We start from the raw sequence: 56,042 nt of genomic DNA, 5'->3' as shown, positions 1-56,042 counted from the left end.
CCGAACTGATCGTGGATGCCAACGAGGCCTGGACCGAGGCCAATCTGGAGCACAATCTTGCCGCCTGCGAGGCCGTCGGCGTCACCCTCGTCGAGCAGCCGCTGCCGGCCGGAAAGGACGACGCGCTGGCCCGGATCAAGCGGCCACTGGTGGTCTGCGCCGACGAGAGCGTGCACGACCGCTCTTCGCTGGCGTCGCTCCGCGAGCGCTACGACGCCGTGAACATCAAGCTCGACAAGACCGGCGGCCTCACCGAGGCGCTGGCCATGGCCGACGCCGCTCAGACGCTCGGCTTCGAAATCATGATCGGCTGCATGGTCGCAACCTCGCTGTCGATGGCGCCGGCGATGCTGGTGACGCCGCAGGCGCGCTTCGTCGATCTCGACGGTCCGCTGCTGCTGGCGCACGACCGCGATCATGGCCTTCGTTACGACGACAGCCTGGTCTATCCGCCTGATGCCTCGCTGTGGGGATGAGCTTTGAGCCGGTGCCGCGCCAACCAGATCACGAGCGCACCGGCCGCGGCCATCGCGGCCATGACGTAATACAGACCGTCGCCGATGCGAGCGTAGATCGCGCCTGACGCGATCGAGGTGGTCGCACCTAACAGCCCGTTGCATGCGGCGTAATAGCCCTGCCCCCGCGCGATCTGATGCGACGGCACCCGCTGCACCAGAAGACTCATGGTGCCGAGGATCGTCATCCCGAAGGTCAGGCCGTGGCCGAGTTGCACGATCGCCAGCAGCGCAAGCGGCGGATCATATGCGGTGACGACCCAGCGCACGACCGCGCTTGCGCCCCCGATCGCCATGAGCGAGGACGGGTGCAGCGAGAAGCGCGGCGATAGCGCGAACACGATGATCTCGGCGATGACGCCCAACGTCCAGAGCCCCGCGATCGTCAGCCCGCCGAGGCCGTGGGCCTGCCAGTTGATGGCCGAGAACGTATAATACGCGACGTGACTGCCCTGGATCAGCGCGGCCGAAACGATGATGGCCCAGAAGCCGGCATCGCGCAGCAGCGCCTTGCCGGCGTGCACCGCAATCGCCCGTCGCCTGACATCGTCCAGCGGCTGCAGCAGCATGCCGGCGGCGACCGCAATCACGGCCCAGGCGACGATGATCCAGATCAGATCGCGCGCCGCGATGCGGTCTACGAGATAGCCGCAGGCGAGCGAGCCGGCCGCGAAAGCTGCCGAGCCCCACAGCCGCACCGGCCCGTAGTCGAGGCCGTAGCGGGCGACACCACGCAGCGCATAGGCGTCGGTCAGCGGCATGGTCGGCGTCCACATCATGCAGGTCAGCGCATAGATCAGGAACAGCGCCAGCGGCTGCTGCTGCAAGCCGACCGCCGTGAACCCGATCGCCGTCGCCAGCACGGAGATCATCATGCCGGCGCGAATCGCATGTCGCTTTTCGGCAAAGGCGGTGATCTGCGGCAGCGTGGTGAAGCGCGTGATCGCCGGCAGCGCGTTGATGAGGCCGATCCAGGCCGCGTCGATGCCGATCGCCTTCAGCCAGACCGGAAAGAATGGCAGATGCGTACCCGAGACCGCGAACACGGCCGAATAGAACAGCGCGAGGCTCACGGCGAATCGCCGCTTCTGAGCTGCTGCGATGGGGATTTGTGATTCGCCTGCCATCAAACCAATTGCGATTCGGTTGATATCGTGGTGATCGTTACTGTAACGCGCGGTGATTTGCGCGACGAGATTGACATGGCCAACGAAGCATTCGCCCTCTCGCCTATGTCTGCCCGTGCGGCCGAGCCGAACGAGCAGGATTACGACGCGATCCGCGAAGCCTTCATGGAGACCGCGCGCGGCCGCTGGTTCCTCGGCGAATACGCCAAGCGCAACCGCAATGCCGATACCCGCATGGTGCTCGACGCGGTCGCGAAAATCGAAGAAACCCTTGCAGCACAGCGCCAACCCGTCGTCGAGGACCGCCTGCCCGAGGCGCTGATCGCGATCCGGCACGCGATCCGCGAAGCCGAGACGATTGCGATCGCGGCGTTCGATCCCGGGGCGATCGAGGCGAGCCTCGCGCCGATTCCGCGCGGGCTGCGCATCATCAAGGAGATCTCCTGGCGCTGGCGCGAGATCGGCGCCGACGGGCGAATCTGCGACCTGATTGATTCGCAGCTCGCTTCCATCGAGGCGGCCTGCGTGCAGGTTTCGACCATCGACCCCCGCGCCGACCTCAAGGCCGCATTCGACCTGCTCAAGGACCGGATCGACCAGACCGACGCTGACGCAACGCCGCAGGCCGCGCGCCCCTCGCCGGCTCCGGTGCAGGAGGCACCGTCGCCCGTCGCGGAAGCTCCGCTGGCGGAGGCCGCGCCTGCAGCGATGGCCAGCGAAGCAGCCGTGGCTTTTACGGAGGCGCCGCAGGACATCGCAGAGGCGATCAAGCCCGAAGCCGCCGTGGAAGCGGCCGGCGTCGCCGAGGCATTCTCGGTTGCGGAGCAGGCGATGGACGCCGCGCTCAAGCCGGAGACCGTCGGCGAGAACCTGATCGCACCTGAAGCCGCCGCTTTTGAAGAGCCGGCCACTGAGGCCTTCGTGGAGGTGACGGACGAATTTTCCCTCGATGCGGCCGCCGAAGCCGAGGACGAAGCCATCCTCGAGGCCATTGCGCTGGAGATGGCCGCGCCCGATCCGGAATTCGACGAGATCATCGAACCGGTCGAGATGGAAGCGACCGTTCCGGAACCGGTGGTTGCGGAGGCCGCAGCGCCCATCGCAGCCGAGATACCGGAGCCGATCGCACCGGAGCCGGCCGCAGCCGAGCCAGTCTCCGCCGCAGCGGTGGTGGAGGAGCCTGTAGAGGAAGCGCCGATCGCGCTGGAATCGCTGGCGCGCCTCACCAACGCCATTGCGGAAGCCGCCGCCGAAGTGATGGAGCAGCCGGCGCCGGTCATGGCGGCCACCGCGACATTCGGCGCGGCGCAGGCCACGACGCTGCCGATGACGTCGCCGGTTTCGGAAGCCTCACTTGGCGCCACTATCCTCGCCAGCGGCATCCTGCAAAAGCCCCGCGCCGCCGCCAACGATCCCATGGCGCCAATCCGCCGCATGACCCAGGCCGAGAAGATCGCGTTCTTCTCGTAAGGGGCACGCAGCTATGTCCTCCATCGAAGACACGCTCATTCTCTGGCGTCCCGTCGGCCGAAAGAGCTGGAGCTGATCCAGCAAACGGGCATGCGCGCGTTTCCGCCGCGCCTGCCCGACCAGCCGATCTTCTATCCAGTCTTGACCGAAGACTACGCCATCAAGATCGCGCGCGACTGGAATGTCCCGGCGAGCGGCGCGGGCTTCGTGACGCGCTTTGCTGTCGAGCGCAGCTTCATCGCGAAGAACGACGTGCAGGAGGCGGGCCGCTCACATCTGGAGTACTGGATTCCGGCCGAAGACCTCGATGCCTTCAATACCGCAATCGTCGGCCTGATCGAGGTCGTCTGCAGCTTCCCCTAGCCGCTGCGCGCTCAGCCGATCACCCGCAATTCCACACCGCGCCGATCGGCGTTCGCGTCCAGCACGGGCCAAAACTGCCGCCATTGTAGCGGCCGCCGCCGAAGCCGGGCCGGCCGAAATAGCGCCACTCACCATCCCAGCCGTAATATTGCGGAACTGGATCGATGTACCAATGGCGTCGGTCGCTAGGCGACATCCGCCGCATCGCTTCCTTCTGCTTATAGAGCGGAATGCTGTTGCTCAGCGGCTGGCGATAGCCCGGCAGGAAGCCGTAGCCATGCCAGGCTTGCTTGGGACGCTTTTGGATTGAAGCAGCCGGCGCGACAGCCGGCAGCAGCGATAGGACGATAGCGACAGATAGACACATAAAGCGCGACATGGACCGACCATAGACAGTCGGATGCCGGCAGGCCATTCAAAATTCGGGTGGGCGATGTAACAAAGCCCATCGCGAAACCGAAGAGATCGGGAACGGAAATCCATCACCGAGGGTCAAGGAAACATGATTGGCGAAGTGATTGTCATTGGCGATCTGCAATTGCGTGACGGCGCCTCTGTCGACGAACACGACCGGCTCGGCGCGCGCATGTACGACATCGTCAGCCGTCTTCCCGGCTTTGTGTCGGTCAAGTCGTTCAAGGCCGAGGACGGCGAGGAGCTCACCGTGTTCCGTTTTGCCTCGGAGGAAGCGCTCGAAGCCTGGCGCACTCACCCCGAACATGTCGAGACGATGAAGCGGGGACATGCCGAGTTCTACGCCAGCGGCTTCCTGCAGATCTGCAAGGTGATCCGCGAGGTCGGACCATTCGAGCACGCGTGACGCCGTCCCGCATCATTCGATCGCGCGCTGCTAGCTGATCACACCCTTCCTGATCAGGAAGCATCCGTAACTGCTGCTGTCGCCCACCTGTACGACGCCAAAGCTCGCCGCCGCCGCGCGATAAAAATCCGACCGCGAGAGTTTTCCGGGCGTGACGGGCCGGCCGGCGGCACGCTCGATCTCCGCGAGCACCGTGCGCTGCACGTCGGGGACGCGGCTGGGATCGTCGACCGGCATCATCACGCGGACCGGATCGGGATCGAAATCGTCGAGCGGATAGACCGACATGATGGCGCGAATCGCGGTCTGCATGCTGATGCCCGGCAACTGGATCAGGCGCTGCGAATGCGTGCTCTGCGCGATGCGCGCAGAGGGGTGATTGGCATCGACGAAAGCGAGATCGTCGCCATGGCCCATGGACGCCAGCAGCCAGAGCAGATCTGGCGTGAGGATCGGATCGATCGATTTCAGCATGTGACTGACTGTCCTCCCATCGTGCACCCACCTTGGCGGGTTCCAAGCGTGATTCAGATCACGCAGCCTACCATGGTGATGGCGATCACGGACCTCAAAGTCGAACGCGGCCAAGCTTGCCGGCAACCAATCTCGTATCGAGATCAGTGCCAAAGGAGCACGCCATGTTCCGCCTAAAATCTTTCCTGATGACTGCAGGCCTTTTGGGAAGCCTGTTCGGCTTCGCCTCCGGCCCTGTTTCCGCGCAAGTCGCCCCGGTCGAGCCAGCCCCCACCGCGCTGCAAGGCCCGGAACAGCGCGTCGCGTTGGTGATCGGCAATTCGAACTACCAGAACGCGCCGCAGCTCGCCAACCCCGACAATGACGCGGACTCGATGGCGAAGTTCCTGAATTCGGCCGGGTTCGAAGTGGTCGCCGCGACCGACCTGACCCAGAACGACATGCTTCGCGTGGTGCAGGATTTCTCCGCCAAAGTGTCGGCGCGCGGTCCGAACACGGTGGCGATGGTCTACTACGCCGGTCACGGCGTGCAGCTCGCCGGCGAGAACTACCTCGTTCCCGTCGACGCCAAGGTCTCGAGCCAGACCGAGCTCGTCAACAACTCCGTCCGTCTGGTCGACGTGATGTCGACGCTGGAGACGATCCCGAGCCGCATGCGCATCGTCATCCTCGATGCCTGCCGCAACAACCCGTTTCCGAACGTGAACGATGCCGGCCGCGGCTTGGCGATCGTCGATGCGCCGAACGGTTCGATCGTCGGTTACTCGACCGCGCCGGGCGCGGAAGCGCAGGACGGCACCGGCGGTCACAGCCCCTACACGCAGGCCTTCCTGAACGTCGCGCGCGAGCCCAACGTGCCGATCGAGCAACTGTTCAAGCGCGTGCGCCTCGAAGTGAACCAGACCACCAGCGGCGCGCAGATCCCGTGGGAGAGCTCGTCGCTGACGTCGGACTTCACCTTCTTCGGCGACACAGCTGTCGCCGCCAACCGCGCGCCCGTGAATGCGCCTGTCGTGCAGATGGCCTCCAACCTGCCGAGCCGCTCGACCCGCCAGGCCTATGACTACGTGGTGTCCGAAGCACGGCCGGAGTACTATCAGGAGTTCATCACGATGTATCCGCACGACCCGCTGTGCGACCATGTCCGCTGGCTGCTCAACAACCTGCTGCTCACGCAGGCCTGGCACAAGGCGGTGCTCGCGAACTCGCCGCTCGGATACAAGAATTTCTACGACAGCTACGGCAACACGCCCTATGCGCAGGTCGCGCTCAAGCTCCAGATGCAGCCGAAGCAGATCCCCTTGATGCAGGCGACCAAGTTCCTGGCGCCGCAGAATATCGCCCCGACCTTCAAGATTGGCAATCTCGGCCAGCCCAAATACATGCCGCTGCAGCAGGGTAATGGCGGTGCGCAAGTGAACGGCAATTTGCCGATCGTGCAGAAGTCGGGCGACAACAACGGCATCGGCAAGCTCGGCAATGGCGGCCAGATCGTCAACCTGCCGGCGGGCAACAACCAGCCCAACCAGCAGAACGGCACGCCGTCGCAGACCCCGGGCAAGATCGTCACCCTGCCCGCGCCGACCAACACCACCAACAACAATGGCGGCATCGGCAAGATCGTGACGCTGCCTGCGACCAACAAGACGCCGAACGGTACTGGCAACGGCACAATCAGTGGCAATCCAGGCAAGATCGTGAGCATGCCGGTGAATGTCGGCAAGGGCGGCACGACCATCGACACGAAGCCCGTCAACGTTCAGACGCAGAACAACCCGATCCGCATCAACAACGGCGCCAAGATCAGCGACAACCCCGTGAACAAGGTGCAGGTGCAGAACAACAACCACCCGCAGTTCAACGAGACCAATCGCATGGTCAACAATGGCGGCAACAACTTTCGGCAGTCGATGAACCAGAGCCAGGGTGGCAACGGCGGCAACAACCACCGCGGCTTCATGCACTGATCGCGGTCGGCCACACACGACAAAGGGCAGAGCGGTGACGCTCTGCCCTTCTTCATGTCAGAAGATTTAGAGTATCAGGCCACCAGCTCCGCAAACAAATCAGCGTCGACATTGCCGCCGGAGAGCACGATGACGACATTCTTGCCGGCAACATCAAGTCGCCCCGCAAGCAGCGCGGCCAGGCCGACCGCTCCGCCCGGTTCGACCACGAGCTTCAGCTCGCGATAGGCAAACGCGACGGCCGCGCCGACTTCCTTGTCCGACGCGGTCACGCCGCGCGCGAGCAGCTTGCTGTTGATCGCGAACGTCATCTCGCCGGGGATCAGGGCCATCAGCGCATCGCAGATGGTGCGGCCTGCCGGCCCGTGCGGCTCGCGATGACCTGCGGTCAGGGACAGGCCGTGATCGTCGAAAGCCTCGGGTTCGGCGACGACGATTTGCGCCAGCGGATAGCGCGCCTTCACGGCCGTCGCGACGCCCGCGATGAGGCCGCCGCCGGAGGCCGGCGCCACCACGATGTCAGGCGCGAGGCCGAGCGCCGCCATGTCCTCGGCGATCTCGCGGCCGGCGGTGCCTTGGCCGGCGATCACGAAGGGATCGTCATAGGGCCTGACCAGCGTCGCGCCGCGCTTCTCGGCGATGCCGCGCGAGATCGCCTCGCGGTCGTCGCGGTCGCGGTCGTACAGCACGACCTCGGCACCGTAGGATTTGGTGCGCTCGCGCTTCGACAACGGCGCATCCGCGGGCATCACGATGGTCGCCTGCATGTCGAGGATCTTGGCCGCCGCCGCCACGCCCTGGGCGTGGTTGCCGGAGGAGAACGCGACCACGCCGCCGGCGCGCTTGTCCTGCGGGATCGAGGCGACCTTGTTGAAGGCACCGCGGAACTTGAACGAGCCGGTGCGCTGGAGCATCTCCGGCTTGAGATAGACCTTTGCGCCGACGCGTTCGTTGAGCACGGGAAAGGACAACAGCGGGGTGCGGACGGCGAAGGGTGCGATCACGCGGGCTGCGGCATCGATATCGGCAGGGCCGATCGGGAGGAGCTGTTCTGTCATGCCCGATGTTATCGCGGCGGATGAGGCGCGGGCAAGGCATCTCCGCGCGAGCATTCTGGGGCCTCAGGCGACGAATCGCGCCGGCTCCCCCCCGTTCCGGCCCGGCAGCACCGCGCCGACCGCCAAAATGCTGTCGATAAAAGCCCGGGCCGAGGCCTCCCAGGTGTAGTTGGCGGCGAATTCGACGCAGTCCTGCCGGGAGATGTCCAGCGCGGCAAAGCAGGCGCTGCGCAGATCGTGATCGAGCGCGCCGACCGGCGCATCGCCGATCACGTCGCGGGGCCCCTTCACCGGAAACGCCGCAACCGGCAGGCCGCTCGCCAGCGCTTCGAGCAGGACCAGGCCGAACGTGTCGGTCTTGCTCGGAAACACGAAGACATCGGCGGCCGCGTAGATGTCCGCCAGCTCCTCGCCGTGCTTTTCGCCGAGAAAGATCGCGTCCGGATAGGCCTCTTCCAGCGCGACACGAGCCGGACCATCGCCGACGATTACCTTGGTGCCGGGCAGGTCGAGATCGAGGAACGCCTCGAGATTCTTCTCCACCGCCACCCTGCCGACCGAGAGGAACACCGGTGCCGGCAGGCACAGATCAATCGCGCGGGGATGGAACAAATGGGTGTCGACGCCGCGCGGCCACAGCACGACGTTGTCGAAGCCGCGCTCGGTCAGCTCGCAGGCAAGCGCCGGCGTTGCCGCCATCACGGCGCGGCTGGGGCTGTGGAATCGGCGCAGCGCCCGCCAGATCAGCGAGCCCGGCACCGGCACGCGGGCGCGGACATATTCGGGAAAGCGGGTGTGGAAGCTGGTCGTGAAGGGTAGCTTGCGCTGGCGGCAATAGCGGCGGACCATCAGGCCTATCGGCCCCTCGGTCGCGATGTGGATGCTGTCCGGATGCGCCTCTTCGATCAGCTTCGCGATTCTGCCCGGGCGCGGCATGGCCAGCCGCACGTCACGATAGCTCGGCATCGCAAAGGTGCGGAACGATTGCGGCGTCAGGAACGAGAATTCGACGTCGAGACTTTTGGCGGCGTCGGCAAGCTTGGTCAGCGTCCGAACCACACCGTTGACTTGCGGGTGCCAGGCGTCGGTCGCGACCAGGATGCGCATCAGGCTGCCCTTGTCATGCAGCTCTGGCTGCAACCTGCGGGACCTGTGCCGGCTTCTCGGCCTGGTCCGCCCAGGTGATGATCTCGAAATGGCCGTCGTCGTGCTCGACCAGCGCCGTGCAGCTCTCGACCCAGTCACCGCAGTTCATGTAGCGGATACCGCCCTCGTCGCGGATCACCGCGTAATGTATGTGGCCGCAGATCACGCCGTCGGCATCGTGGCGCCGCGCCTCGGCGGCAAGCGCCTGCTCGAACGCGCCGATATAGTTGACGGCGTTCTTGACTTTCTGCTTCGCCCATTGCGACAGCGACCAATAGGGCACCTTGAACATGCGCCGGAAGAAGTTGACAAAGCGATTGAGCTGGATCGCGAAGTCGTAGGCCTTGTCGCCGAGATGGGCGAGCCAGCGTGCGTTCTGCACCACGAGGTCGAAGATGTCGCCGTGGATGACGAGATAGCGCTTGCCGTCCGCACCGGTGTGGACGGTGTTCTCGACCACGTCGATGCCGCCGAAATGTGTGCCGTAATAGTTGCGCAGGAACTCGTCGTGATTGCCGGGGATGTAGATCACCTTGGCGCCCTTGCGCGCCTTGCGCAAAAGCTTCTGGACCAGGTCGTTATGCGATTGCGGCCAATGCCAGCTCGATTTCAGCGCCCAGCCGTCGACGATGTCGCCGACGAGATAGATCGTGTCGGCATCATGGAAACGCAGGAAGTCGAGCAGAAGGTCGGCTTGAGAACCGCGGGCTCCGAGATGAACGTCGGAGATGAACAACGTGCGAAAGCGCCGCTCCGGGCTCTCGTCACTCACATCGTAACTTCCCATGCGCCAGCCTGTAACAATGTCCCGTGACAGGGGGATGACCAATTGAACCTTTGAGGCACCTTCGGATACGAATCGCGCTTGCCTCGCCCACCCCGCGAATATCAGTCGCATGCGACAATCAGGCGACATGGCGCCTCAGCGCCCTCCGCAAGAACCCGGAACTGCGGCGCGCTCGCGAGCGGCGTCAGTAAAATTTGTGGAAATGATGGATCGGGCCGTGGCCGTGGCCGACGCTGAAGCGGTCGGCGGCCGCGATCGCCGCGCTGATCCAGGTCTTGGCGTTGCGCACGGCGTGCTCGAGATCCTCGCCCCTGGCGAGCCCGGCGGCGACCGCCGAGGACAGCGAGCAGCCGGTGCCATGGGTGTTGCGAGTGGCAACGCGCGGCGCGGCGAGCGCGATCGTGGTGCTGGCATCGACGAGATAGTCGATGCTCTCGGCGCCCTCGCCGTGCCCGCCCTTGATCAGGACTGCCCGGCAACCGAGCGCCAGCAGTCGGCGCCCCTGGCTCTCGATCTCAGCCTCGCTGGCCGCGACCGGTTCGTCGAGCAGAGCCGCGGCCTCGGGCAGATTGGGTGTGATCACCGAGGCCAGCGGTATCAGTTTGATGCGCAGCGCGTCGACGGCTTCGGACGCGAGCAGGCGATCACCCGATGTCGCCACCATCACGGGATCGAGCACGACATGCCGGGGTGCCCAGCGCGACAGCGCGGCCGCGATCGCATCGATGCTGGCGGCTTGCGCCACCATCCCGATCTTGACCGCGCCGACCTCGAGATCGGAAAACACCGCGTCGATCTGCGCGGTGACGTATTCGGCGGGCACCGCGTGAATGCCGGTGACGCCGCGGGTGTTCTGCGCGGTCAGCGCCGTGATGGCGGAAGCGCCAAAGACGCCAAGCGCAGCAAAGGTCTTCAGGTCGGCCTGGATGCCGGCGCCGCCGCTCGAATCGGAGCCGGCAATGGTCAGCGCGACGGGCGTCGTCATGGGGCGATTTTCCGCGTTTTCGAAGCCATGGCCCGTCCTAGCGCGCCTGCCTCAACCCAGCAAGTTCGCTTGCTAAATCCGGCCGGGTTTGGCCTATTAGCCGCCAGATATGCTTTCGGAGTGACCGCGATGGTTCCCTTTTTCGTCCAGATCAAATGCAAGCTCGGCCAATCCTATGTGGTCGCCAATGCGCTTGCCGAAGCCGAGATCGCCTCCGAGATCTATTCCACGGCCGGTCAATACGACCTGCTGGTGAAGTTCTACGTCGACAACGACACCGATATCGGCCACTTCGTCAACGAGAAGGTGCAGGTGTTGCCCGGCATCCAGGACACCCTCACCATCATCACCTTCAAGGCCTTTGGCGCGAGTTGACCGTCCGGAAAAGGGCGGGCCTGATCAGGCGCCGCCCTCCTTGCGCTTGGGACGCGGCGGACCGTCCACCGGCGGCAGCGATTTGAGATAATCCGCCATCGCCGCGAGATCGTCGTCCGGCAATTGCGAGGTGTTCTTGATCACCCGCGTCATCGCGCCGCCGACGCTGTCGCCGTCGGGCAATTCGCCGGTCTTCAGGAAATAGGCAATATCCTTCGCGCTCCACTCGCCAATGCCCTTCTGGGTGATGTTGGGGACCCATCCCTCGCCTTCCGGATTGGGACCGCCGGCGAAGCGTTGTCCGGCGATGATGCCGCCAAGCGCGTTGCGCGGGCTGTGGCATTCCGCGCAATGGCCAAAACTGTTGACGAGATAGGCGCCGCGATTCCACTGCGGCGACTTCGCGCTGTCGGCGACGAAGGGCTTGCCGTCCAGAAATAAGAATTTCCAGATGCCGACGTTGCGCCGGATATTGAACGGAAAGCGCACGTCGTGGTCGCGCACCCTGCCTGCCACGGCCGGCAGCGTTTTCAGATACGCAAAGAGATCGAGCACGTCCTCGCGCCTGGCGTGCTGATAGGACGTGTAGGGAAAGGCCGGAAAATAATGCCGCCCGTCCGGCGCGACCCCGTGCATCACCGCGTTGACGAATTCGGCCTCGCTCCATTTGCCGATGCCGTCCATCGGATCGGACGAGATATTCGGCGCGTAGAACGTTCCGAACGGCGACTTGATCGCGACGCCGCCACCGAGCCTGGTTCGATCCGGCTGGTCGGGGACGGCATGGCATGAGGCGCAGCCGCCGGCGTTGAACATCACCTCGCCATTGGCAAGATCAGGGACGCGGGCAGGCGCGGTGCCGGCGGCCGCCACCACCGGCGCGCTGAGCCACCAATAGACGCCCGCTGCAGCGAGTGCGGCAAGCAGCGCCACCGAGATTGTTCGTCGCAACATACGGTCCTTTCCTGGTCGCGGCGAAGCTTATGATCGATGTCTTCGCCGCTCCAGCCACGAAGAATTTAGCCCCCCGCCGCCAGAAACGGGAATAAACTGAAATGCCGGCTGTTGGAAGTTTGGCAGCCCAAACGGGTTCAGCAGGGAGAAAAACCATGAACAAGATCGTCATCGCCATGTCAGTGCTTGGCGCCGTTGCTTTTGCGGGTTCGGCCAGCGCGGAAAAGCTGAAAGCAACGCTCGACGCCAAGTCCGAAGTCCCCGCAACGACCAGCAGCGGCACCGGAACGGCCGATCTGGATTACGACGCTGCCAGCAAGAAGCTGTCCTGGAAGGTCACCTATTCCGGCCTGTCTGGCCCCGCCACCGCGGCGCATTTCCACGGACCTGCCGAGCCCGGCAAGAACGCCGGCGTCGCGATCCCGATCCCAGGCGCTGCCACCAGCCCGGCCGAGGGCTCGGCGACACTGACCGACGCGCAGGCCGCCGATCTGCTCGGCGGCAAGCTCTACGTCAACATCCACACCGCGGCCAATCCGGGCGGCGAGATCCGCGGTCAGGTGACGAAGTAAACTTTTGCACAGAAAAGGGCGGCTGCCATCGCAGTCGCCCTTTTCGATTCCCGTAGCGCCGGCGCAGGCGTCACACGTCAGGTTCGGCCGCGTTCAGCGCCTGCGCGAGGTCGGCGATCAAATCCGACGGGTGTTCGATGCCGATCGACAGCCGGATCGTGGAATCGAGCACGCCGATCTTGCGGCGGATGTCGGCGGGAACGCCGGAATGGGTCATGGTGGCAGGCAGGCTCGCAAGCGACTCCGTTCCACCAAGGCTCACCGCCAGCTTGAGAATCTGCAGCGCGTTGAGGAATTTCATGGCCGCGGCCTTGCCGCCGACGATGTCGAACGAGAACGTGGATCCCGCCCCTGTGCATTGCCGCGCAAACACAAGTCCGTCCGGCGACGCCGCGTCGTGATGACCGAGATAGTGCACCTTGGCCACTTTGGGATGATCGCGCAGATAGTCCGCCACGAGGCGCGCATTCGCGTCGGCCTTTTCCATGCGCAGGCTCAGCGTCTCGAGCGACCGGTTGATCATCCAGCAGGAATGCGGATCGAGCTGGGTGCCGATGGCGCCCCGCAGCGCCTTGATGCCCTTCACCACCGCCTTCGCGCCGAGCGCGGCGCCCGCGATCAGATCTGAATGACCGCCGACATATTTCGTGAGCGAGTACAGCGAAATATCGGCGCCGTGCTCGATCGGCCGCTGAAACACCGGTCCGAGCAGCGTATTGTCGCAGGCAATGATCGGAACGTGTCCTTGCGCCTTTCCGATGGTCTCGGCGACACGCCGCATCATCGCGATGTCGACCAGCCCGTTGGTCGGGTTGGCCGGAGTTTCGATCAGAATCATCGAGACGCGGCCCTTGCGCATGGCCTCCTCCGCGGCCTGACTGACCACGGCTTCGTCGACGCCATCGGCAAAACCGACGGCGCCGATCGACAGACGCGCAAGCGTATTCGTCAGCAGGGTTTCCGTCCCGCCGTAGAGCGGCTGGGAGTGCAGAATGACATCGCCGGGGCGGACGAACGCCAGAATCGTGGTCGCGATCGCCGCCATGCCGGACGAGAACAGCGCACAGCTCTCGGTGCGCTCGTAGATCGCGAGCCTGTCCTCGACGATTTCGCTGTTGGGGTGATTGAAGCGCGAATAGACCAGGCCCGCGCCCATCCCTTCCGGCGGCTCGCGCCGGCCGGAGACGAAATCGAAGAAGTCCTGCCCGTCCTCGGCCGTCTTGAACACGAAGGTCGAGGTCAGGAACACCGGCGGCTTGACCGCGCCTTCCGACAATTGCGGATCGTAGCCATAGGTCAGCATCAGCGTTTCCGGATGCAGCATATGGTTGCCGATGTGCGTCTTCGACGGGAACGGTTTGACCATGGCTTGTCTCGCTGTTGCTGATTGAGGTGCTCGCCGCGGATTGGAACTCCTGATGTCATGCATGAGTCAGGAGCGGGATGCTTCGGCGTCAAAAGCTCACGCCAATGCCGCGGCGCTGGAGCAAAGATAGCTGCTCCGGCAGCGATCCGTCAGGCCTTGCGGATAGAATTTCCAGCGGCGACACGCGACGCAATAAAAGGGCGGCTGCTTTCGCAGGCCGCCCTTCTTGATTCCCAGTAGCCCGGGTGGAGCGCAGCGCAATCCGGGGCAGTCTGTCAGCTCGGATGGATTCCCGGATTGCGCTGCGCTCCATCCGGGCTACGAATCTTTTTTTGCGTCAACCGTTCTTCACGCGAAACGTCTCGTGGCAGCCGCCGCATTCCTTGCCGACTGCGGGGAAATTCGCCTTGAGCGAGTCGATATCCTTGATCTTGCCCTTGGCCTCACCGACGACCTTGGCGAAGCTCGCGACCTTGGCGTCGAACCCGGTCTTGTCCTCCCAGACCTTCGGCGAGGCGCTGTAGTCGCCCTCGGGCTTCATGCCCTTTGCGCTCGCGGGAAACAGATTCGGCAACTTCTTGGCGGTGTCCTCGAACTGCGCCAGCGCGCTGTCCACCGTGGCCTGGTCGTAGGGTTTCTCGCCCTTCACCATCGCCGCCACTGCGCCGGCGTTCTTGCCATTGCCCTTCATCAGGGTCTGGACCTCCTTGACGGAGTCCTGTTGTGCCCAAACCGCGCCCATACCGAGCAGGAGCGCGCCCCCAACAACCAACATTCGCTTCATTCTCAAAATCCCTTTCCTTGATGCAGGATTGCCTTGATGCAGGATCGCCGTGCTGCACGATCGTGCCGACCCCTCAATGGGGCCAACACCGCTCGGCAGAGTTCATTCCCGTGGAAGATTGTCACAGGCTGTGACGGCGATGGTGCTCATTGACGGCGATCCACACCCGCTCCGGGGTCGCCGGCATGTCGATGTGGTCGATCTTGTACTCGCGCCAGAGCCCGTCGACGATGGCGTTGACGACGGCCGGGCAGGACCCGATCGCGCCGGCCTCGCCCGCGCCCTTCACCCCCAGCGGATTAGTCTTGCAGGGAACGTTGGCAGTCTCGAACACGAAGTCCGGCCCGTCCGCCGCGCGCGGCAACGCGTAGTCCATGAAGGTCGCGGTGACGAGCTGGCCGTCGCCGGCGCCATAGACCACCTGCTCCATCAACGCCTGGCCGATACCCTGCATGGCGCCGCCATGGACCTGGCCGGCCAGCAGCAGCGGATTGAGCGTCATGCCGAAATCGTCGACGATCACGTAGTTGACGATTTTGATGATGCCGGTGGCCGGATCGATCTCGACCTCCGCGACATGGGTGCCGTTCGGATAGGTGCCGTCGGCGCTGGCAAAGGTTGCGCTCGCATTGAGCTTCGACGGATCGACGCCGGGACGCTTGGCGAGGTCGGCGAACGAGATCGAACGGTCGGTGCCGGCGATGCGCACCAGGCCATCGGTAATCTCGAGGTCGCCGGCACTGGCTTCCAGCACCTGCGCGGCGATCTCCTTGAGCCGCGCGCCGAGTTCGCGGGTCGCGCGCTCGACGCTGACACCGCCCGACGGGATCGAAGCCGAGCCGCCGGTGCCGAGGCCTGTGGCGATCATGTCGGTGTCGCCCTGGTGGACGTGCACGCGCTCGGGCGCCACGCCGAACTGCTCGGCAACGATCTGCGCATAGGCGGTCTGATGGCCCTGCCCGCTCGACTGGGTGCCAATCAGGACGGTGATATCGCCATTGGGGTCCATCCGCACATTGGCGGTCTCCTCGCCCATGGTGCCGCACACCTCGACATAGCTCGCAAGTCCGATGCCGCGGATCAGGCCGTTCTTCTTGGCCGCCTTGGCTCGCTTGCCAAACTCCTTCCACTCGGCGATCTCCATCGCGCGCTTCAGGTGCGCGGCGAAGTCGCCGGAATCATAGACCTTGCCGGTCGCGGTCTTGTAGGGCAGCGCCTTCGGCTGGATGAAATTCTTGCGGCGGATGGCATCCACCGTCATGTCGAGTTTTCGCGCACAGGCGTCCACGAGACGTTCGATGACGTAAGCAGCCTCGGGCCGCCCGGCGCCGCGATAGGCATCGACCGGCACGCTGTTGGTGAAGATGGTACGCACCCGGCAGTGGAACGCCTGGATGTCGTAGAGGCCCGGCAGCATGCCGGCGCCGCCATGCGGGATATAGGGCCCGAAGGTCGACAGATACGCGCCCATGTCGCCCATCAGATCGCAATCCATCGCGAGGAATTTGCCGTCCTCGGCCAGCGCCATCTTCGCGGTGGTGACGTTGTCGCGGCCCTGCGCGTCGCCCATGAAATGCTCGGTGCGGTCGGCAGCCCATTTCACCGCCTTCTTCAGCTTTCGCGCGGCGACTGCCAACAGGGCGTATTCCCGATACGGAAACAGCTTCGTGCCGAAGCCGCCGCCGACGTCGGGGCAGATCACCCGCATCTTGTCGGTCGGAATGTTGAGCACGTTCTGACAGAGGATATCGCGCAGGCGGTGGCTGCCCTGGCTGCCGACCGTCAACGTCAGATGGTCGCGCTTGGCGTCATATTCGCACACTGCCGCGCGCGTTTCCATGAAGTTCGCGACCACGCGCGGATTGACGATCGAGATCTCGGCCACCGCATGCGCTTTGGCAAAGGCCGCTTCGGTCGCCTTCTTGTCACCGATCGAGACGTCGAACAGCACGTTGCCGGGCTTGTCCGGCCAGACCAAGGCTGCGCCCTTCTTCACGGCGTTGACGACGCCGGTCACCGCCGGCAGCGGGCTCCATTTGACGTCGATCGCCTCGATCGCGTCGCGGGCCTGGTCGATGGTCTCGGCTACGACGAAGGCAATGGAATCGCCGACATGGCGAACCTCGTCCTTGGCGAGGATCGGGTAAGGCGGGCCCTTGAACGGGTCGGTCTCGAGATTGAACAGGCACGGCAGGTCACCGAGATCGGCGACGTCGGCCGCGGTTAGGATCAGCGCAACGCCGGGCAAGCCGCGGGCGCGGCTCGCATCGATGGTGTATTTGGCATGCGCATGCGGCGAGCGCAGCATCAGGCAGCGCAAAGCGGCCTGCGGCGCATAATCGTCGGTATAGCGGCCCTTGCCGCGGATAAGCGCGTCATCCTCCTTGCGCAACACACTTTGGCCAACGCCGAACTTGATGGGAGCCGCCATTTTCTCGTCCCGTTTCTCATGGTTGTTTTGCCGGCATATTGCCGTGGAAAAACTGGCAAGGCAAACGGGTTTAGGCGGGCCGTGCCTGTCAAGGCCGATGATTCGAAGCCGCGCTCGGGGGCTTCGAGCGAGCCCGCCCCTCAATGGCTGAATTTCCTGACCATGAGGTATTTGTCATACGTGATATGACCTATACGGACTGCAGCGGGATCCGTGCCGTAGACCTCGAATCCATTACGCTTGTAGGTCCTGATTGCAGCGGTTGCTTCGAGCAGGACCTCAAGATGCACCTGCTCGACGCATCCCTCGGCATGGGCAAGAAGCTCCTTGATGAGTCGATCTCCGATTCCTTGACCTCGGCCATCTTCCCTCACGTAAACCGTGAAGATGTGACCCCTGTGCTGCGACCGAAGAGCTGGCGACACGTAGAAGCCCGCGACTCCGATCAGATTTGCCCGCCAGAAGGCGCCAAGGATCGCTCCGCTGAGCCAATGCCGATAGGCAGTCAGCATCGCCTCTCCGCCCTCGTCCTCTTCAGCAGAACCAAATGTTTGAGGGTGCGTCCGAAGCGCCTCCGCGCGAATGTCGCGAAAGAGGTCGAGATCATCGACAGTCAATCGGCGGATTTCCAAATCCGCCGGGGCACTCGGCGCATGCGACATCATGGTCGCCTCCTCTCCTTGTCGCTGCGAAGGTCGGCAGAACCGCTGGTCTGTCACATCCCACCGCGGCCCCACAGGGTCCTCGCATTATCTCTCAGCCTTTCGATAGCCCGTTCCGGCGAGATGTAGTCGACCTCGCCACGCGTCAGGCCGATATCCATCAGCTCCCTGTCACTCAGGTCCTGCAAGGCGATGTGTGGACCCTGCCGCCAGCGCCAGTCCTGGAACGCACGCCAGTATTGCGCGAGCAAGCCTGGGATGCTCCACGTCGAGGCAAGTTCGAGAGGGAGCCTCTCGGTCTCGGATGTCATGTTCGTCTGTTGGGGTGGCATCGGACGCTCCTGCTGTTATGCCGGCAGGGAAGCGTGGCCAAACAAAAGGCCCCGTCCGATGCCGGCGGGGCCTGGTGAAAAGATGTCGTCGTCGAATTCCTAGCGCACGACTCCTTCCACGGCCCAGCCGAAGCGGGTCATGTGGTTGCGGTTGAGTTTGCGCACTGATTTGATCATGCGACGCGATTACCACAGCAATCGTGCAAAATCAAGAGATGTGTAGAGGTTCGCTGCATCCTGGAGGCGAGTCCCTATCTGAGGGTGCCGGGCGCCGAAGCCGACGACGCCCGTTAACGCCCTTCACGACTTCTTCTGCTTCGCTTCCACGTATCGTGCGAAATTGTCGAGGATTGCCTGCCAACCGCCTTGCTGCTGCTCCACCGAGTGCGTCGATTCGCCATCGAAGACCACGCGGACGAGAACGCCCTTCGGGCCGGGCACAAACTCGACTTCGGCTTTTCGCTCGCCGAACGCATATTCGATCCGCTTGTGCTCGATGATTTTCGTGTAGGTACCGGCGAAGTCAAAGCCCATGCTGCCGTCCTTGGCCTCCATGCGAGATGAGAAGACACCCCCTTCTCGCAGATCGACGGTCGCCTTAGTCGTATGCCAGTCGTCGGACGCGGCGTTCCACTTCATGATGTCGGCCGGCGTCGTATATGCTCGCCAGACCTGATCGATGGGGGCTGCTACGTTGGTTTCGACGGTGATCCTCATAAACAGTGCTCCTAGTTCGATTTTTGCCGGCTCAAGGTGACGGCATCACGTCAATTGTGCGGGGTCCATCCACCGCACGTCCGAGATGTGTCCATCCAAGGACGATCGAGACTGGTCCGTGCCGACAAGGTCGAGCCGTCAATGCGTTGAAAATATGAAAAAGCTAACCGCGCACCAGCGAGACCAGCCAGCGGCGGCCGAACAGCGCAAGGATGGCGAGCGCATAGACGATCGTGCCCCCGACGGCCAGCAGAAGCAGCGTCAATTCGTCTCGGAAGTGCATCGAGCCCAACGATGGACCGCCGAAGCGCGCGATGAGCCAGAAGGCGGCGGCCAGGATGATCCCGGTCAGCAGGAATTTGGCGAGCGACAATAGCCACGCGCGGTCCGGCACGAGAAAGCCTCGCCGCACCGCGAAGAACAGCACCAGCAGCAGGTTGGTCCAGACGCCGACGGCGGTTGCTAGCGCAAGGCCGATCTGGGCCAGCGATCCCATTAAGGCAATTTTCAAGGCGACGTTGACCGCGATGCCGGTCAGCGACGCCCGCACCGGCGTCGCCGTGTCCTTGCGCGCATAGAAGGTTGCGACCGCGCTGCGGATCAGCACGAAGGGGATCAGACCGATGGCATAGGCCGCGAGCGTGGCGCCGGCAGCGGCGGCATCGGCTTTCGAGAACGCACCGCGGGCGAACAGCGCGCGCATGATCGCGTCGGGCACGGTGAGGAAGGCGGCGACAAACGGCACCGAGAACAGCAGCGTGAAATCGAACGCACGGCGCTGCGCCTTCATCGCACCGTCATGGTCGTTGGCTGTGATCCGCCGCGACATCTCAGGCAGCAGCACCGTGCCGATGGCAATGCCGATCACGCCGATCGGGAGCTGGTTGAGACGGTCGGCATAGTACAGCGCCGACAGCGCGCCCGCCGGCAGGAAAGTCGCGATGATGGTATCGGCAAACAGCGCGAGTTGCGTGCCCATAGAGCCCAGCGTCGCCGGACCAAGCGCCTTGAAGAAGCCGCGGACGTCTTCGTCGAGCTTGAGCGGCGCAAAGCGCGGCAGGCCGCCATGGCCGGCGAGATCACCGGCGAGCAGGACATACTGCAAAAAACCGGAGATTAGAACGCCCCAGGCGGCGGCGTGGCCCGCGCTGGGAAACCAGGCGGCGAGCGCCAGCGTCATCATCATCGAGATGTTGAGAAAGATCGACGCGGCTGCGGCGCTCGCAAAGCGCTGCATCACGTTGAGCATGCCGCCATAGAGCGTCACCAGCGTGATCAGCAGCAGATAAGGAAAGGTGATACGGGTCAGCTCGATCGCGAGCTTGCGCTGTTCGGCGTCCTCGGAAAAGCCCGGCGCCAAAATGCTCATGGCCTGCGGCATGAACAGCCAGGCGACGATCAGCAGCACCACCTGTGAGGCCAGCAGCAGCGTGAAGATGCGGTCGGCGAACAATCTTGCCGCTCCCTCCCCGCGCTCGCCATGGACGTGCGCGTAAGCCGGCACCCAGGCGGCGTTGAAGGCGCCCTCGGCAAAGATCGCACGGAAATGGTTGGGCAGCCGCAGCGCCACGAAAAAGGCGTCGGCCACGGGGCCGGCGCCGAGAATCGCCGCGAGCATGATGTCGCGGGCAAACCCCGTCAGCCGCGAGAGCAGCGTGTAACCACCAACCGTGAAGATACGTCCGAGCATGCGTCTGTTTTAGAGACTTATCGAACAGAGGTCGATTGCATCTTGCGATGCGCATTGCTGTGCCCTCTCCCCTTGTGGGAGAGGGCAGCGCCGCAAGTAGACACAAGCTCATTGGGGTGAGGGGTCTCTCTCCGCGCATTCCCTGCGGAGAGAGACCCCTCACCCGTCTCGCCGCCCTGCGGCGAGCCACCCTCTCCCGAAGGGGAGAGGGTAAGAGCAGCGAAATCAGGCTGAAAGCGCGCCGCGCACGGCGGCGATGATTCGCTCCTGATCGGCTTCGGTCAGATAGGCATGCATCGGCAGGCTGATGACGTCCTGCGACAGGCTCTCGCAGCCCGGCAGGCCGCCCTCGGCGACCGGGTGCTGCTTGTAGGCCGTCTGCTGATGCATCGACTTGCCGTAATAGATCGCGGTCGGCACGCCCTGGGCTTTCAGCGCGGCGGCAAAGCCGTCGCGGTCGGTGCCCTCAGGAAGGCGGATCGTGTACTGCGCCCAGACCGACGTATTGCCGGGAGCCACGCGCGGCACGGTGACCACATTGCTGAGACCGCGCGCATAGCGCGCGGCGACCTTGTTGCGGGCGGCGATCTCGTCATCGAAGATCTTCAGCTTCTCGATCAGGATCGCGGCCTGCATGGTGTCGAGCCGGCCGGTCAGGCCGAGGCGGACGTTGTCGTATTTGTCGACGCCCTGCCCGTGCACGCGGATGCTGCGCAGCGTCGCCGCGAGCTCGTCGTCATCGGTGAAGATCGCGCCGCCGTCGCCGAAGCAGCCGAGCGGTTTTGCGGGGAAGAAGCTGGTCGCGGTGGCAAGCGCCAGGGTCCCGAGCTTGCGGCCCTTGTAGCTCGCGCCAAAGCCTTGCGCTGCGTCATCGAGCACGAACAGGCCTTCGGCCTTGGCGATCTCGGCGATGGCGTCATGATCAGCCGGCTGGCCGAACAAATCGACCGGAATGACCGCGACCGGCTTGAAGCCGGCCTTGCGGGCGGTTGCGATGCCGCGCTTGAGCGATTCCGGGCTCATGTTGAAGGTGGCTTCGTCGACGTCGACATAAACCGGCGTCGCGCCGGTCCGCGCCACCGGCGAAGCCGTCGCGATGAAGGTGAAGGACGGACACAACACGGCGTCGCCCGGCCCGACATTCTTCGCCATCATCACCATCAGGATCGCATCGGTGCCGCTGGCGCAGCCGATGACGTGCTTGGCGCCGCAATAGGCCGCAAGCTGCTTCTCGAGCTCGGCGACCTCAGGGCCGTTGACGAACTGACAATGATCAAGAACGCGCTTCACGGCGGCATCGAGCGAATCGCCAAGTCGGCGGCGCTGCGAGGCGACATCGATGAAGGGAATGGGTTCGGAACGCAGATGCTGGTTCATGGCGCCTTCTTGGCTGGTCGACATGGAAAGAGTTCAGCCGGCAACGCGGCGCGGACCCTTGCGGGCAGACGACGAGGCGGCCGGCCGCGACGGCGTTTCCAGGCACTGCGTCGCGATCTCGAGGCTGGCGACGCCTTCGTCGCCGGTAACCGCCGGCGTCTCGCCGTTGCGTACGGCCTTGAGGAACGCGATCAGCTCGGCGCGGAGCGGCTCGTCATGGCCGACCGGCAGATGCCGCATCGAATAGCTGCCGTCAGGCTTGAAGCCGAAACATTCGGTGACCTGGCGCGTCAGGAGATCGCCCATCACGTATTTGCCGCGAGTCGCGACCGTGACACTGCGTGCCTTGAACGGCGTCAGCCAGTTGGTATTGATGTGCGCGAGCACGCCGTTGGCAGTGCGGAACTGCAAGAGCGCGATGTCCTCGCGCTCGGCGACCGCACTCGACAATTGCGGCTGCACCTCGACGATGTCGGATTCCGTGAACCAGCGGATCAGATCGATGTCGTGCACGGCAAGATCGATGACGACACCGACATTGGACATGCGCGGCGGGAACGGCCCGACGCGCGTGATCGCGATCGACAGAATATCCTCGCCCGCGATCGCCTGCTTGACGGCGGCGACCGCCGGATTGAAGCGCTCGACATGGCCGACCATCAGCGTCACGCCGGCCTTTTGCGCAGCAGTGACGATGTCGCGGCCTTCCGCGACCGTGGACGCAATCGGCTTCTCGACCAGCACGTGGATGTTCTTGGCGATGCAGGCGAGCGAAACCTCGTGATGCAGATGGGTCGGCGCCGCGATGGTCACGGCATCGACGCCTTCGGCCAGCAGCTGGTCGAGCGTCTCGAAGCTCGCGCAATTGGCAAGCTCCATCGCCCGCGTGCGATGTGCCGGCGAAGGATCGACGACGCCGACGAGGTTGACGCCGGGAAGACCCGCGAGCACGCGCGCGTGGTTGCTGCCCATCACGCCGGCGCCAATGACGCCGACGCGCAAGCCGGCCTTTGCCGGTGCAGATCCTGTGGAACTCATTTGAGCAAACCCCGATTCAACGCAAATCCCCGAGGCGCTTCTAGCACGGACGCCACATTTGTGGCGAATGCGGAGCTAGCGGTCCGGACACGATTTGATTCAAAAAGTTACACGTTTCCCGGGCCTTAAGCCTCTGAAAGAGACCATCCTTTTGGCCCGGGTCGCGTGATTCGGAGTGTGCTGGTTACGACCTTTGATAGTCGTCTTCAATCCGGATGATGTCGTCCTCCCCGAGATAGCTTCCCGTCTGGACCTCGATCAGCTCCAGCATGATTTTACCGGGGTTCTCCATCCGGTGCACCGCGCCCATCGGGATGTAGATGGACTCGTTCTCGTGCACGCTTTTGACGGTCTCGTTGACGGTGACGCGGGCGGTGCCGCGGACCACGATCCAGTGCTCGGCACGATGATGGTGCTTCTGCAGCGACAGACGTCCGCCCGGCTTGACCACGATGCGCTTGACCTGGTGGCGCTCGCCATTGTCGACCGACTGGTAGCTGCCCCAGGGCCGATGCACTTTGAGATGCTCCTCGGTGACCTTCGGTGCGACCGCCTTGAGTTTTGTGACCAGCCGCTTGAGCCCGTTGGCATCCTTCTGGCGCGAGACGAGAACCGCATCGGCAGTCGCAACCACGATGAGATCATCGACGCCTTCGAGTGCGACCAGCGCAGAGTCTGTGGTGACGTTGCAGTTGCGGGAATCCTCGAACACCGCGGCGCCATGGGAAGCATTGCCTTGGGCGTCCTTGTCCGACAATTCCCACACCGCGTGCCAGGAGCCGACGTCGGACCAGCCGCACGACACCGGCACGACCGCGGCGCGCGCGGTCTTTTCCATCACCGCATAGTCGATCGAGATCGCCTTGGCCGCGCCGAACGCCTCGGGCTCCAGCGTCACGAAGCCGAGATCGCGGCCGGCGTTACTGACAGCATTGGAAATCGCCTCCACGCTTGCCGCATCGACCTTGCGGTATTCGTCGAGCAGGACGCTGGCCGGGAACATGAAGTTGCCGCTGTTCCAGAGATAGCCCGAATTGACGTAGTCGGCCGCCTTCACCGCATCCGGCTTCTCGACGAAGCGCGCGACCGCGTGTACCTCGCCGGAGATGACCTCGCCCGGACTGATATAGCCGTATTCGGTCGCCGGCCGCTCCGGCTTGACGCCGAAGGTGACGATACGCCCAGCTCTCGCGGCGGTGAGGCCCTGGCGGCACGCCGCGACGAACGCGGCATTGTCCTGCACCACGTGGTCGGCGGCGAGCGCGAGCACGATCGCCTCACTCGCGCGGTTCTGCGCGAACACCGCGCCGGCTGCGATCGCCGGGCCGGAATCCCGCCGCATCGGCTCGAGGATCACGTCGGCCTCGATGCCGATCTCGGCGAGCTGCTCCAGCACCATGAAGCGGTAGGAGGCATTGGTGATGACGATCGGGCGATCGAACAGCGAGGCCTCCGAGACGCGCAACAGCGTGTCCTGGAAGGTCGAGCGCGTGCCGAACAGCGGCAGGAACTGCTTGGGGCGCACCTCGCGCGAAGCCGGCCACAGCCGCGTTCCGGCACCGCCGCACATGATCAGGGGGATGATGCGTTTGTCCATCGTCATTTCAAACCTTGAACTCGTTCCGATACCAGGTGACAAAATTACGAACTCCGTGCGCGATCGGCGTTGACGGTGCAAAGCCGGTGTCGCGCATCAGATCCTCGACATCCGCGAACGTTTCCAAGGGGTCTTCCGGCTGCATCGGTAGCAATTCTTTGATCGCCGTCCGACCCAGCTCCTGCTCCGGCTCCAGAACTCCGACGACGTGCATCAGCTCTTCCGGGTGGTAGTTGCCGACATTGTAGACCTTAGACGGCGCATTTGCGGCAGCCGGACGATCTGCGGTGATCCCTCATCCTGTTCCCAAGGACCGCTTCGCCCGATCCGTCGCTCGATCTTTCGCCCGCGGCGCCTCTTTATCCTCCGCTTCGACGGGGCCGCAATAGCCCCGCCGCCCTGCATGCGGGCTCCTGATCACCGCTATTGCAAGATTGGCGCCAAAACCATACCAAAGCGGCCGAATTCGGCGCCTTGCGTCGGGTTGCTTCAAAACCCTTGTTCATGCGGGCGAAATGCGCCGAATCCTGCTGTCGACGGCCAAGATCCTGATTTCCGGAGCGCTGCTCTACCTGGCGCTGCGCAAGGTCGATCTGTCCGAACTGTTTTCGCGCTTCACCGTGACCAGCCTGTTCTGGATCGGCTTGGCGATCGCCGTCACGTTCCTGCAAATCTTCGTCGGCGTGTTGCGCTGGCGCGAGATCGGCGCCGCATGCGGCGCCCCGCTCGAGCTCGGCCGGGCCATGCGCTACAACGTGATCGGATCGTTCTTCAACCAGACCCTGCCCTCGGCGATCGGCGGCGATGCGGTCCGGCTGTGGCTCGTCGCGCGCGCCGGCGCCGGCTGGCGCGCGGCGACCTACTCGATCTTCGTCGATCGCGCGATCGGTTTGATCGCGCTCGCGATCATGATCGTGGCAAGTCTGCCCTGGAGCTACGCCCTCATCGCCGATCCGCAGGGGCGCTCCGCGCTTCTGCTCGTCGACTTCGCGGCGCTCGCGGGTGGTCTCGGCTTCCTGGTCTTCGGCGCGCTGAAATGGCACTGGCTGAAATCCTGGTGGGCTACGCATCACGTTCACGCCTGTGCGGTGATCGCCAACCGAGTGATCTTCAGCCGCTCGCGCGGACCGGCCGTCGTGATCCTGTCGCTCGCCGTGCATGTGCTGGCCGTCGTGGTCGCCTGGTGCGTCGTGCAGTCGATCGCGGCGCCGGTCGGCTTCAGCGACGTCTTTATGCTTGTGCCGCCGGTGATGCTGATCACGATGATGCCGATCTCGATCGCCGGCTGGGGCGTGCGTGAAGCCACCATGAGCCTCGCCTTCGGCTTCGCGGGCCTCGCCACGAACGAGGGCGTCAACGTCTCGCTGCTGTTCGGCGCCGTGTACTTCATCGTCGGCGCGATCGGCGGCCTGGTCTGGATCCTGAGCGCCGAGAAAGCCGCGCAGGGATCGGCACCGCTGGGGGTTCCGGAGTGAACACGGCCGTCGACGCGCTCGGCGCGATACCGTCGCTGCTTGCCGTTGCGATTGCCGCGCTGGTGTCGGGCGTCATCACCTGGACCAGCCGCCCCCTGCTCCAGCGTTACGCATTGGCGCGGCCCAACGCGCGGTCCTCTCACCGTATCCCAACCCCGCAGGGTGCGGGCATCGCCGTGATATCAGCGACGCTGCTGGTCGCATCAGCCTGGGCAGTCTGGGCGAATGTCGCGATTCCGCCGGCGCTGATCGCCGCGACGGTGTTGATCGCCCTGGTCGGATTTGCCGACGACATCAAGTCGCTGCCGGTGCTTGTGCGTCTCGTGCTGCAGGCCGCGGCCGTCGGCGCCGTCGTATTCACCACGCCCGAGACCGCGCGCATCGTGCCGGCGCTGCCGCTCGCGCTGGAGCGCGGACTCATCCTGCTGGCGGGCGTGTGGTTCTTAAACCTCGTCAACTTCATGGACGGGCTCGATCTGATGACGGTGGCGGAAGTCGTGCCCGTCACCGCGACGCTGCTGTTGTTGGCACTGCTCGGCGATTTGTCGTGGCCGGCCGCGCTGATCGCCGCGACGCTGTGCGGCGCCATGCTCGGCTTTGCGCCGTTCAACAAGCCGGTCGCAAAAGTCTTCCTGGGCGATGTCGGCAGCCTGCCGATCGGCCTTTTGCTCGGCTGGTGCCTGCTCGAGCTCGCCTGGCGCGGGCAGCCCGCCGCGGCGCTGTTACTGCCGGCCTATTACCTCGTGGATTCCACCATCACGCTGTTCCGGCGCGTCGCTAGGCGCGAGCAATTCTGGTCGGCGCATCGCTCGCATTTCTACCAGCGCGCCACCGACCACGGCTTCACGGTGACTCGCGTGATCGGAGAGGTGTTCGCGCTCAATCTCGTGCTCGCCGGGCTTGCCATCGTCACCGCTCGCGCGGGCTCGGCGACGATCACGCTGATCGCGCTGCTGGCGGGCGCCATCGCGATCGGCATCGTGCTGCGCCGCTTCTCCCGCCCTCAGGCGTCCTGAGCCGCCAGCGCCAGCCGCAGGCCCTCATTGAGGGAGACCTGCGGATGCCAGCGGTTGCGGTCACCTTGGAGAGGTTGAGCTCGAGCGAGCCGATCAGGCTGTCATGCGTATCCTGCTGGCCCACCACTCGGAGCAGCGTGCTGAGCAAGTCCGGCGGCATGCCGAACTGCCGCGAGTCCTTGCCGGCAGCCTTGGCCAGCCGCGCGATGAACTCGGGCGTCGAGACCTGTTCCCTGTCGGCCACCAGGAAGATCTCGAAATTGCTCGCGGGATCGGGATGAGAGAGCCGGCGCAGGATGAACGACGACAGGTTCTGCACGGCAAGGAAGGCGCGCTGATTGCGGATCGCGGCAAAGGGCAGCGGCAGCCCGAGGTTCACTGCACGCGTCAGCAGCGCGAATTGCCCTTGGCGCCCGCACCATAGACCAGCGGCGGCCTGATCACCGAGATCTTCATGGCGCTGTCGCCCGCCAGCGTCTTCAGGCCCGCTTCGGCCGACGCCTTGGACATGCCGTAGAGCGCGCGGCGTCAGGATATCGTCCTCGCTGAACGGCGCGCGGCCCTCGTTGCTGCGACCGTGCACGAGAAACGGTTCTGATGAAGATGAACTGGCGCACGCCTGCCGTCGCCGCGCTGCGCGCCAGGTGCAGGGTGCCGGCAACGTTGACGTTGCGGTAGAGCTGGACGGCGTGCTCCTCGTGCTTGTGATGTACCCGCGCGGCGAGATGAACGACGGCATCAGCCTTCAAGCGCCGCCTGCCAGTCGGTTTCGGGCCCGATCGTTTCGATCACGACCTCGTCGTCCATGCCTTCCGGTCTGCGCATCGCGCGGCGGACCGATCATCCCTCGCGCGCCAGCGCGGGCACGACATGACATCCGACGAAACCGCTCGCCCCGTCACCAGCACGACTGGCTTGCGCTCGTTCATCGTTGCTCCGCCAGTTCGGGGTTGCGCAACAATTCGTCGACCAGGGCAGCATAGGCGTTCATCGCGGTGACGCGATCGAATTTCGCCGCCGCCTTGACCGCGCGCTCCGCCATCGCGACTGCGTCGGAGCGAGACGCCGCGCGGATGGCCTCGGCCAGTTGATCGGCACGGCCCGGCGTCACCACCCAGCCCAGCGCGTTCTCGACCACCGTCAACGCAGCCTCAGCCTCCGGCTCCGAGACCAGCACCACGGGCCGGCCGACGGCCAGAAGATTGTAGAACCGGCTCGGCACCGACACCCCCGCAACGTCCTTTCGGTACGGAATGATCCAGAGATTGGCCGCCGCCAGGAATGCCTCGAGCTCGGCATCCTCGACCCGCCCCACGAAGGAGACGTTGGGCAAGTTCGCCTCAGTCTGCAACTGCTTCAACCGCTCGAAGCCGATGCCCCAGCCGGAGAGCAGAAAGTGGATGCCAGGCTCGGCCCTCAAAAGGCGCGCCGCCTCGAACACGATCTCCGGATCATGGGTGAAGCCGAGATTGCCCGACAGGCCGACAACGAAATCCGCCGCGAGCGCTTTGCGGAACGGATTATCCGGCGTCACCGGCCGGGGTGCGGCCACGAGCGTCGCCCAGTTCGGGATGAAGCGGATCTTGTTCCGCGTCATGCCGGAATAGCTCAGCAGCGGCCGTTCCGCATCGCGGCCGATGGTGATGACGGCATTGAGCGCGCGGAACATCAGACTGTTGGCGGCGCGCATCATCATAGCCACGATCGAACCGGGCTTCAGCAGGCCCGCCATCACCAGCACGTCGGGGAAGAGGTCGTGCATGATCAGCGCCGAGCGCGCGCCCTTCAGCCTCGCCGCCGCCGCGACAGCGTAAGGCAGCATGAACGGTGCGGTGACGGTGAGCACGACGTCACCTCGCCTCAGCTCCCGTGTCAGCGCCAGAAACGTGCGCGCCGCGAACAGCAGCTCGGAGGCGCCGCGCCGCACCAGCGCCGCCTTACCCGCCATCCGGTTCTTGACGGCGATTATCCGCGGGTTGCCCGGGCCGGTCTGCAAGGCCGGCAATGCCCCTGATGAGCCCGACAACACCACGACCTCGTGATCCCCGGCGATGCGGCAAGCGATCTCGGCCATGATCGCCGCAGTCGTGCTCGGATCAGGCGGGTAATGCTGGCTCGCCACGACGATCTTGCCTCGAGGCTGCATGATCAGGCCGCGGTCGACCCGAATTCCGGAATCGCGTCCTTCAGGATGGTCCTGATGGTGGCCCGATCGTCGCGCGCGATCGCCTGCTCCAGCGCCGCAATCCATTTGCGCAGCGTCTGCATCGGCGGCTCGTTCGGCTGCGCGGCCATGATGCCGGCGACGCCGATCTCGCGGGTCGGCTCCTCGGAGGCGAACAGGATTTCGTGCAGGCGTTCGCCGGGCCGCATGCCCGTGAACACGATGTCGATGTCGTAGCCGGGTTGCAAGCCCGAGAGACGGATCATGCGCTCGGCGAGATCGACGATCTTCACCGGCTGGCCCATGTTGAGCACGTAGACCGACACGTCCGAACGCTGCGTTCCGAGCGCATGCGTTGCCGCCGTGATGACGAGATCGCAGGCTTCGCGGATGGTCATGAAGTAGCGGACCATGTCCGGATGGGTGACGGTCACGGGACCGCCGGCATCGATCTGGGCCTTGAACTTCGGCACCACCGAGCCGTTCGACGCCAGCACGTTGCCGAACCGGACCGAGATCAGCCGCATCGACCGCCTGGCGCCGCCGTGGCCCGCCGCAAGATCATGGTCGAGCGCCTGGCAATACATCTCGGCGAAGCGCTTGGTCAGGCCGAGCATCGACACCGGCTCGATCGCCTTGTCGGTCGAGATCATCACCATGGCTTCGGCGCCGGCGCTGTGCGCGGCATCGGCAACGTTGATCGAACCGAAGATGTTGGTCTTGACGCCCTCGCTCCAGTCGCGCTCGAGGATCGGCACGTGCTTGAGCGCGGCGGCATGGAACACGATGTCCGGCTTGAACTCGGCCATCAGGCGCATGATGCGCTCACGGTCGCGGATGTCGGCGATCCGCCCTTCGATCGAAGCGGCAGTGCCGAGCGCCGCGAGCGTTTCCGTGATCGCGTAAAGAGCCGGCTCGGAATTTTCCACGATCAGAAGGCGCGCGGCGCCGAACGCGACGACACGTTCGCAGATCTCGGAACCGATCGAGCCGCCCCCGCCGGTGACGATCACCGCCTTGCCCTCGATCAGGGCCTCGAGCCGCGCATAGTCGATCTTTTCGCTCGGCCGCAGCAGCAGGTCCTCGACCGCCACGGCCGTCAGCCGCGGCGTATCGCCGCTCTCGAGCGAGGGCATGCGATTGACGATCACCCCGAGCTTGCGGGCCCGCATCAGGATCGATTCGGGATGAGCCTCCGGCTCGAACGCCGACGGTGTCATCACGATTCGTGCGATCGCCTTGTTGCGCTTGGCGAAGTCGGCGATGACGTCCTCGACGTCGTCGACGCCGCCCAGCACCGGGACGTTGCGGATGAACTGGCCGCGATCGGCACTCGACGGCGAGAGCACGCCGACCGGCCAGATGCGCTTGATGGCCCCGCTCTCGATTCCGCGCAACAGCACCTCGGCATCCGCGGCGCGGCCGATCAGCAGCGTCGGCGCAGCATCCCCGGTGCGGGCGTGACGCCGCACTCGCGTATAGCGGAAATAGCGATAGGTTATGCGCAACGCGCTGAGGAAGGAGATCTCGAGGAACCAATAGAGGACGATCGTCACCTTGCCGAGGAAGAAGGCGCCGCGAACGTTGGGGGAAACGAAGATATAGTCGAGCGCCAGGAGCGCAACCGTCAGCACGGTCGCGACGCGGATGATGTTCAGCGCGTCAGGCAGCGAGATGAAGCGCCATTTGGTCGTGGTCAGGTTGAAGACGAAGCACACGACCAAGCTGAAGGCGAGGAAATAGGGCAGGATCTGGATCAGCAGCGGCAGGCGATCGAAGAAGCCGTCGCCGCCCTCGAAGCGCAGATAGAAGGCGGCGAACAGCGCCGCCGTCGTCGCCAGCAGGTCGTGGAGCGCGATCATGAAATTGCGCAAGGTGAGATGCGAAAGACGCGTCATCCGCTGACCGAAAATCCAGTTTAATGCAACCTGATCGCGCTGATAACCCATCTCGGCCGGACATGCCAGTCAAGGCTTGCCAGTCAAGGTTTGCCGGTCAAGGTTTGCGATCCCGGCGGCCGTTCAGGAACCGGCTACTGTCGCCTTCGCCTCGGCCTGCTGGGTCTGGATCACCATGCCGCCGGCAACGCCGACGCCGATGACGTACATCCAGCCCTCGTGGAAGTCGAACAGATGGGAGTTGAACAGCGAGGTGAAGGCGTTCTGGACCACGACCAGGAGGCCGACCCAGTTTGCGAGCCCGTCGCCGCGAAACAACAGCAGATGCAGGATCCAGATGGCGTAGAGAACGGCGACGCCGATGATGCCCCATTGCACGGCCACGTTCAGCGTCTGGTTATGCGGGTTGCCGATCACCTCGGCGGATGCCAGGTTCTGATTGCCGGGCGTCGCGGCCCGCTCGAACAATCCACGCGTCGAGCCGGTGCCGTGCCCCTTGATCGGCGCCTCCGAGAAGAAACCAAGCGATTTCCGCCAGAATTCGAGCCGCAAGCCGGCCGAGGTCGGCGCGCCTTTTTCCAGGTAGCGTGTGTAGTCGCTGGCAAAGCTTTCGGCGGTCTTGCGCAATTGCGGCGAGACCTGCCAGGCGAGAACCGCGCCCACGAGCAGGGCGGCGGAGATGATCGCGATGCTGCGCCATCTCAGATGAAGCAACGCAAGCACACCGAACAGGATCGGAATGGTGAGGAGCGCGGTGCGCGATACCACCACGAACGCCATGTTGACGAAGAAGGCGAGTGCAAGCGCCGTGAGCAGCCCGGCGATCCAGTAGCGCCTCTCGCGCAGCAACTGCATGATCGGATAGGCGAGCGCGACCGCGCAGAGCGTGAACTCCTGGCTCTGGTCGATGTAATTCTTGACGAAGATGCCGCGCTCGACGCGGTCGGATTTGAGCGCGAGGTCTGGGTAGAAGGCGACGAGCCAGGACATCACCGACAACAGCGCACAGGACATGAGGAAGGCGACGAACACCCAATGTCCGCGCGGCGAGCGCGCAAAATGATAGAGCAGGACCGGCAGCGCCAGCAGCTTGACGGTCGGATTGACCGCATAGAAGCGCGCCCCCCAGGCCGCGTCCGACCACAGCGTCCCGACCAGCGCGAGCAGGACCAGCGCAATCGGCGCCGCACAGATCGGACGCTTGAGCGATTGCAGGAACTCACGGACGTCGAGGAACGGCACCATGCAAAGCAGCATCAGGACATTGAATATCGCCGCAAGCGACGTCGACCATGGCAGCGAGGCTGCAGTCAGGATCGCGAACAGATCGACCGTCTCGGACCAGGCCGCCGGACTGCGCAGACGCCGCCACAGCAGCTGGCCGGTCGTCTCCCCGGCGAGCGTCGTCACTTGCCCTCTCCCCGCGCGCGATGAACCAGCGCGGTCGTGCTGAAGCCCTGGAGAATGTCGACCAGCACGACCGTCCCGCCCGCGGCCTCGACGACCTCATGGCCGACCACCTGCTCGCGGGTGTAATCGCCCCCTTTGATCAGCGCGCTCGGCTTGATGCGGGTGATCAGGTCGATCGGCGTATCCTCATCGAAAATAACGACGAGATCGACCGCTTCGAGCGCCGCCAGCACTTCCGCACGCGCTCGCTCGTCCTGAACGGGGCGGTCGGCGCCCTTCAGCCGCCGTACCGAGGCGTCGCTGTTGAGGCCCACGATCAGGCGGTCGCAGGCGGAGCGCGCCGCTGTCAGCACCTTGACGTGGCCGGGATGCAGGATGTCGAAGCAGCCATTGGTGAAGCCGACGCGCTGGCCTTGCTTCTTCCATTCCGCAAGCTGCGCGTCGAGCGCACCGGGCTCGAGCACGATCTTCTCTTCGGCCGCGAGATAGGCATGCGGCAATATCTTTCGCTTCAGCTCGGCCACACTCACGCTGGCGGTGCCCTGCTTGCCGACGGCGACGGCGGCCGCGGCACTGGCCATGCGAAGCGCCGTGTCCCAGTCCGCGCTCGTGGCGAGCGACACTGCGAGCGCCGCGGCAACGGTGTCGCCGGCACCGGAGACGTCACGCACCTTGACGGGAAACGCCGGAACGTGAACGGCCTCGCCGTTGCGCGGCACCAGCGTCATGCCGTGCTCGCCTTGGGTGACCAGGATCGCCTCGCAATCGGCGAGCCGCATCACGTCTTCGCTGGCATCGGCGATGCTCTGCGGCGTGTCGGCGCGGCTTCGGGTCGCTTCCGAAAATTCCTTGCGATTGGGCGTGAGCAGCGTGGCGCCGCGATAGATCGCCCAGTTCAGGCTCTTGGGATCGACGATCACGGGCTTGCCGAGTTTTCGCGCGGCGTCGATGGTGTGGCGGATGACGCGGGCGGTCAGCACGCCCTTGGCGTAGTCGGACAGCAGCACGACGTCGGCGCGCGCGATCTGCGGCAGGATCGCTTCGATCAGCTTGGTCTCGATCGTATCGGAAGCGGGCTGTGCCTGCTCCCAATCCGCACGCAGCATGTGCGTGGAAAAATGCTCGGAGACGAAACGGACCTTCCGCGTGGTCGGACGCGAGGGATCGCACACCAGCACGCTTTCGATTGCACCCTGCTCTGCAAGCGTCGAGGCGACCTGCCTGCCCGCATCGTCTTCGCCGACGAGGCCGACGAAGATGCAGCGCGCGCCGAGCGCGGCGATGTTGCGCGCGACGTTGCCGGCGCCGCCGATATGAATCTCGCTGCGCTGTGCCGCGATGACAGGGGCCGGCGCTTCCGGCGAGATCCGCGACACCTCGCCATAGACGAACTCGTCCAGCATGATGTCGCCGATGCACAGCACCGTGCGGCCTAAGATGGCTTGTGCGAGGGCATCGAAATCGAGAATGGGCGTCGGCATGGTGATGGGCCTCAGCGGAAGCGGTCGGGCCGGTCGAGATAATCCCCGACATAGGCCTTCACCGCGTCCTCGAGCGTCGTGAAACCGCCATTATAGCCGGCGCGGTGGAGGCGATCGACCTTGCTCTGGGTGAAATATTGGTAGCTGCCGCGGATCTGCTCGGGCATGTCGATGTATTCGATGTTGGGGCTGGCGCCGAGCGCGCCATAAGCCGCCAGCATCAGATCCTTGAAGCTGCGCGCCTTGCCCGTGCCGACATTGAACAGCCCGGATACCGAGGGCGTTGCCAGCAGCCACATGATCACGCGCACGACGTCGTCGACATAGATGAAATCGCGGCGCTGGTCGCCGTCGCAGATGCCTTCGCGATGCGACTTGAACAATTGCACGATGCGGCCCGCTTTGACGTCGTCGAAGCGGCGCGCCAGCACGCTCATCATCGAGCCCTTGTGGTATTCGTTGGGGCCGAACACGTTGAAGAATTTCAGCCCGGCCCATTGCGGCGGCAGCTTCTCGCCGTTCGCGGCGCGCTCGGCGACGACGAGATCGAACAAGTGCTTGCTCCAGCCGTAGAGATTCATTGGCCGCAGTGTCTTCAATGCAGCGACCGAGGCATCGTCGTCAAATCCTGCCTCGCCGTCGCCATAGGTCGCCGCCGACGAGGCGTAGATCAACGGCACGGCATTCGCCGTGCACCAGTCCAGGAGGCGCATCGACAGGCGGAAATTGGTCTCGAACACCAGGTCGCCGTCGGTCGCGGTGGTCGCGGAAATCGCCCCGAGATGGATCACGGCATCGAGCTTGCGGCCCTTCAGCCAGTCCGGCAGTTCAGCCGGTGGCACGATATCCACAAGCTGCCGCTTGGCGAGGTTGCGCCATTTGCCCTCGTTGCCAAGGAAATCACAGACGACGACGTCGCCGCGGCCGGACTCGTTCAGCGCGGCGACGACATTCGATCCGATAAAACCGGCCCCGCCGGTCACCAGCAACATTCCAACTTCCCTGCCAGATTTTGCCTGCCCGAAGTTTTGCGGCCCGGTTCTGCCCTAGCGCATGATCCGCCAAAGTGTAAGCGGTTTTGGGATTGCCGCCCGGCCGGCTTTACCTGCCGGCCCCGAGCGGCTAACCGAACCGCTACATCATCGCACCCACGGCCCTATAACGAATGAATCAAGATTCGCAGCTTAGTGGACGTCCAGATCGGAGCGACACGCGTCCGATCTTGATCGTCCCCTACATGTGGATCGGCGATTTCGTCCGGAATCACACCGTCGTCCGGGTTCTGAACGAGCGCTGGCCGAACCGGCCGGTCGATCTGCTCACGACCTCCCTCTGCGCGCCCTTGGTCGATTACATGCCGGGCGTGCGCGAAGCGATCGTCTGGGACCTGCCGCGCGGCCGGCTTGCCGTGGGCCGCCAGCTCGGCCTGGCGAAGCTCCTGCGCGAGCGAAACTACGGCACCGCCCTGGTGCTGCCCCGGACCTGGAAGGCCGCCATTGCGCCCGCCTTGGCCGGGATTCCGGAAAGGGTCGGCTTCGTCGGCGAGTTCCGGTTCGGCCTGCTCAATCGCTGGCGCTGGGGCGAAAAGAAGTTGCCCCGCTTCATCGACAAGAACGCCGCCCTCGCCCAGCCCGAGGGGGCCCCGCTGCCGGCGGAATGGCCGGTGCCGCAATTGCGGGCCCCGGCCGAGGACATCGTTCGCTGGCGGCAGGCCAATGGCCTCAGCGCCGGCGCTGCCGTAGCGCTCGCCCCCGGCTCTGTCGGAGTGTCAAAACGCTGGACCTATTATCCCGAGGCCGCCCGCTTGCTCGCCGAGCGCGGCCTTGAGGTCTGGGTTGTCGGCGGCCCCGGGGAAAAGGGCCTGGCCCAGGAGATCGTCGCGGCTGGCGGCGCCGGGGTGCGGGACCTTACCGGCAATGATCTGCGCAACGGCGTGCTGGCCATGGCCGCGGCCGGCGTCGCGATCTCCAACGATTCCGGCCTGATGCACATCGCAGCCGCCCTGGGCACGCCGACCATGGGCATCTTCGGGCCGACCAGCCCCTATCTCTGGGCCCCCCTCAACGGCCTCGCCGCGACCGTGGTCCAGGACAGGAGCGTGCTCTCCTGCCAACCCTGCCAGAGCACGATCTGCAAGATGAACGACCACCGCTGCATGCGAGATATCGCGGCAAGCGAGGTGGTGGAGATTGCGCAGCGGGTGTTGCGGGAGGCGGGGGCAAGGGCTTCGACGTGAAGGCCGTCGAGGCTACGCCGATGATGACATCATACCGGTGTTTTGCCCGACGAGTCAAATCGACTTCGTAAAATCCGCAGCTTCGGGATGACGACCAAACCATTGATTTCGTTGGCCCGGCTACTGTGCATGGGGTTGTTTTCGCGGTTATTTGTTTGCTGCCCTGAAGGCGATGCTCAAAGCAGCGGCCGATAGACGTCCCCGATCCGCGCCGCCTCGGCATCGAGGCTGAACCGTTCGAGCACCCGTGCCCGTCCGCGCTCGCCCATAGCGATCGCAGTGGCTACATCGCGCATCAGCGGTTCGACCGCTGCAGCCAGCGCTTCCGCATCACCGGTCGGGATCAGCACGCCGGTCACGCCATCCTCGACCACGAGTTCGGCCGCGCCGGCGCGCGCGGCGACCAGCGCGCTGCCGGCCGCCATCGCCTCGATCAGCGTCAGGCCAAAACCTTCGTTGCGCGAGGTAAAGGCGTAGATCGTCAGCCGCTGATACCAGCGCTGCACGTGTTCGATCGGCAGCTCGCCGGTGATGACGATGCGCGATTGCAGGCCGGCGGCCTCGATCCGCTTCTTCAGGTCGTTTGCAAAAGCGGTTTGCTCGGGTGTGACCTGGCCGACGATGATTGCGGTGAAATCCGGATAGCGCGGCAGCAAACGGCACATCGCATCGACGAACACATCGGTGCCCTTCTGCGCACGTACGCGGCCAAAGCAGCCGATCGCGTAGCGGCCCGGCAGCGCGGCTTCCGCGAAGGCGGCGGTGCGATCTGCCGGCGGCGCATAGACGGCGGTGTCGACGCCGTGCGGAATCACCGACGCCTTCACTTTCAGGAACGAGGCCGAAAGATCCGATGTCGCGATGATCGCGTCCATGCGCCGGATCAGCCAGCGCGTGATCCAGCTATGATGACGCTGTGCCGCCGAGGTGAAGACGAGCTTGAGCGGCCAGCCGAGCGCGCGCAACAGCACGCCCGCGATCATCTCGTTGTTGCGGCGCGCGTGCCAGATCACCGGCGCCTGGCGGCGCCACAATCCCAGGAGATCGGCACCGTTCAGGCGCGCGATTCCCTCCGGCGCGTCGGAGCCGAACCACGCGGCGCGAAACAGCTTTGCCAGCCGCGGCGCCACCATCCGGTTGGTCGCGGTGACCCCGGAATAGCGCCTGTGCAGATTTGGCACGATCACTTCCAGATCGCTTGGGGAATTCGCCACGCCACGCTCCGTTTCGAAAGTCCCTATACGCAACATTAAGCATAGTGACCAGTTCAGCCGCGCCGATACCCACTCTTCACCACGTAAACGTTAGCTTGGAGCGTTGATCGAAGACGGGTGAGATCATGACTGTGCTTGTCACCGGCGGTGCCGGCTACATCGGAAGCCACACGGTACTGGCGCTGGCGGAAGCCGGCGAGGACGTCGTCGTGATCGACGATCTCTCCACCGGTTTCTCGGCCTATCTGCCCGAAGGCGTGCCGCTGTTCATTGGCGATGCCGGCGACGAGAACCTGCTCGAAGGCGTGATCGCCCAGCACAACATCGAGAGCATCATCCATTTCGCGGGCTCGGTGGTCGTGCCGGATTCGATGCGCGATCCGCTCGGCTATTACCGCAACAATTTCACGACCGCGCGCAACCTGCTCAATGTCGCGGTCAAGCGCGGCATCGACCGCTTCATCTTCTCCTCGACCGCGGCGGTGTACGGCGATCCGGACCAGGTACCGGTGCCCGAGCATGCGCCGACACGGCCGCTGTCGCCCTACGGGTCGTCGAAGCTGATGACCGAGATCATGTTGCACGACGTCGCCGCCGCCTACGGCATGCAATACGTGACCTTGCGCTATTTCAACGTTGCGGGTGCCGATCCGCAGGCCCGCATCGGCCTCGCCACCGTCGGCGCGACGCACCTGCTCAAGATCGCGGTGGAAGCCGCGACCGGCCAGCGCGCCAAGATCGACGTGTTCGGCACCGACTATCCGACCCCAGACGGCAGCTGCATTCGCGACTTCATCCATGTCACGGACCTGTCGCAGGCCCATCGCTCGGCGCTCGCTTATTTGCGCAACGGCGGCGCCTCGACGACGCTCAATTGCGGCTATGGCCGCGGCTACTCGGTACTCGAGACCATCGACGCGGTGCGCCGTGTATCGGGCCGCAGCTTCGCGGTGCAATACGCTCCGCGCCGGCCCGGCGACATCATGACCATGGTCGCCGACACCGGCCGCATCCGCGGCCTGCTCGACTGGAAGCCGCAATACGACGACCTCGAGATCATCGCAGCCCATGCGCTGGCCTGGGAGGACAAGCTGTTCCGCGAGCGTCACGGCGAGCTCCGCCACGCCGCCTCGGCCTAGATTCCATTCCAGCGCAAGCCCTTAATTGGGCTTGAAAAGCGCTGGCTTAGCGGGCACAGAGGCCGTTCGATCCCTGACGCGCGGGCAGGCTTATTCCTGTGCCGTCAATGGACTGCGGATGGCTCAGTTTCCAAAGAAAATCACCGACGATCCCTATGCGGCAGCGGTGCTGATTCGCCGCCTGGTCACGGAACAGGGGATCCTCTACTGGCGGCGCTACCTCGTCGCCTTCGCGCTGATGGCGCTTGCCGCGGGATCGACCGCGGGCGCGACCTACGTGCTCGGCCAGGTCATCAACCAGGCCTATGTCGACAAGAACATCCCGGGCATCGCGATGTTCTCGGGCATCACCGTGATCCTGCTCTTCATCAAGGGCGTGGCGACCTACGGCCACATGGTGATCCTGACCAAGATCTCCAACGCGATCCTCGCCACCAACCAGCGCCAGCTGTTCGCCAAGCTGATGCGCGAAAGCGTCGGATTCTTCTCCGAGCGGCATTCGTCGGAATTCCTGGCGCGGCTGACGGCCGGCGCAAAGTCCATCACCGATGTCCTCAACATGCTGGTCAATGCGGTCGGGCGCGACCTCATGATGTTGCTCGCCATGATCGGCGTGATGGTATGGCAGGATCCGGTGATGTCGTTCATCGGCCTCGTCGCCGTGCCGCCGGCGATGCTGGTGCTGCGCAAGCTGGTCAAGCGCATCAAGGGGCTCGCCTACAACCAGTTCACCGGCACCGCCGACATCCTGGAGACGATGCAGGAATCGCTGCAGGGCATCCGCACAGTGAAAGCCTTCACGCTCGAAGACACCATGCAGAACCGCATCGACGAGAACATCGCGATCGTCGAGCGCAACGCCAACAAGATGGCCCGCGTCGCCAACCGCTCCAATCCGCTGATGGAAATGCTCGGCGGCTTCGCAGTCGCCGGCTGTTTGCTTTACGGCGGCTATAGCGTGGTCGCGCTCAACGCCACGCCCGGCGCGTTCTTTTCCTTCATGACCGCGTTCCTGATGGCGACCGAGCCGGCCAAGCGGCTGGCGCGGCTCAACATCGACCTCAACAGCCAGCTCGTCGGCGCCCGCATGCTGCTCGAAGTCGTCGACAGCCCCGCGAGCGAGCATTCCGACGACGACAAGCCGGCGCTGAAACTGTCGACTGCACGCATCGAGCTGCGCGACGTCAGCTTCTCCTATCGCAACGGTGAGACCGTCATCAACCGCATGAGTTTTGTTGCCGAGCCCGGCAAGGTCACTGCGCTGGTCGGCCCCTCCGGCGGCGGCAAATCGACCGTGCTGGGGTTGCTGCTGCGCTTTTACGAGGTGACGCAAGGCGACATCGTGATCGACGGCCAGTCGATCGGCGCCGTCTCGCGAAAATCGCTGCGGGCCCAGACCGCCTATGTCGGCCAGGACGTCTACCTGTTCCGCGACACCATCCGCAACAACATCGCCTTCGGCCGCGCGGGCGCAACCGAAGAACAAATCATCGGTGCTGCGAAAGCAGCCTGCGCGCATGATTTCATCATGGGCTTCCCGCTCGGCTACGACACGCCCGTCGGCGAGCACGGCACGCAACTGTCCGGCGGCCAGCGCCAGCGCATCGCGGTCGCGCGCGCGCTGATCAAGAACGCGCCGATCATCCTGCTCGACGAAGCCACCGCCGCGCTGGATTCGGAGTCCGAGCGGCAGGTGCAGGAGGCGATCGAGCATCTTTGCCACAACCGCACCACAATCGTGATCGCGCATCGCCTGCACACCATCATGCACGCCGATGCGATCCTGGTGGTCGAGGGCGGCGAGATCGTCGAGCAGGGCCGGCATGACGAGCTGCTCCGCCGCGGCGGGCGCTACGCCTCGTTCTTCCGCCTGCAACATCACGACGCCGGCGCTCTGGCGCCGATCAGCGCAACCGCATAGAGTTCCTTTCACCTCAAGAGCAGCGAGATCGCACCATGAACGCCGCCTCCTACGTCATCCCGCTTCCGACCCAGGCCTCGCTTCCCGTCGTCGGGGAAAGCGGCCGTTATCCCGTGCGCCGCATCTGGTGCGTTGGCCGCAACTATCTCGAGCACATCCGCGAGATGGGCAATGACGAGCGCGCCCCGCCGTTCTTCTTCGCCAAGCACGCCGACATGCTGGTGCCGGACGGCGCCACCATTCCCTATCCGCCGCTGACCAAGGATCTCCATCACGAGGTCGAACTGATCGTCGCAATGAAGAGCGGCGGCCTCAACATTCCCGCCGAGAAGGCGCTCGACCATGTCTACGGCTATGCCGTCGGCATCGATTTGACCCGCCGCGACCTGCAGATCGCCTCGCGCAAGAAGGAGCGTCCGTGGGAGGTCGGCAAGTCGTTCGACTATTCGGCGCCTTGCTCCGCGGTGCAGCCGGCATCGAAGATCGGCCACCCCGCCAAGGGTAAGATCTGGCTCACGGTCAACGGCAAGGAAGCGCAGAAGGGCGACCTCACCGAGCTGATCTGGAATGTGCCCGAGATCATCTGGCAGCTCTCGCAGCAGGTGAAGCTCGCCGCCGGCGACATCATCATGACGGGCACGCCGGCCGGCGTGTCGCAGCTCCAGCCCGGCGACAAGCTCGAATGCGGCGTCGACGGCGTCGGTACGCTGAAGGTGAGCATCGGTCAGCCGGAATAAGGCTGAGCTCGAGATCACGGGACAGCAAAGCCCTGGGCATCACGTCCGGGGCTTTTTTACGGATTCAAGTTCGTCGCTCGTACGCACCTGCCGCGTTGATGTCCTTTCCGGTATAATCGGTCATCATCGCGGTCGCGACCAGCGTCACGACCGCGCAAATCGCGATGTAGATCGCGATCGCGGTCGCCGAGTGGAACGTGCCGTACAGCCAGGTGGCGATCAGCGGCGCGGGGCCGCCGGCGATCACGGATGCGAGCTGATAGCCGAGCGAGGAGCCGCTGTAGCGCAGGCGTCCGGTGAAGCTCTCGGCGATCAAGGCGGCTTGCGGTCCATACTGCATGTCGTGCGGAATCAGCGACAGGATGATCGCGAGGAAGATGATGGTCAGCGACCCCGTATTCAGCATGGCGAAATAGACGAAGCCGAAGATGCCCGTCACAGCAGCGCCGAGCATATACATGTTCTTGCGGCCGATCTGATCGGAGATATGTCCGCACAGCGGGATCGACACGAACGACAGCACCGAGGCCGAGAGCACCGCGGTCAGCAGGAAGTCGCGCGATACGTGCAGGGTGCCGATGCCATAAGAGAACACGAAGGCCGTGAAGATATAGAACGGCGCCTGCTCCGACATGCGCGCAAACGCAGACAGTAGAATCTCCTTCGGGTATTCCCGGATCACCGTGAGCATCGGCGTGCGATCGACCTGGCGCTCGGCCACGAGCTTGGAGAACACCGGGGTTTCGAGAATGCCGAGCCTGATATAGAGACCCACGCCGACCAGGACGATGCTGAGCGCGAAGGGAATACGCCAGCCCCATGCCAGGAACTGATCACCCGCCATCTGGCTGAACACCAGCACGGCAAGATTGGCGAGGAAAAGCCCGCAGGGCACACCGAACTGCGGCCATGATGCGATCAATCCACGGGATCGGTCGTTGCGCGCCCATTCCATCGACATCAGTACCGAGCCGCCCCACTCACCGCCGACGCCGACGCCCTGGATGAACCGCAGCACGGTCAGGATCACGGCGCCCCAAATACCGATGCTGGCATAGGTCGGCACCACGGCCACGGCAGCGGTCGCCAGTCCCATCAAGAGCAGCGTCGCGATCAACGTGGATTTACGTCCGATGCGGTCGCCATAATGGCCAAAGATTGCCGCGCCGACGGGCCGCGCGGCGAATCCGACCGCGTAGATCGCAAACGCCTCCAGCGTGCCGACCAAGGGATCGGAGTGAGGAAAGAAGAGCTTTGCGAAAACCAGACCCGTGACGGTGCTGTAAAGAAAGAAGTCATACCACTCGATCGCGGTCCCGATTGTGGAGGCGATCACGGCGCGGCGAAGCTGGCGCTGATGCTCGGGGGCAGTAAGTCGGGTGGCGTCGAGATCAAGGGTTGCCATGGGAGCGCATCCTCAGATAGGCCCCCGCTTGCGTGTTTTCACCTGTTATTGTTGCCGAAAAAACGACGTTGGGTTCCAAGAGTTCCAACCGACGTGAAATGGGAGGCTAAAACTTTAGTCGGTCGATAAGCCCCGCGAGGGGGGCACTACCAAGCCTTCACCGGCCGATTGGCGTGGCTTGTCTGCGGCACACCGCGATTGAGCGACATGTGCGAATGCACGCAGAGCCAGCTATCGCCATGTCTTGAAAACACCATCGTGGCCCGGCCGGGGCCTGGAAACGCGCTGCCGTCGGGATGATAGCCCGTGCTCGTCCACGGCACGATCACTGTCGCCATTGTGCCATCGGACGATGCCAGGATCGAGGCCTGGGCGATGACGAGACGGAAGTCGGACGTCTTCGGCCAGACGTTGTCCCATTGCGTGGTGACCCATTGCTCGAGGCCGGGGATAACGTCGTTATGCGTGCCGAACGCCAGCACATCCGGATGGAAGAGCGGCCGCGCTGAAGCATAGTCGACCTCGCGGACATAGCCCGCGAAGGTCTCTAGCCAGTGGCGAAAGAACTGCGTGATCTCGGTATTCGCGGTCGGCAAGGAGGCCATCGCCTGCTCCGTGTTCGGCAACTCAATCGCGGCAATCTTTGTTGCCATGAGGCGAACCGTCCAGCAAGGTATGTGGAGAGCACCGGTGGAGATCGATCCACGAACCGGGCCGATTTCATGGAGCCGGACTCATGAGACGCCTTCTCCTGCTTGCAGCCACGGTTATCGTCTCGTGCAATGTTGCCAGCGCGCAGTCCAGTCAGCCCTATGCCGGCCTCGAGCATCGCCCCATCAAGGCGCTGTCGCAGCAGCAGATCGACGATCTTCGAGCCGGACGTGGCATGGGCCTGGCGCTTGCAGCCGAACTCAATGGATATCCCGGCCCAAGCCATGTTCTTGAGCTCGGTGATCGGCTTGATTTGACCGCAGATCAGCGCATCCAGGTTCAGCGCCTCTTCGATGCCATGAAGCAAGAGGCGGTCCCGCTGGGTAACAAGCTGGTCGAGCAGGAAACGGAGTTGGACCGCCTCTTCTCCGCCCGCGTCGTGACATCGGAATCACTCAAGGCGGCCCTCATTGCCATTTCGGAAACCCAGGCACTGCTCCGCGACAGCCACCTCAAATACCATCTATCGACAACCGCTCTGCTCGACCGGAGCCAAATGCAGCGATACGCGGAGCTGCGCGGTTACCAACGCCCCGATGACTCCGAAGAACACAAGCACCATCACTAGACGCGGTCATCGCAGCGCCGACAGCACGATGAGGCCGAAGATCAGCGCCGTCAGCGAATATTTGAGCGTGTAGCAGACGTTGCGATTCCATTGCTCGATCTGCCGGCTCGCAAGATGGATCTCGTAGAGCTTGCCGAACACCTTGTTGAGCACGCCGACGCTCTCGCCGTCGACGTTCTGGGTTGCAGAGGCCTTGACGATGTGGTGGCTGACCCAGCGGTTGATTGCGGTCATGAAGCCGTATTTCATCGGACGCTCGACGTCGCAGAACAGGATGATGCGATTGACGTCGGTGGCATTCTCGGCGCTGTGAATGAAGGTCTCGTCGAACATGAAGGCCTCGCCGTCGCGCCAGATGCATTCGACGCCATCGACTAGGATGCGGCACCTGTTCGAGTTCGGCGTGACGAGGCCGAGGTGGTAGCGCAGCGAACCGGCAAAGGGATCGCGGTGGGCGCCGAGCTTGCCGCCCGGCGGCAGCATCGCAAACATCGCACCATGCACGCTCGGAGTGGAGTTGAGCAGTTCCACCGTGTTCGGGCACAGCGTGCGCGCAGAGGGCAGGAAGTCATCGTACCATTTCAGGTAAAAGCGCTTCCAGCCGCTCTTGAAGAACGAGTAGAAGCCCCAATCGTTGTTCTTCGCCGCCGCGCGAATGAAGCCTTCGTCGAACAGGCGAACGGCCTCATCGCGAATGGTCTCCCAATTCTCGCTGAGGGCTTTCAGCTCGGGAAACTGATCGACCGGGATCACCGGCTTGTTCGGCACCGCCGAGCCCGCATACATCAGCACATTGTAGGGCGCGAGATAGGTGGAGTGGTCGCCAAGCTGGCGCGCGAAGCGCAGCCGCTGCTTGCCGCGGAAATGAACGTAGATGGTCGATGCCGCCAGCACATAGAGAACGACGAGTTGCGGCGCAAAAAGCAGTTTTAACATCTCCCCAGTTCCCGGTGATTTAACCGGGGACGTGATCTATCCCGACGCGGCCCGAGTGGCAAGATATCGACATGCATCCTGAGGCTGCTCCGCAGGTTGTGATTGGCACGGCCCTGGGCGGGGCGGCGCACAAGAACAAATCGAAGCCGCGCCCACCTCAATACCGGCGTTGCAGCCGGTTTCGGCCGCGTGGTATCTTGGGTTCCCCAGGTTGGGAACTGGAGTTGCGTCTTGGGGATATGGCGGTCGTTGGCGGGCTTCGCGCTCGCGCCGTCTCTGCTTGGAATATCCGTACCCGCGAATGGCCAAGGCGCTCAGCCGCGGCCGCAGCAGGGCAAGACGCCAGATCCGGAGCTGCGCGGCCAATGGCTGCGGCAAGGGCAGACATTCGCCTGCCGCGTCGAAACCAAGAAGGGCGCCGCCCCGCAGGATCCTGATTTACTCAGCTTCGCCTGCCAGCGCATGGGCGCGCTGGGCGTCGGCATCTCGGAGGCGTCACTGAAGGCCGCGCTCGGCGAACCGCACCGCAAGCTGCCGCCGGCGAACAACGCAACGAACTATGTGTACTTCCTCGGCAAGGCCGATCAGCCTCCCTATCTCGCCGCAACCGTGAAAGCGAACCGCGTGATCGCGCTTCAGGTCAGCGGGCCGGCACCGGCCCCCGGCTACAGCTTCAACCACATCAATCTCGGCGACAGCACCGAGAAACTGATGGCGCAGTTCGGCGGTCCCTTCCATGTCGGGCCGAGCGGACTGGAGAAGACCGAGCTCTGGACCTATCATCCATGGCCCTTCTCGTTCGAAGTGCAGGCGGACCGCGTCACGTCAATCCGGATCAGCGATCCGACCGTCCAGTAAACAGATTGTACGGGGCCCTGGTCACGCCCGTGACAGGGCCTGGAGACCCTTGAAGGTCAGGCGCTTCGGGTCGGTGACGCCGGCGAGATACAGGCGGCGGATGAACGTGATCACGGCGTCGCGGTCGCAATCGGTCAACGCGACGACGGCGTCGACCGCGATTCTCTGGGCTTCCATTGGGCTCACCTCGGCCTTGCAAGTAACCCCGGCCGAGACAGGCTAGGACTCCGCGGTTAATCCGGCGTTAACCGTTCGGGCAACATGGCCGATTCACCCGAGCGGCCGTATACGCAAAACAACGCATTGCCCGTGCACGCAGCGGCTCACCGCGCGGTGATGCTGTTCTTGAGCTGAGCAAACTGCTTCTTCAGCCGTGGCACCGCAAAGTCCGTGAAGGTCCGCACCTTCGGCACCGAGAGCCGGCCCTGCGGACAGATCAAATGCGCAGGGATCTCGGGATCCTCGTCGCCGGCCAGCACGATCTCGAGCTCGCCGCGCGCGACCTGCTCGCCCACCTGGTACGAATACATTCGCGCCACACCGCGGCCGGCGACGGCCGAGGCCACCGCCGCGTAGGTGCTGTTGACGACGAGCCGCGGCGTGAACTGCACCGTGCGGGCAGCCGACGAGCCGGCCTGCGGCGCAAAGGTCCAGGAATTGGGAAGGTGGGCCATCGCGATGATCTGGTGCTTGGCGAGATCGCCGGGCTCGGTGATGCGCGGGTGCTGCTTCAGATAACGTGGGGATGCCACCACGACGCGGCTGATCTCGCCGACCCGCATCGCGACCATCGCCGAATCCGCGAGATGGCCGATGCGGAGCGCGACGTCGACCCCCTCCTCGATCAGATTGACCGCACGATCGAACAGCAGGAGCTTTGCCGACACGGTCGGAAAGGCATCGAGAAAGGCATCGAGGATCGGCCGCAGCACCATCTCACCCGACACCACGGGCGCAGTGATTGTGAGCAGGCCGCGGGGCGCTGTGCGGGGCCCGGCCGCAATGTCGTCGGCCTCCTCCAATTCGGTGAGCACGCGGCGACAGACCGCGACATAGCGCTCGCCCTCCTCGCTCAGCTTGATCGAACGTGTGGTCCGATGCAGCAGCTCAGCGCCGGCCCGCTGCTCCAGGAACGCAATGGCACGGCTCACCGCCGCCGGCGAACGGCCGAGCTTGCGGCCCGCAGCCGCGAGGCTGCCCTCGTCCACCGCAAGGACGAACACCTTCATCGCATCCAGACGATCCATACGTTTCCCGCCAGCCCATCGAGCTCCGACTCCAAGCTAGGCGTTCGCTCCCGCTGCGACAACCACCGCCGGGCGACGGCCGGCATTCGTTCGCGCCGCGAAAGAGTGTCTGCCGGACAGCGCATATTCGCAGCCGGCCCGCTGCGGCGTACTTCAATCGCCAAGCCAGCCGCGGCTGGCGCAGATTTTGAACATCAACAACAGGAGCCCGTCATGGGTATCGAACAGAAGGTCGCCATCATCACCGGTGCTTCGCAGGGCATCGGTGCCGCCCTAGTCCAGGGTTTTCGCGATCGCAACTATCGTGTCGTCGCGACGGCACGCTCCATCAAGCCGTCGGGCGATGACGATGTCCTCGCCGTTCCCGGCGACATCTCCGAGAGGGACACCGCCGAGCGCGTAGTCTCCCAAGCCATCTCCGGCTTCGGCCGTGTCGACACGCTGGTCAACAACGCCGGCATTTTCGTCGCAAAGCCGTTCACGCAGTACACGGCGGAGGACTATGCGGCGGTGATGGGCACCAACGTCGCGGGCTTCTTCCACGTGACGCAGCTCGCCATCGCCGAGATGGAGAAGCAGGGGTCCGGCCACGTTGTCCAGATCACAACCACGCTAGTCGACCAAGCCAATTCAAACGTGCCCTCGGTGCTGGCCTCGCTGAGCAAGGGCGGAATGAGCGCCGCGACCAAGTCGCTCGCGATCGAATATGCCAGGCGCGGTATCCGCGTGAACGCGGTGTCGCCCGGCATCATCAAGTCGCCGATGCACCCCGTCGCGACGCATGCCCAGCTCGATGCGCTGCATCCTGTCGGCCATATGGGCGAGATGTCCGACATCGTCGATGCCGTGCTCTATCTCGAGGGCGCCTCCTTCGTCACCGGCGAAATCCTGCATGTCGACGGTGGCCAGAGCGCCGGCCACTGAACGCATCCGTGCCTTCGCGCGCACGAGGAGGACGTGACAGACGCAGATGCCAAGCAGCAAGTCCACCCCCGACCGCGTCAGCGGTCGGGTTCGATGTCGGAGGCACTTGTTCACAGGCGCCGTCGTGCTCGCGCTCGCGATTGATCTTCTGCCGCTTACCACGCGCAAGGCATAGAACGCGGAGGTCGTTGCGATCAGGAATATTGCATCACGCCATCGTCGATCCGGCCGAACCGCAGGGAGACGATGTCGAGCGCGTAGTTCTGGTAGAGCCGCCACGGCTGCTTCGAGCCCTGCTTCGGCATCTTTGCGACCGAGCGCTGGACATAGCCCGAGGTGAAATCGAGCGACGGCTGCGCCGTGATCGCGGGATCGTCATTATGCGGCATGCACTGCCGGAAATTGTGCCGGTCCATGTAGTTGATGAGGCGGCAGACATACTCGCAGGTGAGGTCGCATTTCAGCGTCCATGATGCGTTGGTGTAGCCGAACGCAGAAGCCATGTTGGGCACGTCAGCATACATCATGCCTTTGTAGGTCAGCGTATTGGCGAAATCGACGGCGCGTCCGTCGACACTGATGTCGAGACCGCCGACGACCTGGAGCACCAGTCCCGTCGCGGTCACGATGATGTCCGCCGCAAGCTCGCTACCGTCCTTCAGGCGGATACCGCCGTGGGTGAACATGTCGATCTCTTTGGTCACCACGGAGGCGCGCTGCTCGCGAATCGCCTTGAACAGGTCGCCATCCGGCACAAGGCAGAGCCGCTGGTCCCAGGGATTGTAGCGCGGCGTGAAATGGGTCGCGACATCGTAGTCGGGGCCGAGCGCCATCTGCACGCCCTTGAGAACCAGCTCCTTGACCTTCGCAGGGCGGCGCCGACTGAGCTGAAAGAAGAACATCCCCCACATCACGTTGCGCCAGCGGATCAGGTGATAGGCAAGTCGCGTCGGCAGATTTCGCCGCAATTTGTTGGCGACGGGATCCTGCGCCGGGCGCGACACCACGTAAGTCGGCGAGCGCTGCAGCATGGTGACCTGCGCGGCCGTCTTGGCGAGCTCCGGCACCAGCGTCACCGCGGTCGCGCCCGAGCCGATCACGACGACGCGCTTGCCGGCGCAATCGATGTCGTCGGTCCATTTCTGCGGATGCACGACGCGGCCGGCGAAATCCGCGACGCCCGGAAACTCCGGCGTGTAGCCTGCCTCGTACTTGTAATAGCCCGAGCACATGAACAGGAAATTGCAGGTGAAGCGCACGGTTTCTGCCATGCCCTCGCCGGTGATGCTCTCGGCCTCGATGGTCCAACGTGCGTCCGGCGTCGACCACGCGGCACGCTTGACGCGATGGCGGAAGCGGATGTGCTTCTCGATACCGTTCTCGGCAGCGGTTTCGCGCACATAATTGAGAATCTGCGCGCCGTCGGCGATCGCCTTCGGATCCGTCCACGGCTTAAAGGAATAGCCGAGCGTGAACATGTCGCTGTCGGAGCGGACGCCGGGATAGCGAAACAGATCCCAGGTGCCGCCGATGCAGTCGCGCCCCTCGAGGATGACGTAGCTCTTGCCCGGACACTTGGCCTGAAGATGATAGCCCGCGCCGATGCCGGACAGGCCGGCACCGACGATCAGCACGTCGAAATGTTCTTGCGACATTTGTTTCCTCCGCCGTCAACGATTGTCTGACCGGGACGATCCCTCGTCAACTGGCAATCGGCCCCTGACACAACCGCGAGGAGACACGTGCGTTGCGCTCGATACAACAAAGCCCCGGATCGCTCCGGGGCTTTGCGTCGATACATAGATACGATCAGCGGATCAGTAGCGATAATGGTCCGACTTGTACGGGCCTTCCTGCTTGACACCGATGTAGTCGGCCTGGTCCTTGCGCAGCTCGGTGAGCTTGACGCCGATCTTGGCGAGGTGCAGGCGCGCGACCTTTTCGTCGAGCGACTTCGGCAGCACGTAGACTTCCTTCTTGTACTTGCCGTCCTTGTTGTTGGCGTAAAGCTCGATCTGCGCCAGCGTCTGGTTGGTGAAGGAGGCCGACATCACGAAGGACGGATGGCCCATCGCATTGCCGAGGTTCACGAGGCGACCTTCCGACAGCATGATGATGCGATGCTTGTCGGGGAATTCGATCTCGTCCACCTGCGGCTTGATGTTGGTCCACTTCAGGTTACGCAGACCCGCGATCTGGATCTCGTTGTCGAAGTGACCGATGTTGCAGACGATGGCGCGATCCTTCATCGCGCGCATGTGCTCGATCGTGATGATGTCCTTGTTGCCGGTCGCGGTGACGAAGATGTCGGCGCGGGGCGCAGCGTCTTCCATGGTCACGACTTCATAGCCTTCCATCGCCGCCTGCAGCGCGCAGATCGGATCGACTTCGGAGACCATGACGCGGCAGCCGGCCTGGCGCAGCGAGGCGGCCGAACCCTTGCCGACGTCGCCGAAGCCCGCAACCATCGCGATCTTGCCGGACATCATCACGTCGGTGCCGCGGCGGATGCCGTCGACCAGCGATTCACGGCAGCCATAGAGGTTGTCGAACTTCGACTTGGTGACGCTGTCGTTGACGTTGATGGCGGGCCATAGCAACGTGCCGGCCTTCTGCATGTCATAGAGACGATGCACGCCCGTGGTGGTCTCTTCGGAAACGCCCTTGATGCTCTTGGCAATCTCGGCGAAGTAGCCCTTCGGCTTCTCCTTGAGCTGCTTCTTCAGAAGCGCGAAGAAGACTTCCTCTTCTTCCGAACCCGGCTTGTCCAGGAACTTGGTGTCGCCATTCTCGGCGCGCAGGCCCAGATGGACGTACATGGTGGCGTCGCCGCCGTCGTCGAGGATCATGTTCGGGTGACCGCCGCCGTGCCAGTCGAACAGTTTTGCGGTGTAGTCCCAGTACTCGGTAAGGCTCTCACCCTTGACGGCGAACACCGGAATGCCGGCGGCTGCGATCGCCGCCGCGGCGTGGTCCTGCGTCGAATAGATGTTGCAGGAGACCCAGCGGATGTCGGCGCCGAGCGCTGCCAGCGTCTCGATCAGCACGCCGGTCTGGATCGTCATGTGCAGCGAGCCGGCGATGCGCGCGCCCTTCAGCGGCTGCTTCGGGCCATACTCTTCGCGGGTGGCCATCAGGCCAGGCATCTCGGTCTCGGCGAGCGAGAGCTCCTTGCGGCCGAAATCGGCGAGCGAAATGTCCTTGACGATGTAATCGGTGAAGCCGGGCTTCGCGTTCATGTCTGTTTCCTAGTGGTGGGTCTGGCGTGTCAGTAACGAAGCAAACGAAGCGCCTTGCGGCACAGTCTTCTCCCTCTCCCCGTTCTTACGGGGAGAGGGCTGGGGTGAGGGGCTCCATCCGCGCAACTCGGCCAGTGGAGAGTCCCCCTCACCCGCCGCTTCGCGGCGACCTTCCCCGCAAGCGGGGCGAGGTAAGAGCGTTTAGACGGCGCGCTTGAGCGCTTCGACGAGATCGGTCTTCTCCCAGGAGAAGCCGCCCTCGTTGTCGGGGGTACGGCCGAAATGGCCGTAGGCGGAGGTGCGCGCGTAGATCGGGCGGTTGAGATCGAGATGGCTGCGGATGCCACGCGGGGTGAGATCCATCGCCTTGGCGGCGGCCTTCTCGAGCTGTTCCTCCGACACTTTACCGGTGCCGTGGGTGTCGATGTAGATCGACAGCGGACGCGCCACGCCGATGGCGTAGGCGAGCTGCAGCGTGCAGCGATCCGCAAGACCGGCCGCGACGATGTTCTTGGCGACGTAGCGGGCAGCGTAAGCCGCGGAGCGGTCGACCTTGGTCGGATCCTTGCCGGAGAACGCGCCGCCGCCGTGCGGGGCCGCGCCACCATAGGTGTCGACGATGATCTTGCGGCCGGTCAGGCCGGAATCGCCGTCGGGACCGCCGATGTAGAACTTGCCGGTCGGGTTGATGTGCCAGATGGTCTTCGCAGTGATCCATTCCTTCGGCAGCGCCTCGCGCACATAGGGCTCGACGATGTCGCGAATTTGCTTGGACGAGATGTCCTCGACCAGATGCTGATGCGAGACCACGATCTCGCGCACGCCGACCGGCTTGCCGTTCTCGTACTGCACGGTGACCTGGCTCTTCGAGTCCGGGCCCAGCACCTTCTCGCGGCCGGAGTGGCGCGCTTCCGAGATGAGGCGCAGGATCTTGTGGGCGTAGAAGATCGGTGCCGGCATCAGATCCGGCGTCTCGTTGGTGGCGTAGCCGAACATGATGCCCTGGTCGCCCGCGCCCTCTTCCTTGACTTCGCCCGGCTGCAGCGCATCGACGCCCTGCGCGATGTCGGCGGACTGCGGATGCAGCAGGATCTCGATGTCCGCCTTCTGCCAGTGGAAACCTTCCTGCTCGTAACCGATGTCCTTGATCGCGGCGCGGACGACGCCTTCGATCTGCTCATTGGTGACGGATGCGGGACCGCGGGTCTCACCGGCGATCACGACCTTGTTGGTGGTCGCGAGCGTTTCGCAGGCGGCACGGATTTGCCAGGGATCGATGCCTGCTTTCGGTCCTTCGCGGTAGAACAGATCGACGATCTCGTCGGAGATCCGGTCGCACACCTTATCCGGATGGCCTTCGGACACGGACTCGCTGGTGAAGAGATAGGACGCGCGCATCAGTAACCCCTTGTTCCGCCGCTAGCTGGCGGGCGTTGCGATATTTAGCTTTGAATGATGTCAATCACGCCGGCGCGAGATGACGTAGGATTCGTCGAGAAACCAGAGCCCATTGTACTTTCGCAGCACGTCCCTGGCGGCATCCAGAGTGCGGCCGTTTTGAGTCATTTCCGTCAACCGGTCGTCCTCAATCTGAGCCACATACACCGCCGCATTCCAGGCTGCAAAGGCCGTCGAGGTTCCGATAGTGCCTGTCACCTCGTTGGGCAGCGCTTCCATATCATACCTGAAGATCGAGCGGTTATCTGCGTAAGCATTAAAATTTAAGTCGCGGCCCACCGAGCCGAGCTCGTACTTCACCGCGCGCAATAGCTCATGACGGCTCACCGAGAAAGGATTTTCTCCGGGCCAGATCGCCTGGATCATCTCCATGCCCGGATCCTGGCCATGAGAGTGAATTCCGATCAGGCGGCCGCCCGCCCGCAAGGCCCGGGCCAGGGGCGCAATGATCCGTTTTGCCCGAAAATTGACCGAGGACAGCGCGCGGTATGGCTGAGATGCAATAACGAGGTCGAAATTGGCCTCGGCCTGGCCCGGCCGTGGAATGGTCGAATCGAGCAGAAAACGCTGGTCTTCGCGGTAGAGCACCAGCACGACCGGCCGCTCATAGAGCGGCATTCCCGTGCGCGGGCTGACCGCCGCGCGCCAGTTCTGCTCCAAAAACGGCTTCAACTCCGCGATTTGCGTCTCGAACTCGCCCGAGGAAGCACCCCGCAGGGGAACTTCATGCCAGACTGTCGCGGCTGCCGCTGAGGGCGATGACGGCGTGAGCCAGGGCGCCTCCGCATAAAGCATGTTGGTAAAAACGAACACCGAGGCCGGATGCTCGAAAATGCGATCCGGCACCTTGTCCAGTGTCAGGCGGAGGTCCTCGAGACTGAGCTCCTTGCCGGCGACATAGAAGGGCATGTGCGGAAAGCGCTGATGCATCGAGCGCAGCACGCGCGCCAGCACCGTGCCGTCGCCAACGCCGGCATCGAACACACGCAGCGCCGGGGGGCGGGGATGGATGCTTGCAAGCTCCAGCGCCACGCGCTCGGCGACCACCCGCTTCTCACTGCAAGTGTGGACGAACAGCAGGTATTTCTGGCGGTTCTCGAAAAAGCGGAAATTGCCGCGCGGATCGCGCTTTTCCGGGGGCACCTGAAGTCCCCGCGGCGGCGGCACGCCGCCGGCCATCGATGCGGCCATGTAGGCCTGGATCCGGTCCAGGGTGTCGATCGTGATGCGCTTGCCCTCGCGCAGGCGGTGCACGAGCTTCCCATCGTTCACCGCGCGCCGTCCGAACGTCGACTCCGCCATGTCCGCGTTACGGCAGAACTCGGTGATTTGGCTCAGGATTTCGTCATTCTTCATGGAGTGGGACGCGGTGGGCAGAAGGGTTGGGTAATGCCTCGTAGCAAAATCTGCCCACTGAGGGAATAGGGATAGAGCCGCCCCCCGTTTGCCATGTGCACAACAGCGAGGCCGTGAACCACCTTCCCCTTCCGGGCAACCAACAGACGCCTCTGCTCTACGGGACCACCGCCAATGCGTCGCCTGCTCGTCGCGCTCTGCCTGCTCGCCGCAACCTTTTGGTCGGCGCCCGCTTTTGCGCAGGCGCGCAGCCAGCTTGGGCCGCTCTGCACCACCGACAGCACGCCGGCGGACCAGATGATCGATACCTGCAGCAAGATCATTGCGCTGAAGGTGTTCAAGGGCGAGCAGCTCGCAACGGTCTACTTCTGGCGCGCGGTGGGCTGGAACAAGAAGGGCGAATACCCAAAGGTCATCGCCGACGCCACGGAAGCGATCCGGCTCCAGCCGAGCCAGGCAGTCTATAATCTCAGGGGATCGGCCTACTATGACAGAGGCGAGTACGAGATCGCGATCGCCGATTTCGACGATGCGCTGAAGCTGGGCCCGCCTGTTGGTACCATCTTCCATAATCGCGGCAATGCCTGGCGCGGCAAAGGCGATTACGCCAAGGCCATTACCGATTACGATATGTCGATCAAAGCCGATCCGAAATCGGCATTCTCGTACCAGAACCGCGGCATCTCCAAGGAGGCGCTCGGCGACCTCGACGGCGCGCTGGCCGACATCAACCAGGCGATCCGGCTCGACCCGACGTTGCCGCAGCCGCTGATCAACCGGACCGCGATCTGGCGTGTCAGAGGCGATTACGATCGCGCGATTGCCGACGGCAGCGAAGCGATTCGGCTTGCGAAGGAGAAGCCGCCCGTCAACATCATGACGCCGCCGAACAGCGTGCTGATCTCGGGCTACACCCATCGCGCGCTGGCCTATGAGACGAAAGGCGATTACGCGCACGCGAGCGACGACTACAAGGCCACGCTGGCGATCGCGGCGTCCGATGCCGGCAGCAAGGCCAATCAAGCCACCGCAAAGGTGCGGCTGTCGCTGATCACCGACGCTAGCGTGCCGATCCCGCGCGATGCGCCGTCACCGACGACGCAGCCGGCAAAGGCGCCGGCTCCCCAGCAGACGGGTGCCGCGGCGCCTCCCTCGCCTGCTCCGGCCGCGCGCGGCACGCGCATGGCGCTGATCATCGGCAACGGCGCCTATGCGCATGTCAAGGCGCTGCCCAATCCGCCCAATGACGCGCGCGCCGTTGCGACGAGCCTGCGCGATATCGGCTTCACTGTATCAGAAGGCGTCGACCTCGACCGCTCGGCGATGCAGAAGATGACGCGTGACTTCTTGCGGGAGGCGGCGCGGGCGCAGGTCGTGGTGGTCTACTATGCCGGCCACGGCGTGCAGGTCGACGGCCGCAACTATCTCATTCCGGTCGACGTCGAACTTAAGCCGGCCGCGAGGATGACGGACGCGATGATCGACATGGACACGATCATGACCGGCCTCGATGACCAGGTCCGCACCAACATTTTGATCTTCGATGCCTGCCGCAATAATCCGATGGCACAGCAGGTCGCATCGGCTGGCACCAACCGCGCCATCGAAGCTGCCTCGGGCCTCGCAGCGCCAACGAGCCTGGGCGCCGGCGCGACGCTCGGTGCCGGCACGCTGATCGCCTTCGCCACTGCGCCGGGCCAGGTCGCGCTCGACGGCGAAGGCGCCAACTCGCCGTTCTCCGCTGCCCTCTCCCGCCATCTCGGCACGCCTGGCCTGGAAGTGCAGCAGATGCTGACACGTGTGCGGGCGGAGGTGGTGTCGACCACGAAGAGCAAGCAGGTGCCGTGGTCGAACTCGTCGCTGCTGGGAGAGGTTTATCTGGCGGAGAAGTGAGGGGCGGGGTTTGAGGGCGCACCCACCCCGCATTCAGCTGTCATCGCCCGCGAAGTGTTTAGACCGGAGACATAGCTGACGCTTGTTCGGACACATCACTGACAGGTTGGCCATTGGTCAAGTCGATTGATGCGACCTGCCAACTGGCG

At 64.2% G+C, this 56,042-nt stretch carries 53 protein-coding genes and 1 pseudogene (1 of these 54 running past the window's edge); 17 read left to right on the top strand and 37 right to left on the bottom strand.

The window, feature by feature from the left end:
- Positions 1–476 carry the final stretch of an N-acetyl-D-Glu racemase DgcA gene (dgcA, locus tag ABIB80_RS16825; protein WP_354128009.1) on the top strand. Its footprint begins 520 nt before the window's first position, so only the last 476 of its 996 coding nucleotides appear in the window; its start codon lies off the left edge, out of view; its stop codon occupies positions 474–476.
- On the opposite strand, the gene ABIB80_RS16820 is transcribed toward dgcA, so the two are convergent.
- Positions 446–1,642, bottom strand: a complete 1,197-nt coding sequence (locus ABIB80_RS16820; RefSeq protein WP_354128008.1) for an MFS transporter — start codon at positions 1,640–1,642, stop codon at positions 446–448. The genes dgcA and ABIB80_RS16820 overlap by 31 nt on opposite strands.
- A gap of 75 nt (positions 1,643–1,717) precedes the next feature.
- Here ABIB80_RS16820 and ABIB80_RS16815 point away from each other — a divergent pair, with 75 nt between their 5' ends.
- A complete protein-coding gene (locus ABIB80_RS16815) occupies positions 1,718–3,112 on the top strand; it encodes a hypothetical protein (RefSeq protein WP_354128007.1) in 1,395 nt (464 codons plus the stop codon).
- Between the two features lie 90 nt (positions 3,113–3,202).
- A complete protein-coding gene (locus ABIB80_RS16810) occupies positions 3,203–3,475 on the top strand; it encodes a hypothetical protein (protein ID WP_354128006.1) in 273 nt (90 codons plus the stop codon).
- A gap of 19 nt (positions 3,476–3,494) precedes the next feature.
- On the opposite strand, the gene ABIB80_RS16805 is transcribed toward ABIB80_RS16810, so the two are convergent.
- Positions 3,495–3,854, bottom strand: a complete 360-nt coding sequence (locus ABIB80_RS16805; protein WP_007602029.1) for a hypothetical protein — start codon at positions 3,852–3,854, stop codon at positions 3,495–3,497.
- 123 nt (positions 3,855–3,977) lie between these two features.
- On the opposite strand from ABIB80_RS16805, the gene ABIB80_RS16800 reads away from it, so the two are divergent.
- Complete coding sequence (locus tag ABIB80_RS16800) at positions 3,978–4,295, top strand: antibiotic biosynthesis monooxygenase family protein (protein WP_219682822.1); 318 nt, start codon at positions 3,978–3,980, stop codon at positions 4,293–4,295.
- Positions 4,296–4,325: 30 nt separating this feature from the next.
- Here ABIB80_RS16800 and ABIB80_RS16795 read toward each other — a convergent pair whose 3' ends face one another.
- A complete protein-coding gene (locus tag ABIB80_RS16795) occupies positions 4,326–4,769 on the bottom strand; it encodes an RbsD/FucU family protein (protein ID WP_354128005.1) in 444 nt (147 codons plus the stop codon).
- A gap of 164 nt (positions 4,770–4,933) precedes the next feature.
- On the opposite strand from ABIB80_RS16795, the gene ABIB80_RS16790 reads away from it, so the two are divergent.
- Positions 4,934–6,736, top strand: a complete 1,803-nt coding sequence (locus ABIB80_RS16790) for a caspase family protein (protein WP_007602026.1) — start codon at positions 4,934–4,936, stop codon at positions 6,734–6,736.
- Positions 6,737–6,810: 74 nt separating this feature from the next.
- Here ABIB80_RS16790 and ABIB80_RS16785 read toward each other — a convergent pair whose 3' ends face one another.
- The 4 genes from ABIB80_RS16785 to thiD all read right to left on the bottom strand — a co-directional run bounded on the left by ABIB80_RS16785 (position 6,811) and on the right by thiD (position 10,712).
- Positions 6,811–7,794 carry a threonine/serine dehydratase family protein gene (locus tag ABIB80_RS16785; protein WP_035994560.1) on the bottom strand — a complete coding sequence of 328 codons (984 nt, stop codon included), beginning with the start codon at positions 7,792–7,794 and terminating at the stop codon, positions 6,811–6,813.
- A 63-nt stretch (positions 7,795–7,857) separates the two neighbouring features.
- A complete protein-coding gene (locus tag ABIB80_RS16780; RefSeq protein ID WP_354128114.1) occupies positions 7,858–8,901 on the bottom strand; it encodes a glycosyltransferase family 4 protein in 1,044 nt (347 codons plus the stop codon).
- A gap of 13 nt (positions 8,902–8,914) precedes the next feature.
- Entirely contained in the window at positions 8,915–9,727 is an 813-nt protein-coding gene (locus ABIB80_RS16775) for a UDP-2,3-diacylglucosamine diphosphatase (RefSeq protein ID WP_007602023.1), read from the bottom strand.
- A gap of 184 nt (positions 9,728–9,911) precedes the next feature.
- Positions 9,912–10,712, bottom strand: coding sequence for a bifunctional hydroxymethylpyrimidine kinase/phosphomethylpyrimidine kinase (gene thiD, locus ABIB80_RS16770; protein WP_354128004.1), 801 nt, complete (start codon positions 10,710–10,712; stop codon positions 9,912–9,914).
- A gap of 129 nt (positions 10,713–10,841) precedes the next feature.
- Between thiD and ABIB80_RS16765 the strand changes: the two genes are divergently transcribed.
- Positions 10,842–11,087, top strand: coding sequence for an Lrp/AsnC ligand binding domain-containing protein (locus tag ABIB80_RS16765; RefSeq protein WP_007602021.1), 246 nt, complete (start codon positions 10,842–10,844; stop codon positions 11,085–11,087).
- Between the two features lie 24 nt (positions 11,088–11,111).
- Here the strand turns inward: ABIB80_RS16765 and ABIB80_RS16760 are convergent, their stop codons facing one another.
- The gene (locus tag ABIB80_RS16760) at positions 11,112–12,041 is read right to left on the bottom strand and encodes a c-type cytochrome (RefSeq protein ID WP_354128003.1); all 930 of its coding nucleotides are present in this window, start codon (positions 12,039–12,041) and stop codon (positions 11,112–11,114) included.
- 155 nt (positions 12,042–12,196) lie between these two features.
- Here ABIB80_RS16760 and ABIB80_RS16755 point away from each other — a divergent pair, with 155 nt between their 5' ends.
- Positions 12,197–12,613 carry a CHRD domain-containing protein gene (locus tag ABIB80_RS16755; protein ID WP_007602019.1) on the top strand — a complete coding sequence of 139 codons (417 nt, stop codon included), beginning with the start codon at positions 12,197–12,199 and terminating at the stop codon, positions 12,611–12,613.
- 70 nt (positions 12,614–12,683) lie between these two features.
- Here ABIB80_RS16755 and ABIB80_RS16750 read toward each other — a convergent pair whose 3' ends face one another.
- The 11 genes and pseudogenes from ABIB80_RS16750 to ABIB80_RS16700 form a co-directional block, all read right to left on the bottom strand.
- Positions 12,684–13,979: a cystathionine gamma-synthase family protein gene (locus ABIB80_RS16750; protein ID WP_354128002.1), complete on the bottom strand. Its 1,296-nt coding sequence runs from the start codon at positions 13,977–13,979 to the stop codon at positions 12,684–12,686.
- A gap of 337 nt (positions 13,980–14,316) precedes the next feature.
- Positions 14,317–14,763 (bottom strand): c-type cytochrome, encoded by a 447-nt coding sequence (locus tag ABIB80_RS16745; RefSeq protein WP_354128001.1) that lies wholly within the window; start codon positions 14,761–14,763, stop codon positions 14,317–14,319.
- A 121-nt stretch (positions 14,764–14,884) separates the two neighbouring features.
- Positions 14,885–17,194 (bottom strand): xanthine dehydrogenase family protein molybdopterin-binding subunit, encoded by a 2,310-nt coding sequence (locus ABIB80_RS16740; protein WP_354128000.1) that lies wholly within the window; start codon positions 17,192–17,194, stop codon positions 14,885–14,887.
- 140 nt (positions 17,195–17,334) lie between these two features.
- Positions 17,335–17,859 (bottom strand): GNAT family N-acetyltransferase, encoded by a 525-nt coding sequence (locus ABIB80_RS16735; RefSeq protein ID WP_354127999.1) that lies wholly within the window; start codon positions 17,857–17,859, stop codon positions 17,335–17,337.
- 50 nt (positions 17,860–17,909) lie between these two features.
- Positions 17,910–18,167 (bottom strand): DUF1127 domain-containing protein, encoded by a 258-nt coding sequence (locus ABIB80_RS16730; RefSeq protein WP_354127998.1) that lies wholly within the window; start codon positions 18,165–18,167, stop codon positions 17,910–17,912.
- Between the two features lie 321 nt (positions 18,168–18,488).
- Positions 18,489–18,905 carry an SRPBCC family protein gene (locus tag ABIB80_RS16725; RefSeq protein ID WP_354127997.1) on the bottom strand — a complete coding sequence of 139 codons (417 nt, stop codon included), beginning with the start codon at positions 18,903–18,905 and terminating at the stop codon, positions 18,489–18,491.
- Between the two features lie 163 nt (positions 18,906–19,068).
- Positions 19,069–20,595 (bottom strand): murein biosynthesis integral membrane protein MurJ, encoded by a 1,527-nt coding sequence (murJ, locus tag ABIB80_RS16720; protein ID WP_354127996.1) that lies wholly within the window; start codon positions 20,593–20,595, stop codon positions 19,069–19,071.
- A gap of 225 nt (positions 20,596–20,820) precedes the next feature.
- Positions 20,821–21,996: a DegT/DnrJ/EryC1/StrS family aminotransferase gene (locus tag ABIB80_RS16715; RefSeq protein WP_354127995.1), complete on the bottom strand. Its 1,176-nt coding sequence runs from the start codon at positions 21,994–21,996 to the stop codon at positions 20,821–20,823.
- Between the two features lie 9 nt (positions 21,997–22,005).
- Entirely contained in the window at positions 22,006–23,010 is a 1,005-nt protein-coding gene (locus tag ABIB80_RS16710) for a Gfo/Idh/MocA family oxidoreductase (RefSeq protein ID WP_354127994.1), read from the bottom strand.
- A 184-nt stretch (positions 23,011–23,194) separates the two neighbouring features.
- The gene (locus ABIB80_RS16705; RefSeq protein ID WP_354127993.1) at positions 23,195–24,607 is read right to left on the bottom strand and encodes a mannose-1-phosphate guanylyltransferase/mannose-6-phosphate isomerase; all 1,413 of its coding nucleotides are present in this window, start codon (positions 24,605–24,607) and stop codon (positions 23,195–23,197) included.
- A 7-nt stretch (positions 24,608–24,614) separates the two neighbouring features.
- Positions 24,615–24,899 (bottom strand): annotated as a pseudogene (locus tag ABIB80_RS16700) (UDP-glucuronate 5-epimerase); the annotation flags it as partial.
- A gap of 223 nt (positions 24,900–25,122) precedes the next feature.
- Here ABIB80_RS16700 and ABIB80_RS16695 point away from each other — a divergent pair.
- Both ABIB80_RS16695 and ABIB80_RS16690 read left to right on the top strand, forming a co-directional pair.
- Positions 25,123–26,082, top strand: coding sequence for a lysylphosphatidylglycerol synthase transmembrane domain-containing protein (locus ABIB80_RS16695; protein WP_354127992.1), 960 nt, complete (start codon positions 25,123–25,125; stop codon positions 26,080–26,082).
- Complete coding sequence (locus ABIB80_RS16690; protein WP_354127991.1) at positions 26,079–27,098, top strand: MraY family glycosyltransferase; 1,020 nt, start codon at positions 26,079–26,081, stop codon at positions 27,096–27,098. Before ABIB80_RS16695 ends, ABIB80_RS16690 begins: the two co-directional genes overlap by 4 nt.
- On the opposite strand, the gene ABIB80_RS16685 is transcribed toward ABIB80_RS16690, so the two are convergent.
- The 8 genes from ABIB80_RS16685 to rfaD all read right to left on the bottom strand — a co-directional run bounded on the left by ABIB80_RS16685 (position 27,019) and on the right by rfaD (position 35,043).
- A complete protein-coding gene (locus ABIB80_RS16685) occupies positions 27,019–27,477 on the bottom strand; it encodes a Rossmann-fold NAD(P)-binding domain-containing protein (protein ID WP_354127990.1) in 459 nt (152 codons plus the stop codon). The two genes, ABIB80_RS16690 and ABIB80_RS16685, sit on opposite strands and share 80 nt — an antisense overlap.
- 8 nt (positions 27,478–27,485) lie before the next feature.
- Positions 27,486–27,608 carry a hypothetical protein gene (locus ABIB80_RS16680; RefSeq protein WP_354127989.1) on the bottom strand — a complete coding sequence of 41 codons (123 nt, stop codon included), beginning with the start codon at positions 27,606–27,608 and terminating at the stop codon, positions 27,486–27,488.
- Positions 27,578–27,847, bottom strand: a complete 270-nt coding sequence (locus ABIB80_RS16675; protein WP_354127988.1) for an NAD-dependent epimerase/dehydratase family protein — start codon at positions 27,845–27,847, stop codon at positions 27,578–27,580. The genes ABIB80_RS16680 and ABIB80_RS16675 overlap by 31 nt, the downstream gene beginning before the upstream one ends.
- A 176-nt stretch (positions 27,848–28,023) precedes the next feature.
- On the bottom strand, positions 28,024–29,244 hold the full coding sequence (locus ABIB80_RS16670) for a glycosyltransferase family 4 protein (RefSeq protein WP_354127987.1): 1,221 nt from the start codon (positions 29,242–29,244) through the stop codon (positions 28,024–28,026).
- A gap of 2 nt (positions 29,245–29,246) precedes the next feature.
- On the bottom strand, positions 29,247–31,160 hold the full coding sequence (locus ABIB80_RS16665; RefSeq protein WP_354127986.1) for an SDR family NAD(P)-dependent oxidoreductase: 1,914 nt from the start codon (positions 31,158–31,160) through the stop codon (positions 29,247–29,249).
- 123 nt (positions 31,161–31,283) lie between these two features.
- Positions 31,284–32,570: an O-antigen ligase family protein gene (locus tag ABIB80_RS16660; protein ID WP_354127985.1), complete on the bottom strand. Its 1,287-nt coding sequence runs from the start codon at positions 32,568–32,570 to the stop codon at positions 31,284–31,286.
- Entirely contained in the window at positions 32,567–34,051 is a 1,485-nt protein-coding gene (gene rfaE1 / locus ABIB80_RS16655) for a D-glycero-beta-D-manno-heptose-7-phosphate kinase (RefSeq protein WP_354127984.1), read from the bottom strand. Before rfaE1 ends, ABIB80_RS16660 begins: the two co-directional genes overlap by 4 nt.
- Positions 34,052–34,062: 11 nt before the next feature.
- A complete protein-coding gene (gene rfaD, locus ABIB80_RS16650; protein WP_354127983.1) occupies positions 34,063–35,043 on the bottom strand; it encodes an ADP-glyceromanno-heptose 6-epimerase in 981 nt (326 codons plus the stop codon).
- Positions 35,044–35,216: 173 nt separating this feature from the next.
- Here rfaD and waaF point away from each other — a divergent pair, with 173 nt between their 5' ends.
- Entirely contained in the window at positions 35,217–36,287 is a 1,071-nt protein-coding gene (gene waaF, locus ABIB80_RS16645) for a lipopolysaccharide heptosyltransferase II (protein ID WP_354127982.1), read from the top strand.
- A 176-nt stretch (positions 36,288–36,463) separates the two neighbouring features.
- Here waaF and ABIB80_RS16640 read toward each other — a convergent pair whose 3' ends face one another.
- Entirely contained in the window at positions 36,464–37,501 is a 1,038-nt protein-coding gene (locus tag ABIB80_RS16640) for a glycosyltransferase family 4 protein (RefSeq protein WP_354127981.1), read from the bottom strand.
- Positions 37,502–37,626: 125 nt separating this feature from the next.
- Here ABIB80_RS16640 and galE point away from each other — a divergent pair, with 125 nt between their 5' ends.
- From galE to ABIB80_RS16625, 3 genes are all read left to right on the top strand, one after another.
- Entirely contained in the window at positions 37,627–38,640 is a 1,014-nt protein-coding gene (gene galE, locus ABIB80_RS16635) for a UDP-glucose 4-epimerase GalE (protein ID WP_354127980.1), read from the top strand.
- 118 nt (positions 38,641–38,758) lie between these two features.
- A complete protein-coding gene (locus tag ABIB80_RS16630; RefSeq protein ID WP_354127979.1) occupies positions 38,759–40,561 on the top strand; it encodes an ABC transporter ATP-binding protein in 1,803 nt (600 codons plus the stop codon).
- 35 nt (positions 40,562–40,596) lie between these two features.
- Positions 40,597–41,298: a fumarylacetoacetate hydrolase family protein gene (locus ABIB80_RS16625; protein WP_219682080.1), complete on the top strand. Its 702-nt coding sequence runs from the start codon at positions 40,597–40,599 to the stop codon at positions 41,296–41,298.
- A gap of 64 nt (positions 41,299–41,362) precedes the next feature.
- Here the strand turns inward: ABIB80_RS16625 and ABIB80_RS16620 are convergent, their stop codons facing one another.
- Together ABIB80_RS16620 and ABIB80_RS16615 are read right to left on the bottom strand one after the other, a co-directional pair.
- Entirely contained in the window at positions 41,363–42,703 is a 1,341-nt protein-coding gene (locus tag ABIB80_RS16620; protein ID WP_354127978.1) for an MFS transporter, read from the bottom strand.
- A gap of 146 nt (positions 42,704–42,849) precedes the next feature.
- Positions 42,850–43,308 (bottom strand): YybH family protein, encoded by a 459-nt coding sequence (locus tag ABIB80_RS16615; protein ID WP_354128113.1) that lies wholly within the window; start codon positions 43,306–43,308, stop codon positions 42,850–42,852.
- Between the two features lie 131 nt (positions 43,309–43,439).
- Between ABIB80_RS16615 and ABIB80_RS16610 the strand changes: the two genes are divergently transcribed.
- On the top strand, positions 43,440–43,982 hold the full coding sequence (locus ABIB80_RS16610; RefSeq protein ID WP_354127977.1) for a hypothetical protein: 543 nt from the start codon (positions 43,440–43,442) through the stop codon (positions 43,980–43,982).
- Positions 43,983–43,988: 6 nt separating this feature from the next.
- Here ABIB80_RS16610 and ABIB80_RS16605 read toward each other — a convergent pair whose 3' ends face one another.
- Positions 43,989–44,918 (bottom strand): aspartyl/asparaginyl beta-hydroxylase domain-containing protein, encoded by a 930-nt coding sequence (locus tag ABIB80_RS16605; RefSeq protein ID WP_354127976.1) that lies wholly within the window; start codon positions 44,916–44,918, stop codon positions 43,989–43,991.
- A gap of 231 nt (positions 44,919–45,149) precedes the next feature.
- Here ABIB80_RS16605 and ABIB80_RS16600 point away from each other — a divergent pair, with 231 nt between their 5' ends.
- Positions 45,150–45,776, top strand: coding sequence for a hypothetical protein (locus ABIB80_RS16600; RefSeq protein WP_354127975.1), 627 nt, complete (start codon positions 45,150–45,152; stop codon positions 45,774–45,776).
- Between the two features lie 21 nt (positions 45,777–45,797).
- Here the strand turns inward: ABIB80_RS16600 and ABIB80_RS16595 are convergent, their stop codons facing one another.
- Both ABIB80_RS16595 and ABIB80_RS16590 read right to left on the bottom strand, forming a co-directional pair.
- Positions 45,798–45,953, bottom strand: coding sequence for a hypothetical protein (locus tag ABIB80_RS16595; protein ID WP_007601983.1), 156 nt, complete (start codon positions 45,951–45,953; stop codon positions 45,798–45,800).
- 146 nt (positions 45,954–46,099) lie between these two features.
- Complete coding sequence (locus tag ABIB80_RS16590; RefSeq protein ID WP_354127974.1) at positions 46,100–47,023, bottom strand: LysR family transcriptional regulator; 924 nt, start codon at positions 47,021–47,023, stop codon at positions 46,100–46,102.
- 213 nt (positions 47,024–47,236) lie between these two features.
- On the opposite strand from ABIB80_RS16590, the gene ABIB80_RS16585 reads away from it, so the two are divergent.
- Positions 47,237–47,947 carry an SDR family NAD(P)-dependent oxidoreductase gene (locus ABIB80_RS16585; protein WP_354127973.1) on the top strand — a complete coding sequence of 237 codons (711 nt, stop codon included), beginning with the start codon at positions 47,237–47,239 and terminating at the stop codon, positions 47,945–47,947.
- Between the two features lie 194 nt (positions 47,948–48,141).
- On the opposite strand, the gene ABIB80_RS16580 is transcribed toward ABIB80_RS16585, so the two are convergent.
- From ABIB80_RS16580 to ABIB80_RS16565, 4 genes are all read right to left on the bottom strand, one after another.
- Positions 48,142–49,602, bottom strand: coding sequence for a flavin-containing monooxygenase (locus ABIB80_RS16580; protein WP_354127972.1), 1,461 nt, complete (start codon positions 49,600–49,602; stop codon positions 48,142–48,144).
- Between the two features lie 162 nt (positions 49,603–49,764).
- Positions 49,765–51,186 carry an adenosylhomocysteinase gene (gene ahcY, locus ABIB80_RS16575; protein WP_354127971.1) on the bottom strand — a complete coding sequence of 474 codons (1,422 nt, stop codon included), beginning with the start codon at positions 51,184–51,186 and terminating at the stop codon, positions 49,765–49,767.
- Between the two features lie 201 nt (positions 51,187–51,387).
- Positions 51,388–52,584, bottom strand: a complete 1,197-nt coding sequence (gene metK, locus ABIB80_RS16570) for a methionine adenosyltransferase (RefSeq protein ID WP_007601978.1) — start codon at positions 52,582–52,584, stop codon at positions 51,388–51,390.
- A gap of 60 nt (positions 52,585–52,644) precedes the next feature.
- The gene (locus tag ABIB80_RS16565; RefSeq protein ID WP_354127970.1) at positions 52,645–54,000 is read right to left on the bottom strand and encodes a hypothetical protein; all 1,356 of its coding nucleotides are present in this window, start codon (positions 53,998–54,000) and stop codon (positions 52,645–52,647) included.
- Between the two features lie 174 nt (positions 54,001–54,174).
- Here ABIB80_RS16565 and ABIB80_RS16560 point away from each other — a divergent pair, with 174 nt between their 5' ends.
- The gene (locus ABIB80_RS16560; protein ID WP_354127969.1) at positions 54,175–55,893 is read left to right on the top strand and encodes a caspase family protein; all 1,719 of its coding nucleotides are present in this window, start codon (positions 54,175–54,177) and stop codon (positions 55,891–55,893) included.
- The last annotated feature ends 149 nt before the right edge of the window (positions 55,894–56,042 follow it).

This window comes from Bradyrhizobium sp. i1.15.2, assembly GCF_040548425.1.
Classification (GTDB): domain Bacteria; phylum Pseudomonadota; class Alphaproteobacteria; order Rhizobiales; family Xanthobacteraceae; genus Bradyrhizobium; species Bradyrhizobium canariense.
Note: the sequence above shows the minus strand (reverse complement) of the source record. Positions and strands in the feature narration are given on the sequence as shown.

Bases quoted from the DNA above. Each gene is read 5' to 3' on its own strand.
- ABIB80_RS16820 (WP_354128008.1), bottom strand. From the start codon at position 1,642: ATGGCAGGCGAATCACAAATCCCCATCGCAGCAGCTCAGAAGCGGCGA.
- ABIB80_RS16815 (WP_354128007.1), top strand. From the start codon at position 1,718: ATGGCCAACGAAGCATTCGCCCTCTCGCCTATGTCTGCCCGTGCGGCC.
- ABIB80_RS16810 (WP_354128006.1), top strand. From the start codon at position 3,203: ATGCGCGCGTTTCCGCCGCGCCTGCCCGACCAGCCGATCTTCTATCCA.
- ABIB80_RS16805 (WP_007602029.1), bottom strand. From the start codon at position 3,854: ATGTCGCGCTTTATGTGTCTATCTGTCGCTATCGTCCTATCGCTGCTG.
- ABIB80_RS16800 (WP_219682822.1), top strand. From the start codon at position 3,978: ATGATTGGCGAAGTGATTGTCATTGGCGATCTGCAATTGCGTGACGGC.
- ABIB80_RS16795 (WP_354128005.1), bottom strand. From the start codon at position 4,769: ATGCTGAAATCGATCGATCCGATCCTCACGCCAGATCTGCTCTGGCTG.
- ABIB80_RS16790 (WP_007602026.1), top strand. From the start codon at position 4,934: ATGTTCCGCCTAAAATCTTTCCTGATGACTGCAGGCCTTTTGGGAAGC.
- ABIB80_RS16785 (WP_035994560.1), bottom strand. From the start codon at position 7,794: ATGACAGAACAGCTCCTCCCGATCGGCCCTGCCGATATCGATGCCGCA.
- ABIB80_RS16780 (WP_354128114.1), bottom strand. From the start codon at position 8,901: ATGCGCATCCTGGTCGCGACCGACGCCTGGCACCCGCAAGTCAACGGT.
- ABIB80_RS16775 (WP_007602023.1), bottom strand. From the start codon at position 9,727: ATGGGAAGTTACGATGTGAGTGACGAGAGCCCGGAGCGGCGCTTTCGC.
- thiD (WP_354128004.1), bottom strand. From the start codon at position 10,712: ATGACGACGCCCGTCGCGCTGACCATTGCCGGCTCCGATTCGAGCGGC.
- ABIB80_RS16765 (WP_007602021.1), top strand. From the start codon at position 10,842: ATGGTTCCCTTTTTCGTCCAGATCAAATGCAAGCTCGGCCAATCCTAT.
- ABIB80_RS16760 (WP_354128003.1), bottom strand. From the start codon at position 12,041: ATGTTGCGACGAACAATCTCGGTGGCGCTGCTTGCCGCACTCGCTGCA.
- ABIB80_RS16755 (WP_007602019.1), top strand. From the start codon at position 12,197: ATGAACAAGATCGTCATCGCCATGTCAGTGCTTGGCGCCGTTGCTTTT.
- ABIB80_RS16750 (WP_354128002.1), bottom strand. From the start codon at position 13,979: ATGGTCAAACCGTTCCCGTCGAAGACGCACATCGGCAACCATATGCTG.
- ABIB80_RS16745 (WP_354128001.1), bottom strand. From the start codon at position 14,763: ATGAAGCGAATGTTGGTTGTTGGGGGCGCGCTCCTGCTCGGTATGGGC.
- ABIB80_RS16740 (WP_354128000.1), bottom strand. From the start codon at position 17,194: ATGGCGGCTCCCATCAAGTTCGGCGTTGGCCAAAGTGTGTTGCGCAAG.
- ABIB80_RS16735 (WP_354127999.1), bottom strand. From the start codon at position 17,859: ATGATGTCGCATGCGCCGAGTGCCCCGGCGGATTTGGAAATCCGCCGA.
- ABIB80_RS16730 (WP_354127998.1), bottom strand. From the start codon at position 18,167: ATGACATCCGAGACCGAGAGGCTCCCTCTCGAACTTGCCTCGACGTGG.
- ABIB80_RS16725 (WP_354127997.1), bottom strand. From the start codon at position 18,905: ATGAGGATCACCGTCGAAACCAACGTAGCAGCCCCCATCGATCAGGTC.
- murJ (WP_354127996.1), bottom strand. From the start codon at position 20,595: ATGCTCGGACGTATCTTCACGGTTGGTGGTTACACGCTGCTCTCGCGG.
- ABIB80_RS16715 (WP_354127995.1), bottom strand. From the start codon at position 21,996: ATGTCGACCAGCCAAGAAGGCGCCATGAACCAGCATCTGCGTTCCGAA.
- ABIB80_RS16710 (WP_354127994.1), bottom strand. From the start codon at position 23,010: ATGAGTTCCACAGGATCTGCACCGGCAAAGGCCGGCTTGCGCGTCGGC.
- ABIB80_RS16705 (WP_354127993.1), bottom strand. From the start codon at position 24,607: ATGGACAAACGCATCATCCCCCTGATCATGTGCGGCGGTGCCGGAACG.
- ABIB80_RS16695 (WP_354127992.1), top strand. From the start codon at position 25,123: ATGCGCCGAATCCTGCTGTCGACGGCCAAGATCCTGATTTCCGGAGCG.
- ABIB80_RS16680 (WP_354127989.1), bottom strand. From the start codon at position 27,608: ATGTCCAAGGCGTCGGCCGAAGCGGGCCTGAAGACGCTGGCGGGCGAC.
- ABIB80_RS16670 (WP_354127987.1), bottom strand. From the start codon at position 29,244: ATGCAGCCTCGAGGCAAGATCGTCGTGGCGAGCCAGCATTACCCGCCT.
- ABIB80_RS16665 (WP_354127986.1), bottom strand. From the start codon at position 31,160: ATGACGCGTCTTTCGCATCTCACCTTGCGCAATTTCATGATCGCGCTC.
- rfaE1 (WP_354127984.1), bottom strand. From the start codon at position 34,051: ATGCCGACGCCCATTCTCGATTTCGATGCCCTCGCACAAGCCATCTTA.
- rfaD (WP_354127983.1), bottom strand. From the start codon at position 35,043: ATGTTGCTGGTGACCGGCGGGGCCGGTTTTATCGGATCGAATGTCGTC.
- waaF (WP_354127982.1), top strand. From the start codon at position 35,217: ATGAATCAAGATTCGCAGCTTAGTGGACGTCCAGATCGGAGCGACACG.
- galE (WP_354127980.1), top strand. From the start codon at position 37,627: ATGACTGTGCTTGTCACCGGCGGTGCCGGCTACATCGGAAGCCACACG.
- ABIB80_RS16630 (WP_354127979.1), top strand. From the start codon at position 38,759: ATGGCTCAGTTTCCAAAGAAAATCACCGACGATCCCTATGCGGCAGCG.
- ABIB80_RS16625 (WP_219682080.1), top strand. From the start codon at position 40,597: ATGAACGCCGCCTCCTACGTCATCCCGCTTCCGACCCAGGCCTCGCTT.
- ABIB80_RS16620 (WP_354127978.1), bottom strand. From the start codon at position 42,703: ATGGCAACCCTTGATCTCGACGCCACCCGACTTACTGCCCCCGAGCAT.
- ABIB80_RS16615 (WP_354128113.1), bottom strand. From the start codon at position 43,308: ATGGCCTCCTTGCCGACCGCGAATACCGAGATCACGCAGTTCTTTCGC.
- ABIB80_RS16610 (WP_354127977.1), top strand. From the start codon at position 43,440: ATGAGACGCCTTCTCCTGCTTGCAGCCACGGTTATCGTCTCGTGCAAT.
- ABIB80_RS16605 (WP_354127976.1), bottom strand. From the start codon at position 44,918: ATGTTAAAACTGCTTTTTGCGCCGCAACTCGTCGTTCTCTATGTGCTG.
- ABIB80_RS16595 (WP_007601983.1), bottom strand. From the start codon at position 45,953: ATGGAAGCCCAGAGAATCGCGGTCGACGCCGTCGTCGCGTTGACCGAT.
- ABIB80_RS16590 (WP_354127974.1), bottom strand. From the start codon at position 47,023: ATGGATCGTCTGGATGCGATGAAGGTGTTCGTCCTTGCGGTGGACGAG.
- ABIB80_RS16585 (WP_354127973.1), top strand. From the start codon at position 47,237: ATGGGTATCGAACAGAAGGTCGCCATCATCACCGGTGCTTCGCAGGGC.
- ABIB80_RS16580 (WP_354127972.1), bottom strand. From the start codon at position 49,602: ATGTCGCAAGAACATTTCGACGTGCTGATCGTCGGTGCCGGCCTGTCC.
- ahcY (WP_354127971.1), bottom strand. From the start codon at position 51,186: ATGAACGCGAAGCCCGGCTTCACCGATTACATCGTCAAGGACATTTCG.
- metK (WP_007601978.1), bottom strand. From the start codon at position 52,584: ATGCGCGCGTCCTATCTCTTCACCAGCGAGTCCGTGTCCGAAGGCCAT.
- ABIB80_RS16565 (WP_354127970.1), bottom strand. From the start codon at position 54,000: ATGAAGAATGACGAAATCCTGAGCCAAATCACCGAGTTCTGCCGTAAC.
- ABIB80_RS16560 (WP_354127969.1), top strand. From the start codon at position 54,175: ATGCGTCGCCTGCTCGTCGCGCTCTGCCTGCTCGCCGCAACCTTTTGG.